The organism is Mycobacterium sp. NPDC048908 (assembly GCF_043197955.1).
Taxonomy (GTDB): Bacteria; Actinomycetota; Actinomycetes; order Mycobacteriales; family Mycobacteriaceae; genus Mycobacterium.
Window position 1 is genome coordinate 455,149 of sequence record NZ_JBICUE010000002.1, and the last position, 56,478, is coordinate 511,626.

Consider the following 56,478-nt stretch of genomic DNA (forward strand, 5'->3'; position numbering starts at 1 on the left):
AGATCCGGTCGAGGTGGCCGCCGTGCTGATGGATGGCATGGATTTGGTGGTGCTCGGCCTTGGCGGCCGGTCGGTACCTGCCACGCGGGCGCGGGCGGTGGTGGCAAGGGCGCGGCAGAAGGGCTGCACCCTGCTGGTCACCGGTGGGGATTGGCAAGGCGCATCCGCCCGGCTGGAGGCCAGGGTCTGCGGGTATGAGATCGCCGGTGCCGGTCGTCCTGGATTCGGTCGCATCAGCAAGGTGCGACTGACCATGCGGGTCAGGGGCCGGTCCTTGGGGCGGGCGCGTGCAGTAGGCGGATGAGTGTCGTCCGGATCTGCCTCGCGAGTGCTGGCCGTCTGGTGCATGGACTGGCCCGCCGTCGCCGCGTTGGCCGCGGCGGCCCTTCCGCCGACGGCGCCGGTCGCGGTCACCCTGGCCAACCGGGTGATCGCCTGCTCGGCGTCGGCTCGAGCGGCCGGGGTGCGACGGGGGTTGCGCCGCAGGGAATCTCAGGCCCGATGCCCGGAACTGCATGTCGTCACCGCCGACCCCGCGCGCGATGCCCGCCACTTCGAAGTCGTGACGGCCGCGGTCGACGACCTGGTGCCGCGGGCCGAGGTGTTGCGTCCCGGCCTGTTGGTGCTGTCCGTGCGCGGTGCGGCCCGTTACTTCGGCTCTGAAGAGGCCGCCGCGGAGCGACTTGTCGATGCGGTGGCCGCGGCAGGCGCCGAGTGTCAGGTCGGCATCGCCGATCAATTGGCCACCGCAGTGTTCGCCGCCCGGGCGGGCCGGATCATCGAGGCGGGCAAGGATGCGCTGTTCCTGTCCGCTCTGTCGATCCGGCAATTGGCCACCGAGCCGAGCCTGGCCGCGCCTGGCCGCGACGATCTGGCAGACCTGTTGTGGCGCATGGGCATCCGCAATATCGGCCAGTTCGCCGCGCTGTCTCGAAGCGATGTGGCGTCCCGGTTCGGCGCCGACGCCGTCGCCGCGCACCGGTTCGCTCGCGGCGAGCCCACCCGCGGCCCGTCGGGACGCGAACCGCAGGCAGAACTCGACGCGGTGATGAACTGCGATCCGCCGATCGACCGTGTCGACGCCGCGGCGTTCGCAGGCAGGTCGCTGGCAAGCACACTGCATCGCAGCCTCGAGGCCGCCGGTGTCGGATGCACCCGGCTGGCCATCCACGCTGTCACCGCCAACGGGCAAGAACTGGAACGGGTTTGGCGATGCGCCGAACCGCTGACCGAAGACGCCACCGCCGACCGGGTGCGCTGGCAGCTGGACGGCTGGCTGAACAAACGCAATCCGAACGACCGGCCGACCGCCCCGGTGACGCTCTTGCGGCTACGGCCGGTGGAGGTGGTTTCGGCCGAGGCGCTGCAGCTGCCGCTGTGGGGTGGTGTCGGTGAGGAAGACCGGTTGCGCGCGCGCCGGGCGCTGGTGCGGGTGCAGGGCCTGCTGGGGCCCGAGGCGGTGCAGGTGCCGGTGCTCAGCGGCGGTCGCGGGCCTGCCGAACGCATCACCTTCACCCCACTGGGCGATGAGCCGGTGCCGAGGGCGGACCCGGATCAGCCGTGGCCGGGCCAGCTTCCCGAGCCGTCGCCGACGGTGCTGCTCGACGATCCGGTCGAATTGCTCGACGCCGACGGCAACCAGGTGCGGGTGACCGGTCGCGGACTGTTCTCCGCCGACCCGTCGCGGCTGAGCGCACCCGGCAGGAAGGGCGAGCTGTCGTGGTGGGCCGGGCCATGGCCGGTCGACGAGCGGTGGTGGGATCCCGAACAAGCCAAGGCCGGCCGTACCGCGCGGGTGCAGGTGCTGGTCGACGGGGATGAGCGACCGCAAGCCCTACTGCTGTGCTACCGGCAGCGACGGTGGTACATCGAAGGGATCTACGAGTAGACCCAGTTTGATTGTGCACAACTTAATTGTGCGCTACAGTTCTCGGCATGGCCATGCTCACCCTCGACCGGCATCTCTGCTTCGCCCTGTACTCGGCGTCTCGAGCGATGACGGCCGCATACCGGCCGATCCTCACCGAGTTGAACCTGACCTATCCGCAGTACCTGGTGCTGCTGGTGCTCTGGGAGGAGGGCCGCGTCACCGTCGGCAGGCTGGGCGAGCGGCTGCAACTCGACTCGGGAACGCTGTCGCCGCTGTTGAAGCGGTTGGAGGCCAACGGTTTTGTCCGCCGCGAGAGATCGCTCGACGACGAACGCCTTGTCGACGTGACGCTCACTGCGGCCGGGCGCCGACTCGAGCGCAAGGCGCAGTGCATCCCGGAGCAGCTGTTCGGCTCGACCGGAATGACGGAAGAAGAAGCCGCGGACCTGCGCGATGCGGTCCGTCACCTCACCGATGCACTCAACGCATCGCTACGAAAGGAAACCGCATGAAGACGCTCTACACGGCCGAAGCGCTGGCCACCGGCGAGGGCCGCGACGGCCACGGCCGCACCTCGGACGGCAAGCTCGATCTCGACCTCGCCATTCCGAAGGAGATGGGCGGCAGCGGTAACGGCACCAACCCCGAGCAGCTGTTCGCCATCGGCTACGCCGCCTGCTACCACTCCGCGCTGCGGCTCGTCGGGCGTCAGGAGAATGCCGATGTATCGGATTCGGCTGTCGGAGCGCGGGTTTCGCTCGGTCAACTCGACACCGGCGGCTTCGGCCTTGCGGTCGAACTCGAGATCACGCTGCCCAACCTCGACCACGACGCCGCGCAGCAGCTCGCCGAGAAGGCGCATCAGGTGTGCCCCTATTCGAACGCCACCCGCGGCAACATCGACGTCAAGCTCGTCGTCACCGACGACTGAGTCCCCTCGAAACTGCGGCGAGATCGCGATTTCAGCGAAGTTCGCGATCTCACCGCAGTTTCGGCGCTGGGAGCTAGATGCAGGCGCCGAACAAGCAGAATCCGCCGTCGGGTTCCCAGCCGCCGTTCCATGTGCCATCCGGCGGGGGCGGACCCCACCCGGCGGGTCCCGGGCGATCCCAGTGCGGTGGGGGTGGCGGCGGCCCCCAGTCGTGATGGTCGCGGTCGCCACCGGGGCCGGGCGGCGGCCAATCGGCGAACGCTACGCCAACTCCAGCCGTCCCCATCGCGCCGAAAGCGACACCACCCGCGATCACCAGACCGGCGAAAAACTTCAGCGGCTTCACTCGTCGTCTCCATTCGTCGTCTGGAGCATCTTCGACGGCGAACTTGTGGATTGACTGCAACCAACCTGTAGATCGCTGTGGATTCACACCGATCGCCGTGCGAACGGGCCCACCCGCGCGATGAACCGGTCGAAGAACGCGGAAGGGTTGACCTCGATACCCACAAGCGCATTGGGCTGCCTGCCCCAGTGGCCGCTCCAATCCGCAATCGTCATGCCGCGGGTGAACGTACCGGTCAACTCGACATCGATCGCGGCGGCCCGGTACTGCACCAGATCGGGATCCAGCGCGACTGCGGCGGCCAGCGGATCATGCAGATGGGCCAGATAACCTTCGCCCTGGTCGAAGTGAAACTCGAAGTAGAACCGCATTGCGTCCTCTAGCACACGGATCAGCGGATTGGACGCCACCGACCTGGTGCCGCGGGCGTCGAGCACACTCATCGGAACAGATGAGGACCCAGCCGCCTCGGCGAGCCTGCTGAAGATGGCCGGTGTCATCGCGACATTCTCGGTCAGATTGAGCCCCAACACGATTGGGATGTGCTTAGGTGCTTCGAGTCCCCAGGCGGCACTCCACACGGCGAACACCTCGGCTGCCGCCTCGGGGTCGACGCTGATGTTCCATTCCGCCACTGGAGTGGTGTTGCCGCGGTAGTCGAACGCGCCACCCATGATCACCAGCCGACGCAACATCGTGGGCAGCGCCGGCTCGAGGCGCAACGCCAGCGCCAGATTGGTCAGCGGCCCGGTAGCAATGCCCACCAACTCGCCGGGGTATGCCCGTGCGGCGCACACCCACGCCTCGGCGGCGTCGTGCGCGGTGAGTTGACGGTCGGTGGTCGGCAGCGTCGCGTAACCCAGGCCCTGAGGCCCGTGAGTGTCCTCGGCGGTGCGCAACGGCGTACTGAGCGGCCGCTCGGAGCCCTTGGACACCGGCACGCCGGTGATGCCACACAGATCCAACAGCGCCAGATTGTTCCGGCAAACCTGTTCCACCCCAACATTTCCCGCGGTCGACGCGATACCGACCACAGCGGCGTCGTCACTGGCGAACAGGTACACCAGCGCCATGGCGTCGTCGACGCCCGTATCGACGTCGACGAACACCGGCACAGCAGTCACGTCGCCAACGATAGAACCGGCCACCTACCAGTGCACGCCGGGTACCAGTCGCACGGCCCGCTTGACCGGACGGGTGACCGGCCGCAGCGCGCGCAGCGGCCTGACGCCGCGCGGCGGGCGCTTGGGCCGTCGCGGTGTGCGCTGTTGGGTGGCTTCGGTCTCCACGCCGCGGGCCGCCGCCGAGTCGGGGTAGCCGAGATAGATCTGGTGCAGCACGCGGCGGGACAGCTTCGGCGTGAAGTACATCCCGACGTCGGCCAGCGTGCCGACCGGCGTATCGATGCGCGCCGGCTTCTCGACCAATCCGCGCACCACCATGGCAGCCGCGTGTTCGGCGGTGATGGGCGGCATCGGGTTCAGCCGGCGCGACGGCGCGATCATCGGCGTCTTCACCAATGGCATGTGGATGTTCGTGAAGGTGATGTGATCCGAGAGCGTCTCGGTGCCAACGACTTCGGCGAATGCGTCCAGAGCCGCCTTGCTCGGCACATAGGCGCTGTATTTCGGACTGCTGGCCTGAACACCGGCGCTGGACACGTTGACCACGTGCCCGAATCGGCGTTCACGCCAATGCGGTAGCAGCGCGAGCACCATGCGGATGGCACCGAAGTAGTTGACCGCCATCACACGTTCGTAGTCGTGCAGGCGGTCGGTGGATGCGGATACCGACCGCCGGATCGACCGGCCGGCGTTGTTGACCAAGTAATCCACATGGCCGAACCGACCGAGGATGTCCTTGACGGTGTGCTCGACGGACGACGAGTCCGTGACGTCGCACGCGAACGCGTGCGCCTGTCCGCCTGCGTCCCGGATCTCGGTCACCAGATGGTCGAGTGCATCGGCGGTTCGTGCCAACGCGAAAACTGTTGCGCCGCGCTCAGCGATGGCGACGGCCGAGGCGCGGCCGATGCCGCTCGATGCACCGGTGATGATCACGTGTTTGCCGACCAGCGGCCCTGCGGGGTGGTCGCGACGGGCCCGGTTGGGGTCGAGGTGATCGGCCCAGTACTGCCACAGCCTCGGCGCATACGAGGCGAATTCCGGAACCGCTATCCCCTTGCCCCGCAACGCTTCCTCGGTATTGGAGGAGGTGAACCGGGGCGCGAGGTCGACGACGTCGAGTATCTCGCCGGGGATACCGAGCTGGGTGGCGGCCATGTTGCGGACGACCTTCGCGCGCCCACTGACGCGCAGCAACGGTGTCGTCGTCGACCTCGGCAGTGACCCGCGCAGCGGCGGTAACCCCGCTGCCGCCGCGACAGCGCGATAAATGCCGCGCAGGCCAATGGTTTTCGGCGCGGTCAAATGGAAGGTCTGGCCGTTGCGACAGTCGGCGTGCATCAGCTCGACCAGCGCGGTCACCACGTAATCCACCGGGACGAGGTTGGTGCGGCCGGTGTCGGGCAGCACCATCGGCGTGAACCGCGGCAGCACCGACAACTTGGCCAACAGGCCGAAGAAGTAGTAGGGGCCGTCGACCTTGTCCATCTCGCCGGTGCGGGAGTCGCCCACCACCACCGCGGGCCGGTACACCCGGTAGCGCAGACCCGGCGCGGACCGGACCAGCATCTCCGCCTCGAACTTCGTCTGGTGATACGGGGTCGGCAGATCCTGTGCGACGTCGAAGTCGTCCTCGGTGAACTCGCCACGGTAGGTGCCCGCGACGGCGATCGACGACACGTGGTGCAGCGTGGCATCGAGCTGGTGGGCCAGGTCGATCACCGCGCGGGTGCCTTCCACGTTCGCCGCCCGCTGGCTGTCCTCGTCGGCGGTCATGTCGTAGATCGCCGCGCAGTGCACGACGTGGTCGACGGCGCCCAATTCGGCGACGGTCTCGCCGGTGAGCCCGAGGCCATCCGCGGTCAGGTCGCCGACCAGGGCGCTGGCCCGGTCGCCCCAGTCGCTGGCGAGCCGCTCGAACCTGGGCAGCGACTCGCGCCGGACCAACACCCATACCTCGGCGTCCTCGCTGCGGGCCAGAATCTCCGACACCACTCGCCGGCCAATGAACCCGGTACCGCCGGTAACGACATAACGCATCGAGCCATGGTCACCCTTGGCTTCGCGAAGGTCAACCCAGGCTCACAGGCAGGGTGAACCGTTATCGTCCGTCTATGCCGATTGACCCCAACGCCGTAGGCGCCAAGACCGACCCGAGCACCTTCGAATGGACCGACCGCGACACGTTGCTCTACGCACTCGGTATCGGAGCGGGCACTGCGGACCTGGCGTTCACCACCGAGAACAGCCACGACATTCCCCAGCAGGTGCTGCCGACGTTCGCGGTGATCGCCTGCCTGCCGTTCGCCGCGGCTGGCAAGATCGGCAGCTTCAACTTCGCCATGCTGCTGCACGGTTCGCAGGAGATCCGGCTGTTCAAGCCGTTACCGCCCGCGGGCAAGTTGAGCGTCGTCGCCGAGGTGGCCGACATCCAGGACAAGGGTGAAGGCAAGAACGCGATCGTGATGTTGAAGGCGACGGGGACCGACCCCGACACGTCCGAGGTGGTCGCGGAAACGCTGACGACAGCGGTGATCCGCGGCGAGGGCGGCTTCGGTGGTCAGCCCGGTCAGCGGCCGGTGGCACCGGAGATTCCTGACCGCGAACCCGACGCGCGAATCGCGTTGCCGACGCGCGAGGACCAGGCCCTGATCTACCGGTTGTCCGGTGACCGTAATCCGCTGCACAGCGATCCGTGGTTCGCGCAGAACCTTGCCGGCTTCCCGAAGCCAATTCTGCACGGGCTCTGCACATATGGTGTCGCGGGTCGCGCGCTGGTCAGCGAACTGGGTGGCGGCGACGCCACCAGGGTCAACCAGGTCGGCGCTCGGTTCACCTCACCGGTGTTCCCCGGCGAGACGCTCACGACGTCAATCTGGCGCACCGAGCCGGGACACGCGGTGTTCCGCACCGAGGCGGCCAACCCGGACGGGTCCGACTCCCGGCTGGTGCTGGAGGACGGCACGGCGGAATACACCGACTGATTGGCTCGAACCGCCGGTAATCCCGATCATGGGTTGACAGGATGTCGGCTATGAAGCTGGTCGTTGGATATCTGGCCACCCCGGGCGGCGCGGACGCGATGGCACTCGGCGCGCGGCTTGCGCGGACCCTCGGTGCCGAAGTCGAGGCGTGCATCGTGCTGCCTGCCGACCGGGGTGTGCCGGGTCTCACCGGTGCGCGGGACTACGAGACCAAGCTCGGCGAGCAGGCGCAGAAGTGGCTCGCCGAGGCGCTCCCGTCGGTACCTGACGACCTGACCGCACACAGCCACGTCACGTTCGATGAATCGTTCGCCGACGGGCTGATTCGCGAAACCGCACGCTTGGCGGCCGACCTCATCGTGGTCGGCGGCTCGGGCGGCGGCCTCGCGGGCAGTTACTCGTTGGGCTCGGTGGTCAAAGAGCTGCTGCACTCGTCGCCCGTACCGGTGGTGGTCGCACCCCGCGGAATCCGCGAGTCGACGATCGACCGGGTCCGCGAGGTCACCTGTGCGATAGGGGAGCGAGCGGGCGCGGATCTGCTGCTGGAGAAGGCGGTTCGCTTCAGTGAGGCCGCAGGCACACCGTTACGGTTGGTTTCGCTGGTGGCGCTCGACCCGACGTTCGGTTCGTTGCGTGCCGACGAGGAGGCGGTGCGTGGGCGCGCGCTCGCCCACGCTCAGCACGTACTCGATACCGCGAAAAGTTCGCTGCCGGAGGGCTTTCCCGTGACGTCAACTACCGTCGAGGGCGACACCGTCGAGGACGCGGTGCGCAAGCTTTCGTGGCGCGACGGTGACCTGATCATGGTCGGCTCGAGTCGGCTCAGCGCACCCCGCCGACTGTTCCTGGGCTCGACCGCGGCCAAGATGCTGCGGGTGCTGGATGTACCGATGATGGTCGTACCCCGAGACCAACTAGCGGCGACAGATCTGCCCTGAACCCGCCGACCACGGTCGGCCCACTCATTAGAACATGCGTTCGATACACTGGTGGGCATGAGCTGGTTCACCGGCCCGCCGAGCTGGACGGAAATGCAGCGGGTGCTCAACAGCAAGCCCCGCCGTGCCGGTTGGCCCATCGACCAGCCGAACGGCGACGGCGGCGACAGCCCGGCCTGGTCGAGCAAGCGAGGCGAGTATCAGCCGCTCGAGGTGGAGCGGCCCGGCTCGTCGGTGCCCTACGCCGAGTTGCATGCGCACTCGGCATACAGCTTCCTCGACGGGGCCAGCACACCGGAAGAACTGGTCGAGGAGGCTGTTCGCCTCGATCTGCGGGCCATCGCGCTGACCGACCACGACGGGCTCTACGGGGTGGTGCGGTTCGCGGAGGCCGCCAAGGAGCTGAAGATGCAGACGGTGTTCGGCGCCGAGTTGTCGCTCGGTGGGGGTGACCGCACCGAGGACACCGATCCGCCAGGGCCGCATCTGCTGGTGCTGGCACGCGGACCGGAGGGTTATCGGCGGCTGTCGCGCGAGCTCGCCAAAGCGCATCTGGCGGGGGGTGAGAAGGGCAGGCTGCGCTATGACTACGACGCGCTGACCGAGGCGGCGGGTGGGCACTGGCACATCCTGACCGGATGTCGCAAAGGTCATGTCCGCCAAGCGCTTTCCGCAGGAGGTCCCGACGCGGCGGCCCAAGCGCTTGCCGACCTGGTGGACCGGTTCGGCCACAGCAGGGTCAGCATCGAACTCACCCATCACGGCCATCCCCTCGACGACGAGCGCAACGCCGCGCTTGCCGAACTGGCGCCGCGATTCGGGGTGGGCGTGGTGGCCACCACCGCCGCACACTTCGCCGCGCCGTCACGGGGCAGGCTTGCCATGGCGATGGGAGCGATCCGGGCCCGCAAATCGATCGACGAGGCGGCCGGTTACCTTGCCCCGCTGGGCGGTTCGCACCTACGGTCGGGGGAGGAGATGGCGCGGTTGTTCGCCCATTGTCCCGAGGTGGTGACGGCGGCGGCCGAACTCGGCGAGCAGTGTGCGTTCGGGCTGGCGCTGATCGCCCCGCAGCTGCCGCCGTTCGACGTCCCCGACGGGCACACGGAGGACAGCTGGCTGCGGCATCTGGTCATGCGGGGCGCCAGGGCGCGGTACGGCTCGCCGGAACGCGCACCGCGCGCCTACGCTCAGATCGAGCATGAGCTGAAAATCATTGAGGAGCTGACCTTTCCGGGTTACTTCCTGGTGGTGCACGACATCACCAGGTTCTGCAAGGACAACGGCATCCTCGCCCAGGGCCGCGGTTCGGCGGCCAACTCGGCGGTCTGCTACGCGCTCGGGGTCACCAACGTCGACCCGGTCGCCAACGAGTTGCTGTTCGAACGGTTTCTGTCCCCGGCGCGAGACGGACCACCGGACATCGACATCGACATCGAATCCGACCTGCGTGAGAAGGCCATCCAGTACGTTTACCACCGCTACGGCCGTGATTACGCCGCACAGGTCGCCAACGTCATCACCTACCGGGGTCGCAGCGCGGTGCGTGATATGGCCCGCGCGCTTGGCTTCTCGCAGGGGCAGCAGGACGCTTGGAGCAAGCAGATCGGCCAGTGGGGAAACCTGGCCGAATCGCCTCACGTCGAGGACATCCCGCCGTCGGTGATCGATCTGGCCATGCAGATCTCCAACCTGCCCCGGCACATGGGCATCCATTCCGGCGGCATGGTGATCTGCGACCGGCCGATCGCCGACGTGTGCCCGGTGGAGTGGGCACGGATGGAGAACCGCAGCGTCTTGCAATGGGATAAAGACGACTGCGCGGCAATCGGTCTGGTGAAGTTCGACATGCTGGGCCTCGGCATGCTCTCGGCGCTGCACTACTGCATCGACCTGGTGGCCGAGCACAAGGGCATCGAGGTCGATCTGGCGAAACTGGACCTGTCCGAGCCCGCCGTGTACGAGATGCTGCAGAAAGCCGACTCTGTCGGCGTGTTCCAGGTGGAGTCGCGCGCGCAGATGGCCACCTTGCCACGACTGAAGCCGCGGGTGTTCTACGACCTGGTGGTCGAAGTCGCGTTGATCCGCCCGGGGCCGATTCAGGGCGGGTCGGTGCACCCCTACATCAAGCGGCGCAACGGCGTCGAACCCGTCACCTACGACCACCCGTCGATGGCGCCCGCGCTGCGCAAGACGTTGGGAGTTCCGCTGTTTCAGGAACAGCTCATGCAGCTCGCGGTCGACTGCGCAGGCTTCTCCGCCGCTGAGGCCGACCAATTGCGTCGGGCGATGGGGTCCAAGCGCTCCACCGAGCGGATGCGGCGGCTGCGGGGCCGGTTCTACGACGGCATGCGCGAGCGGCACGGCATCACCGGCGAGGTGGCCGACCGGATCTACGAGAAGCTGGAGGCTTTCGCCAATTTCGGTTTCCCGGAAAGCCATTCATTGAGCTTCGCCTCGCTGGTGTTCTACTCGTCGTGGTTCAAGCTGCATCACCCGGCGGCGTTCTGCGCAGCGCTGCTGCGGGCGCAGCCGATGGGCTTCTATTCACCGCAGTCGCTGGTGGCCGACGCCCGCAGGCACGGGGTGACTGTGCATGGTCCCGACGTCAACGCCAGCCTGGCGCACGCCACGCTGGAGAACGTCGGTATGGAGGTGCGGCTTGGCATCGGCAGCGTCCGGCACATCGGCGACGAGTTGGCCGAGCAGATTGTAGAGGAGCGAAAAGCCAACGGGCCGTTCGCTTCCCTGCTGGATCTGACCGGTCGAGTGCAGTTGTCGGTGCCGCAGACCGAGGCGCTGGCCACCGCGGGAGCGCTGGCCTGCTTCGGGATCACCCGCCGTGAAGGGTTGTGGGCGGCCGGTGCGGCCGCCTCGCAGCGGCCCGACCGGCTGCCCGGTGTCGGGGCGTCGTCACACATTCCGTCGTTGCCCGGCATGACGGACCTGGAGTTGGCCGCCTCCGATGTGTGGGCCACCGGCATCTCACCGGACAGCTACCCCACCCAGTTCCTTCGTGAGGACCTCGAGGCCATCGGCGTGATACCCGCCGATCAACTGCTTTCGGTGCCCGACGGAACCCGGGTGCTGGTGGCCGGGGCGGTCACGCATCGGCAGCGGCCCGCCACCGCGCAGGGCGTCACGTTCATCAATCTGGAGGACGAGACCGGGATGGTCAACGTGTTGTGCGTGCCGGGGGTGTGGGCGCGGCACCGAAAGCTGGCCCAGACGGCGTCGGCGTTGCTGATCCGGGGTCAGGTACAGAACGCCACCGGTGCGGTCACCGTGGTCGCCGACCGGATGGGCAAGCTCTCGATGAAGGTCGGCTCGAAGAGTCGCGACTTCCGCTAACTCGCCTCGCCGGAGTCGGGCCCGGACCCACCCGAGTCAGCAGCGCCGGACTCCGATCCGCTCGACGACGACGCGCTGTCACCGGGAGTCTTGTCAGCTTCGCTGCCGGGATTCTGCGATTCTGTCGTACTGCTGGAGCCGGCCTTGGTCGGCCGGGCGACGAGTCCGGTCCGTACGCGTTCACGTGATTTGGTCTTGGTGACATCGCCTGTGCCACCACTGCTCGTGTCCGATTCGGCAGCCTTCGCCGGCGTGGGGGTCTCGGTCTCGGTCGAGACGGTTGGCTCGGTGTCGTCGGTCAACGACTTCGTCGCGTCCATGGCCTTCCGCTCTGCCCCTGCTTGCGTGTCGATGCCCGTCTGGGGCGCACCCGTCGTCAACGGCGTCTTCTCGCCTGCCGTAATCCCCGATGCCGTGTCGGCGACATCCTTGCCGGCGACCGACGACGAACGATCCATCGCGGTCGTCTTGTTCTGCACCGCCGCCGCGGCCATGCTCGTACCTTCGGCGACCTCGTCTCGCAGTGCCGCCGGTACCGCCTTGATCGCGGCGCCGCCAGGGTTGAAGATCCTGGCTACCGCCTTGGCGATGGCATTGACGAAACCAGTGACCGAACCAACGACGCTCCCAACCGTGGCTTGGACCTGGTGGAAGAACGCCGCCAACGCCTGCGTGAGTTGCTGAACCGGATTTGGTGGACTCGTCGTGCCCGGCGGATCGGTCGGGTCGGTCGGGTCGGCCGGGTGGGCGTCGATGAAGTCCTTGATGACTTCGGCAGCCGCCTTCATCACCCAATCATTGAGCGCCGCAGCGTATTTGAAGACCCCTAGCGATCCCTGCTCGGTCAGCTCGGCGCCGAGGCGGTCACGAAGGGTGTAGATGAACGCAGGACCGGTGAAGGACATGCTCGACCATTTGTCGAGGAAGTCAGAGATGAAGGCTGCCTGCGTCGCTTCGCTGACCGCATTGGGGCCGCCGGTGGGCAGACCGAATTCGCTTGCCCAGATGCGCAATGCCTGATCCTGGTTCGCGATCATCAACTGCCGGATTTCGAGCAGTTGGTTGAGCGGAGAGAACTTGTTCCACGGTTTCGTCCATGAGTATGTGCCGTCGGAGAACTTGGTCTTGAAGTTATAGGGGTGATATGACAGCGCATCGAAGTATCCCTTTGCACCGTTCGCATACATTTTGCGCACGAAATCGACAGTGTCATAAGTGATTCCGGCGAAGCCGGCCACCGAACCCAAGACTCCGCCGACGACGAGCGCGTTGGGATCTGCGCCATCGTTGGGATCGTTGGGGTCACCCTTGATCGCGGTGTAGACGGCCTTCAAGACATTGGTGTAGGCGACAGGGTCCGGGGCGGGCAGCCAGGACTTGATGTAATTCGGCTCGTTCCACACCTCGTAAGCGGAGACTTTCCCCGCGTATCGGCCCGCGGCCAGTCCGGCGAACGCGGCGAACTTGGCGGGGTCGGGCGCCACCCCTGGGCAACCAACGCAACCGGTGCCGTTCTGCCCGCCCCAGTACGGCGTCGCGCTCAGCACACCAAGCACCGCCATATTACGCGAAACAGCCTGGTTCACAATGAAATCCATTTTGGACCAGTCCGGCGGCGCCAAAACCTCCAACGGACTGCCTGGCGGCACCTTCTGAATATCGCCCCACGGAATCAACACTCGCACGGTGTTGACTCCCAACGACTGCATGTCGTCCAGCGATGCGATGATCTCGGCGTTCGACTTTCCGTACAGATCAGAGTCGGCAATGCCGACGGTCGTCGACGACTGGTCGATCGACACCACGGGGGTGAAATCCAGCGCGACCGGTTCCGGCCTCGGGTCGAGCAGATACGTCATCGCCGCGCACATCGCGGCGAGCGGAATCGCGGCTACCACGCTCGCTATCGCGTATCGCCGAAGTGCACGTCGTGTTCCAAGCCTCATAATCGGCTTCCCCTCCTCCCGTTCGGTGAGTGATCACCATCTGGTGAGGAAAATTAACGCATCCGACAGTTGATTTTGCCGCAATTCGCATATTGACCTTTCGTGAGCCGAATTACTGCCCGGCCGTGGGCCGGGAAACTAGGCGACGCCGGCTATTCAGTCCCACATCAAACTGCACCCAATGACGCAAATTCAGCAACGAGCTGTAAAGGGTTACCGGTTGTTAACCAATCTGGGATGAATTTTGGCGGATCGCGATCAAAGGACCAGCTAGCAGGTCTCATGGCGCGGGCGTCGCGCGTAGTTGTTCTTTACTGGAACATCGACATTCGTGTTCTGCTGCACATTCAGCAACGGGAAGGTAAGACAAGTCTTGTCGGCTCACCGAAATGGTGACAGCCCCGTGCGAGCGGGTGAGTAGAAGACCGCCCGAGATTGACGCGGATGAGGTTTGCCGCACACATCGCCCCCGAGGTGCGAGCCGACCTGGGGGCAGCCTCCGCGTGGGTTCAACCGTCATCGACGTGACGGTAGTCTCGACGAAATGACCTTGAACCTGTCCGTCGACGAAGTCCTGACCACCACGCGTTCGGTGCGCAAGCGACTCGATTTCGACAAGCCGGTGCCCCGCGAGGTGCTCATGGAGTGTCTGGACCTGGCGCTGCAAGCGCCGACGGGCTCCAATCATCAAGGCTGGCAATGGGTGTTCGTCGACGACCGGGCCAAGATCGCGGCGCTGGCCGAGATCTACCGAACCAACGCGACCCCGTACCTCGACTCGCCCAAACCTGTGTACGGCGACGTTCGCGACGAGCAGCGGCCACGGGTCTACGACTCGGCGAAGTACCTCAACGAACGCCTCCACGAGGTGCCCGTCATGTTGATTCCGTGCCTGGAGGGACGGCCCGACGGCGTACCCGCGGGCATGTCCGCGTCGTTCTGGGGATCGCTGCTGCCCGCGGTGTGGAGCTTCATGCTGGCGTTGCGCTCCCGTGGCCTCGGCTCGGCGTGGACGACGCTGCACCTGCTCGGCGAAGGCGAAAAGCAGGCAGCCGAACTCCTTGGCATCCCGCACGACAAGTACAGCCAGGCCGGCCTGTTCCCGATCGCTTATACAAAGGGCACCGACTTCAAGCGGGCCACCAGGTTGCCGGCGCAGGAAGTCACTCACTGGGACACCTGGTAGTCGCGGGAGATGTCTCGCTCGCGGTACTAGACCGCGCCGGTGAACCGGTGCTGCCGCCACGCCTCGTAGACGGCGACGGCGGCGGCGTTCGACAGATTCAGCGATCGCCTGCCCGCCAGCATGGGGATACGAACCTGGCCGCTGATATGCGGGTCGGCCAGCGTCGCGGCATCCAGGCCGGTCGGTTCCGGCCCGAACATCAAGACGTCGCCCGGGTGGTAGCTGACGTCGGCGAACGACGTGGCGGCATGTGCGGTGAACGCGTACACCGTCGTCGGTCCGAGCGCCTCCCATGCCGCGGGGAGATCGCGGTGCACGGTCACCGACGCCAGGTCGTGGTAGTCGAGGCCGGCGCGACGCAACTTGGGTTCGGACAAATCGAAGCCGAGCGGCTCGACCAGATGCAGCTCACATCCCGTCGCGGCCACCATCCGGATCGCGTTGCCGGTGTTGGGCGCAATGCGCGGGGAAAAGAACAGCACCTTGAACACGGCGATAATGCTTACATGGTCGATCGGAGCATCTGGATGCAGAAGGTTGCTGCCAACCCCGGGCACTCGCACTGGTACATCGAGCGTTTCCGGTCGATGGCCCGCGCCGGTGAGGATCTGGCGGGCGAAGCTCGGTTCGTCGACGCGATGGCGCCCCGCGGCGCGCATATCCTCGACGCCGGCTGCGGGCCGGGCCGGTTGGGTGGAGTGCTGGCCAAGGCCGGGCACCGGGTGGTCGGTGTCGACGTCGACCCGGCCTTGATCGAGGCCGCCGAGCAGGACTATCCCGGTCCACGCTGGCTGGTCGGCGACCTGGCCGAACTCGACCTGCCCGCGCGCGGCATCGTCGAGCCGTTCGACGTCATCGTGTCCGCAGGCAATGTGATGGCGTTCCTCGCCCCAAGCACCCGGCTCCAGGTGTTGCGCCGGCTACGCGCCCACCTCGCCGCCGACGGCCGAGCCGCGATCGGCTTCGGCGCCGGTCGGGGTTACGCGTTCACCGAGTTTCTCGACGACGCGGCCACGGCGGAATTGGCCCCCGATCTCCTGCTGTCGACTTGGGATCTGCGGCCGTTCACCGACCACTCCGACTTCCTTGTCGCGGTCCTTCGGGCCGCTTGAATTTATTTGCTCACGCGATACAAGACAGCGGATCAGGCCGGTTAAGAACTCTGTCTGGTTAGTAAGAATTGTGGAATCGGCTGCACATGGCTGTCATACTCGACCAATTGCCAGGCGTAGAACGCGTGCCCTTTGGTGGGCGAAATCAGCAGGAAGCCTTATGAACCACGCTCCATTATTGAATTGCGGGCAGGCGGCCGATCGCACCGGCGGGCGCCCATGACCGCGTTCTCGCAGCTGAAGAAGGCCGATGGCACGGTCGTCGATTTCGAGCCGAAACAGTCGCCGCCCGCCAAGAGACCGTCGCGATGGTCGATTGCCAATTGGCCGGTGCGCTGGAAAGTGTTCGCCATCGTTTTGGTGCCGCTGGTTCTCGCCGGGACGTTCGGCGGTTTGCGCATCTACTCCAGCGCGACGGAAGCCGCCGATCTGCGCCGTGCCGCCGACCGCGCCGAAATGGTGCCCGCGATCGCGAGCTATATGGCCTCGCTCGACGGCGCGATGCTGGCGAGTTCGACCGGCGGCGACACCCAGGCGGCGCTGACCGCGTTCGACAGCAGTCGAGGGGACTTGCAGCGGCGGCTGACCTCCACCGATGTCGCGCCCGACGTCAGCAAGGGCGTCAACACGATGATCAGCGCCGGCCAGGGGCTGATGGACAAGGTCACCGCCAACAGCATCGGGCTGCGCGACCGGGTGCAGGCCTACACACCGATCCTGCTGACCGCCGAGGACGCGATCAACGGCTCGGTACGGGTCGACGACGAGCGCATCCGCGCCGAGACGCTCGGCCTCAGCCGCGCCGTCGGCGCTCGCGGCCAGATGATGATCCAGCAGCTGTTGGTCAATCTCGGCGGCGACTTGCCTGATCCCGAACTGCGGCTGTCGATGACCACGGTGGCCGGCACCGAGCCGTCGACGCTGTTCGGCATGAGCCAGGTGCTCGGCGTCGGTTCTGGTGCGGCGCAGAAGCTTCAGGAGGAGTTCGTCAAGCGGCTGGCGATCATGTCCGATCCGGCGGCGGTGCTGGTCAACAACCCGGACCTGAGCGCATCGATTCAAGCCACCGATCAGATCGCCGACAAGATGGTCGCCGACACCTCTCGTGTGGTGACGGACGCGGTGGAGGCCGACGCGGCGGCCCAGCGCGGCGGCGCGATCCGCGATGCGGTGATCGTCGTCGCCGCAATGCTGCTGGCCCTGTTGCTGGTCATCCTGGTGGCGCGGTCGCTGGTGCGGCCGCTGCGCAGGCTGCGCGACAGCGCGCTGAAGGTGGCGCACGAGGACCTGGCCCGCGAGATCGAACGGGTCCGCGCCGGGGGCGAGGCCGGCCACGTCCAGCCCATCCCCGTCTACACCTCCGAAGAGGTCGGCCAGGTCGCACATGCCGTCGACGAACTGCACGAGCAGGCGGTCCTGCTGGCAGGCGAGCAGTCGCAACTGCAACTGCAGGTGAGCGACATGTTCGAAACCCTGTCGCGGCGCAGCCGCTCACTTGTCGACCAGCAGTTGTCGCTGATCGACCGCCTCGAGCGCAACGAGGAGGATCCGGAGCGGCTGGAGAGCCTGTTCCGGCTCGACCACCTCGCCGCCCGGATGCGCCGCAACGGCGCCAACCTGCTGGTGCTCGCGGGTGCCAAGGTGCCGCGCGAGCAGGCCGATGCGGTGCCGGTGTCGGCGATCATCAACGCCGCGGCCTCCGAGGTCGAGGACTACACCCGGGTGGTCACCGCAACGGTGCCCGACAGCGAGGTCGTCGGTGCGATCGCAGGCGACCTGGTGCACCTGCTGGCGGAGCTGCTCGACAACGCGTTGCGCTATTCGCCGCCGATCTCGCAGGTGCGGGTGTCGGCCGTGCACACGGGAAACGGCGGGTTGGTCATCGAGGTCAGCGACATCGGCATCGGCATGACCGAATCCGATCTGCGGGTGGCCAACACCAGGCTGCAGTCGGGCGGCGAGGTCAACCCTTACACCGCCCGCCACATGGGTCTGTTCGTGGTCGGCAGGTTGGCCGCCCAGCACGGCCTGGTGGTCCGGTTGCGCAGCACCATTGCGGGAGAGCCGAATTCGGGCACCACCGCCGGTGTGTTCGTCCCGGCCGCCTTACTGGTGGTTGCCGGCGCGCCCGACCAATTCGCTCAATTCGCTGAGCCCGACTACGGTCTGCCGGCCGACGCCCACGCAGGCATCCACACCGCGCTGGCCCTCGACGACGATCACGACCACAACGAGCACTTCGAGGAGCCCGGGCACGAGTACACCAACGGGCATGGCGACGTGCCGGTCGCGTTGTTGCCGCAGCGCAATCCCGGCGCCAGCGGTATCGCCGACATCCCGACGTCGCTGGCCCCGCCCGAGCAGGCGCCACAGGACGAGTGGTCCGCCGACGACGTGTGGCCCGAGGACTCGATGCCGGCGCAGACCGAGGAACACCCGCCGTGGGGCCAACCGCTCGCACCTCAACCGGAGGCCGACCGCGCACCCGTCGACACATCGGCGTTCTTTGCGTCCCGCGCGCAGGCCGCCAGCAACGGCGTGTCGAGCGGTCCGGACGTCGGCCATTCGCAGTCGCAGGCGCCTCGCGGCCCCGAGCCGCCGGCGGGACACCTGGTCGACGAACCCTCCGCGACGGCGGGCGCCGACGACGCGATCTACCAGAAGATGCTCTCCGAATGGCTCGTCGACCCGACGGAACTCGCCAAGAGCGAGGACCTGAACTGGGAGTCGGTGTGGGATCACGGCTGGTCGGCGGCGGCCGCGGCGGACGATGCTCCGGTCACCGAGCACACCGAGGAAGGACTGCCGATGCGCCAGCCCGGCGCGCGCCTGGTGCCAGGGGCCGTCGACGTCGCAGGCGGTCATCACGCCAACGGCGGTGCTCACAGCAGCAACGGCGGTGCCGAACAGGTAGCATCGGCGGCTGAGTTCGACACCGGCGGAGGCTCGATTCCGTCGCGCGATCCGGACGCGGTCCGTGCAAGCATCAGCAACCATTTCGGTGGGGTGCGCGCGGGCCGATCGCATGCTCAAGAGACCAGAGGAACCGATACCGAATGACCCACCCGCCACGTTCGAGGCAGCGCGATTCGCTCGACTGGCTGGTCTCGAAGTTCGCCCGCGAAGTGTCCGGCGTCTCGCACGCCGTGCTGGTGTCCGCCGACGGGCTGCTGATGGCCGCCAGTGAGCACATGCCGACCGAACGTGCGGACCAGCTCGCCGCGGTGGCTTCTGGTCTGGCGAGCCTGTCCACGGGTGCCTCGCAATTGTTCGACGGTGGCTACGTACTGCAGTCCGTCGTCGAGATGGAGAACGGTTACCTGCTGCTGATGCGCGTCGGTGACGGGTCCAACCTCGCCACACTGGCGAGCCGCAACTGCGATATCGGCCAAATCGGTTATGAGATGGCCATTTTGGTGGAGCGAGTCGGTGCCGTGGTCCAGTCGGGACGGCGCGCCACGCAGCACTCGTGAGCGCCGATGGACTATTGGGAATCAGACGATGCGGACGAACCACAGCTGGTTCGCCCGTACACGTTGACGGCTGGTCGAACTGATTCCCGCGTCCACCTACCGCTGGAGGCACCTGTCGAAACGGTGTCGTCTCCGCCCAAACCGCCGCGCTGGCCGGGCAACGACGTGCGTGGCCAGATCCTGGCAATGTCGGCCGACAGTCCGTCGGTGGCGGAAATCGCAGCTGTGTTGTCGCTGCCACTCGGCGTGGCGCGCGTGCTAATTGGTGACCTCGTGACGCAAGGTTATCTACGGGTGCACACCACCATCGGGGACTCGACCACCATCGACGAACGACGTGAATTGATAGGAAGGACGCTGCGTGGCCTACGAGCGCTCTGAGGGGCGGGACACCGCCTCGACGAAGATCGTCATCTCCGGTGGCTTCGGCGCCGGCAAGACGACGTTCGTGGGTGCGGTATCCGAAATCATGCCGCTGCGCACCGAGGCTCTGGTGACCAACGCCTCGGCCGGGGTGGACGGTCTCGAGCTGACCCCGACGAAGCAGACCACCACGGTGGCGATGGACTTCGGCCGCATCACGCTGGCCGACGACCTTGTGCTGTATCTGTTCGGCACGCCTGGGCAGCGCCGCTTCTGGTTCATGTGGGATGACCTGGTGCGCGGCGCCATCGGCGCGATCATCCTTGTCGACGTCCGGCGGCTGGCCGACAGCTTTGCCGCTGTCGACTTCTTCGAGGCGCGCAATCTGCCGTTCCTGATCGCGATCAACGAATTCGACGGGGCGCCAAGGCATCCCGCCCACGCGGTCCGCAAGGCGTTGGCGCTGCGCGACGAGATTCCCGTCATCACCGTTGACGCCCGCGACCGGCAGTCGGCCAAGGCCGCGCTGATCGCCGTCACGGAGTACGCGCTGAACAGCCTCACGCCGCTGCACGGCTGAGCCCGTGGATGACGAGGTCTGGACCGAGCGGGAATACGACGGCCAGGATTTTCGCGACGAGGATCTGAGCCGCCTGCGCACCGAGCGCGTGGTGTTCACCGAGTGCGACTTCAGCGGCGCCGATCTCTCAGAATCCGAACACGTGGGTTCTGCGTTCCGCAATTGCACATTCCGCCGGACATCGTTGCTGCACAGTGTGTTTCGTCATTGCAGCTTTCTCGGCTCGGTGTTCACCGATTGTCGGATGCGGCCGATCGAATTCGTCGAGGTGGATTTCACGCTGACCGTCCTCGGCGCGTCGGATCTGCGTGGCATCGACCTGTCCGACTGCCGGTTGCGCGAAGCCGGACTCGTGGAAGCCGATCTGCGCAAGGCCGTACTGCGGCGCGCCGACCTGTCCGGTGCTCGGGTGCAGAACGCCAAGCTGGGCGAGGCCGACCTGCGTGGTGCGCGGGTGGACCCGACGCTGTGGACGACGGCGGCGCTACGCGGGGCGAAGGTCGACATCGAGCAGGCGATGGCCTTCGCCGCCGCGCACGGCCTCGACATCCATGGCGGCTGATCGTTTGTTGGGATCGGTAGTGCTAAAGCGGCTGTGAACTTGCTTGATCGACGACGCCGGATGCGGCGACGCAGAAGCAAAGGGACACGACATGACCACCATTTCCAACGCGAAACGGCTGCTCACCGGGGCGCTGGTGTCGGCGGGCGTCGCGGCCGCAGGCGTCGGTCTGGCTGCCGGCTCCGCTCAGGCAGGCACCCCGCCGGGCGGCCCGTACACCTGGTGCCCGGGTGACCCGCCCGTGGCGACCGGAAATATCCGGGTCAACCCCGTGATCTGGGACAACAACATCTGCCACACCTACTACTACGTCTATCACGGCCAGGGCAACGTGGCGCAGAACATCTGGGATGGACCGAATCCACCTGGGCCGCCGCCTCCTCCGCCGAACCTGACGCCGCCGCTGCCGCCGGGCTGGTGCTGGTCGCTGTTCATCCCGACGCCGTGCCCGTAGCGCTACGCCGAGACTGCGGGGAGATCGCCGACACGCGACAAAAATGCGATCTCCCCGCAGTCTCGCGGGGCCGGATGGGCGCGCGTCGCACCAATTCCGCCTACGCGGGCCCAGGCGAGGCCAGGATGGGGCAATGGCCGATACCTGGGACACGATCGATCGCTACGTCGTGATTTCGACGGACACTCACGCCGGGGCTGATCTGTACGACTACAAGCCGTACCTGCCGGCTCAGTTGCACGAGGACTTCGACGCGTGGGCGCGGACCTACGTGAGCCCGTTCGACGACCTCGTCGTCGCCACCGCACAGCGCAACTGGGACCACGAGATGCGGATGTCCGAGATGGACGCCGACGGCGTGGCCGCCGAAGTGCTCCTGCCGAACACGATCCCGCCGTTCTTCCCGACCACGCCCAACATCACGATCAGCCTGCCGCGCACCCGCGACGAGTTCGAGAAGCGGTGGGCAGGCGTGCAGGCGCACAACCGCTGGCAGGTCGACTTCTGTGCGCTGGCCCCGGCGCGGCGCCGGGGTCTGATACAGATCTTTCCCAACGACATCGAGCTTGCGCTCGACGAGATCCGTTGGGGCGCAAACCAAGAATGCTTCGGCGGGGTGCTGCTGCCCGCCGTGTCGCCCGGCGATCCGAGTGTCGCCCCGCTCTTTCATACCCGCTATGAACCGATCTGGGCGTTGTGCACCGACCTCGACCTGACGCTGGTGCAGCACGCCGGGGCCGGTAGCCCGTCGATGCCGATGGATCAACCCGCGTCCAACGCCGTGCTCGTCACCGAGATGGCGATGTGGGCGCAGCGTACGGTCTCTCACCTGATCCTGGCCGGCGTGTTCGAGCGCTACCCGACACTGCGGTTCGTGCCCACCGAGCAGGGCACGCTGTGGCTGCAGCAGCAGATGATGCTTCTCGACGTGATGGTGCCCAGCATGAAAACCGATGCGCACAACCGCACGTACGGGATGTTCGGCGGTTCGTCGATCGACGAGTTGAGGCTGGCGCCCAGCGAATACGCCAAACGCAATTGCTACCTGGCGTCCGAACTCACGCCGTACGAGTCGTCGATGATCGACTACATGGGCGCCGACCACATGATGTGGGGTAGCGACTACCCCCACGAGGAAGGATTTGCGCCTCAATCCAAGTTGGCCATCCGATGGGCTCTGCACGACCAGTCGGAGGCCGCGTGCCGCAAAATCCTCGGCGGCAACGCTGGCCGTTTGTACCGGTTCGACCTGGACGCGCTGGCTCCGGTTGCCGCTCAGATCGGCCCATCGGTCACCGAGGTGCAGACGCCACTGGGTGACACCGGCTATGTCGCCCCGCCGGCGTTCGGTTTCCGGCCATTCGAGGGTGGGCTCGCGCTCAAGCGGCTTGCCCCGGCACGCAGCTAAGGGAATAACCGTCGGGAGATCGGGTTGACGGTGGCATGCGCGCAGTCATCTACGACCCCACGGCGCAGGCAAATCTGCGACTTGCCGACGTCGACGAGCCTGTCGCCGCCGAGTCCGAAGCCCTGGTTCACGTGCGGTCGACGGCGCTGAACTTCGGCGAGGTGCACTTCATCGACCACATGCGCAAGCCTGGTGAGATTCCCGGCTGGGACGCCGCCGGAGTTGTCGTGCACGCCGCCGCGGACGGGTCGGGCCCGCAGGTCGGAAGCCGCGTAGTGGGTTTCAACGGCGCGGGAGGTTGGGCCGAGCGGCGCGCCGTGCCGACGGAAAACCTTGCTGTACTTCCGAATTCGGTCGACTTCGGCGCCGCCGCGGCGCTGCCGGTAGCCGGAGTGACCGCACTGCAGGCGCTTCGCGCACTCGGGCCGGTGGTCGGCCGCCGTGTGCTCATCACCGGTGCGTCCGGCGGGGTCGGCCGATTCGCGGTGCAGTTGGCGGCTCGCGCCGGCGCGCATGTGATCGCGGCGGTCGGGTCGGCCGCCCGCGGCGAGGGGTTGGCGGACTTGGGCGCCGCGGAGGTGGTCGTCGGGCTCAGCGGCGTCACCGAACCGGTGTTCGGTGTGCTCGACAACGTCGGCGGACAACTACTGACCGAAGCGTTCGGCCTGCTCGGCGAGGGCGGGTCACTGCAATCGATCGGGATGGCATCCAACGAGCCCAGCACCATTGATTTCGAGGTCGAACGGCGAACCGGTGTGCATAAACGGTTGGAGCCGTTCACGGTTCGCACGCCGTTCCGTCAGGACCTGGAGTATCTGGTGGAGCTCTTGGCAGCGGGTGACCTGGATCCGCAGATCGGCTTGCGCGCACCATGGACGGACGTGTCAGATGCGGCGCAGGCGTTGCTCGACCGCCGGGTCGCGGGTAAGGCGGTACTGGATGTGGTGTGATGGCTGAGCACGGCTTTCACGACGGCGAACTCGCGGTCCAGGCGCGTGCGGGGGTGCGAGCGACGGCGGCGCGCCTCGGCAGCGCCATGTTGGTCGTGCCCGACCTCAACGGAGGTATCGGAAGCTTCCTCGCCGACCGCGACTTCGCGGTCATCACGGCGCGTGACAACGCTGGCAGACTGTGGGTTTCGCCGCTGCTCGCCCCGCCGGGATTCCTGCACGCTCATGACCGGACTCTGCGCGTCGACACCGCACCGGCGCCCAGCGATCCGCTGTGCGGCCTGCCGTCGGGACAACCCGTGGGCATGCTGGCGATCGAATTCGCCACCAGGCGCAGGGCCCGGGTTAACGGTTACCTGACCAAAGCCGACGACGAGGGCCTCGAAGTGTTCGTCGACCAAGCATTCGGCAACTGTCCCAGATACATTCAGCAGCGCCACCTAGAACACGTCGAGCGGGACGCCGCCGTCGATGTCGAGCGCTCGGATCACCTCAGCGCCGAACACGTCGCGCTGATCACCCGGGCCGACACGTTCTTCCTCGGCACGGTGCACCCGACGCGGGGCGCCGATGCTTCGCACCGCGGCGGCCCGCCAGGCTTTGTCCGCGTCGATGACGACGGCCTGTGGTGGCCGGACTACCCCGGCAACAACATGTTCAACAGCTTCGGCAACCTGGAGTCCGATCCGACGGCGTCCTTGTTGTTCGTCGACTTCGACAGTGGCACAAGGCTTCACCTGTCCGGCACCGCTGCAGTCGGATGGACGCCACCGAATGTTCGTGGCGACGACGGAGGTGTCGGGCGCCGGGTGAGATTCACCGTTGACTCGGCGGTGGCGATTGCCGGTACGGCTGTGCACAGCGATGCGCCGCTGCCGTCGCCGCACAACCCGCCGCTCACCTGAGGACGCCCGGATGGGCGGTGATCACGGGAGCCAACCGTCCGATGAGATCGTCCACCGGCGTCGATGCGGTCGGTTCCACCCGCCAGCAGCGGCGCGGGGGCATAGCGTGGAAACAACTTCCACAGGTGAGGAGCTTTTGGGATGCCAGCACCGCGATGGGTTGCCAAGGCCAACAAAGTGGGCCTGAACCGGCTCACCAAGTTCATCGCGCCGTGGGCGCCGGGGTGGGCGGTCGTCATCCATCGGGGGCGCACGTCGGGTGAGACGTACCGAACTCCGCTGTGGGCGTTCCGTCGTGGGGATCGATACGTGATCGCGCTGACCTACGGGCCCGGCGCGGACTGGGTCCGTAATGTTCTCGCCGCGGGGGGCTGCGACCTCGAGAGTCGACGGCGGCATTACCAGCTGGGTTCTCCGCGGCTGTACCGCGATGAGAGCGCGTCCGACATGCCGGCGTTCATTCGGTTCATGCTTCGTCGCGTCATCAAGGCGCCCGATTTCCTCAGTCTCGACATCGTCGTCCCGCATCGGGCGTGAAGGCGCTGCAAAGTGTGCGCGAGCGCGTACGGTCTTCGACCATGACGTCGACTGCTGGACTGGGAAGTCATGTCGTGGCGCGGGCGCGCGGCATGCGCGAGCTTGTGATGGCCGAGGCCGCCGAGTCGGAACGCCTGCGCACCTTGACGCCTGCGATCGTCGAGGCGATGTGGAACAGCGGCCTGATGTCCTCGTTCAACGCCGTCGCCGCGGGCGGAGTCGAGCCCTCATTCTCGGAGATGATCGAGACATGGATCGAAATGGCATGGCAGGACGGCTCGTTCGGGTGGTGCGGGATCGCGAACCTGCCGTCGACGTTCGCCGCAGGTGCATATCTGCCCGATGAGGGCTTCGCCGAGGTGTTCACCGCCAACGACAACCGAATCACGATGGGCGGTCAGTTCTTCCCGAATGGCCAGGGGCAGTCGGTCGACGGCGGCTACCGATTGACCGGGTCGTGGAGCTTCGGTTCCGGAACCGGGCATTCGCAGTACATCGCGGCGGGATTCATGCCGATGGACGACGGCGAACTCCGGTGGATCAGTGAGGGGCTGCCCGACATGCAGGTCGCGATCGTGCCGCGCGACGACGTCACGTTCACCGACGGCTGGTTTGTCCAGGGACTCAAGGGAACCGGCTCCTACGACTACAACGCCGCGGATGTCTTCGTGCCGGAATACCGGACGTTCCCCCTGTTCGCCCGCGAGCCACACCGGGGTAGCTCGCCCGCCACCAGGATGGGCCTGATGCCCGTTACCGCCGCGGGCCACGCGTCATGGGCGCTCGGAGTGGCCAAGAGCATGCTCGACGACGTCCAGGAGTTGGCCGCCACCAAGTTCCGGATGAGTGACATGGCGTCACTGGCCAGCAGGCCGACCTTCCAGAAAGGGTTGGCGCACCACGTCGCATCGTGGCGGGCGGCCCGCCTGCTGGTGCTCGACGCGTTCACGGCCGCCGAGGCCGCCGTCGCCGCCGGCGACGACCTGACGCCCGCGCTGCGCGCGGATATGCGGGTGGCCGCCGTCTACGCCACCGATGTCGCGAGGGCGTGCGGCCAGTGGGCCCACCTGGTCGCGGGCACCAGTTCGATTCGCGAGGGCAACCGCCTCGAGCGTGCCTTCCGCGACATCTACACCGGCACGCAGCACGCCTTCATCAGCGAGAAGGTGGCCATCGACGCCGCCCAGATCTGGCTCGGCATCATCGAGGACCAGCCCGGACTCTAACGGCGAGCAGACGCAAACCTGCCCATTTTCCGCGGTTTTAGGGCAGTTTTGCGTCTGCTCGCGGAGGAGGTCTCGGGAAGAACTCAGCCGCCCTTGAGGCGGATCTTCCACCGCACGAAGCTGACATAGCCGACGCAGATCGCCCCGAGCATGGCCATGTTGAACCACCATGCGCCAGGCGTGTGGCGCCAATGCGAGTCCTGTGGCGTCAGCGGTCCTGGCACGAGGCGCAAGAGATCGATGGTCGACGCGGTACTGGCGAAACCCCACCGGGCGGGCGTGACCCACGACAACTGGTCGAGCACGATGCGTCCGGTCACCGGGATCATGCCGCCCTGGAACACCAACTGCGACATGATCGCGATCACCAGCAGCGGCATGATCTGCTCGTTGGACTTGGCCAGCGCTGAGAGCGCCAACCCGGTCATCGCCGCCGCCACGCAACAAGCCGCCACGTCGACGTACAACTCGAGGGTTCGCGGGGGAATCACCGCGCCGTGTTCCGTGGCGCCAGGGCCCCACTTCTTGCCCCAGACGTTGATGCCGACGACGATCGCGGACTGCATCAACGCGAACCCCGCGAACACGAAGACCTTGGCCAGGATGTACGCACTCGTGGACAGCCCAACGGCCTGCTCGCGCAGGAAGATCGCCCGTTCTCCGATCAGCGCGCGGATGGTCAACGCGGTGCCCATGAAGATGGCGCCGACGTTGAGAAGCACCAGGATCTGCCCCGGTTCGTTGGGCGCCTCGCCGCCCTTGATCGCGGGCACGGGCACACCGAAGCCGACGTCGCCGGGCACCGACAGCGACAGCACGCCCATGATGAACGGCAGGAACGCGAGGAAGACGAAGTACCCGCGGTCGGACACGATCAGCCGCATCTGACGCCGCGCGATCGTCGAAAACTGGCGCCGCAGACTGGTTTTCGTCGGCTGGCCGAGATCGGTGGGCTTCTGGGCGGGCGGCGGCGGTGGCGGCGGACCATGCTGGGCGAGGAACCGTTGGTTGGCACCGTCCGGGTCACCCGCGACGGTGCTGAAAATGTCGGCCCAGTTGGTGGTCCCCATCGAAGGGCCGATCTGGCTTGGCGGACCGTAGAACGCCGTCATGCCGCCGGGCGCCAGCAGCAGCACCTGGTCGCACACGTCGAGGTACGTCAGCGAGTGCGTGACCACCAGGACCACGCGGCCCGCATCGGCCAGTTGGCGCAGCATCGTCATCACCTGACGGTCCAGCGCCGGGTCGAGGCCCGACGTCGGCTCGTCGAGGATCAGCAGCGACGGACCGGTGAGCAACTCCAGCGCCACCGATGCGCGCTTGCGTTGTCCGCCAGAGAGTTTGTCGACGCGAGTGTCGAGGTGCTTGGTCATCTCGAGTTCCTCGAGCACCTCGTTGACCACCTGCTCGCGGTCGGCCTTGTTGGTGTCGGGGGGCAGCCTCAGTTCGGCGGCGTACATCAGCGCCTGCCGGACCGTGAGTTGGCCGTGCACCACGTCGTCCTGGGGCACCATGCCGATCCTGGAGCGCAGTGACGCGTACTCGGCATGGACGTCGTGGCCTTCGAAGGCCACCGTGCCCGTCGTCGGATGGGTGTAACCGGCCACCAGTCGCGCGAACGTGGACTTGCCCGCGCCCGACGGGCCGATCACCGCGGTCAACGTGCCCGGGCGCGCTGACATCGAGATGTTGTTGAGCAGCGTCTTGTTGCCCTCGATGGTCCACGTGACGCCGTGCACTTCGAGGCCGCCGGTTCTGGTCGCGGCCTCGGTCTCCGTGCGGCGAACCAGCGTGCCGCCACGGAACACCATGTCGATGTTTCCGATGGTGACCGTGTCACCGTCGTGCAGCACCGCCGAGTCGACGCGGGCGCCGTTGACGAACGTGCCGTTGATGCTTCGGTTGTCGAGGATCTCGGTGCCGCCCGGAGTCGTCACCAAGGTCGCGTGGTGGCGGGAGGCCAGCACGTCGGGGATGACGATGTCGTTGTCGGTGGCCCGGCCGATCTTGATCGACCCCGGCGGGGCCTTCGGCGCACCGCCCGGCCGCAGGATCCTGAGCATGCTGGTCGCGAGGTTGCCCTCGCTGGTCCGCGGTGCGGCCGTCGGCCCCAACTGGGTGACCGACTCGAGATCGGGGGATGCGATCGACGCCTGCGACACGGGAACCGGCCGCCGCACCGGCTGCGACATGCTCGGGGCGTGCGACGGACCGCTCGGATAGGACTGCGGGCCCGACGGGTACCGCGCCTGCGTCCCAGACGGATACATCGGCTGGTGCGGTGGCGGGGTCGGCGGGCGCGTCGTCGGCGGTTGGGGCGGATAGCCCGGCGCGGGGCGCGCGGCGACGGGCACCGACGTGGTCTGCAGCGCGGTGCCCGCCGACCCCTGATGCCTGCCGACCTCGAACGTCAGCGAAGGACCGTCCGGATTGCCGACGTTGACCTGCAGGCCGTCGTGGATGTCGGCGGTCGGCACCCGGCGGCCGTTGACATACAGGCCGTTGAGGCTGCCGTTGTCGATTGCGACCCAACGGCCCTGGTCGAACCGCAGCACCAGGTGGGCACGCGAGATCAGCGGGTTCCCGACGCGGACGTCGGCGCGCAGGTCGCGGCCGACGACGACGTCGTTGCCGGGCGCGAACGTTCGTGTGGAGCCCTCGTACCGAACGGTCAGCGCGGGCGGGTTAGGTCGGCTCATCGGCAACGACTCTATCGGTGTTGCGGTCGATTGCGGTGCTGGTCGGCTGGCGCGTCAGGGCGTCGCGCCGAGGCGATCGTCGAACGGTGTGCGCGGGCCTTTATAACGCCTAGTTAACTTCTCGGTCCCGCTCCGGCGCGTCGTGTCAGCCGGTGCTCTGGTTCGTGATCTGCTAAGGCATGCGGTCTGTGAAAGCCACCGCATGGCGGTACGGCAAATCGAGGCGGGCGATGCTCCCTGTGCTGCTGGTGTGCGCAGGCATCATCGTCGCGCTGGCCGCAGCCAACCTGCTCGCGAAGGCGGGTGCCGAGCCCGGTGTCATCCAGACCGACGATCGCGGATTCGTCGACAAGGCGGCCCGCTGCGACACGCCCAAATCCGCCCTGGCCCTTGGCCGTACCGAACAGTCGCTGGTCGCCATCTGCGTCGACGGCAGTGGCCACTACGAGTACCGCGGCATGCGGGTGAAGGACGACTACGCGCTCAAGGTTCCCGGCGCCGTGATGCTGGCTGGCAAGTATGTGGCCCGCAACGCGAACTTCACCTACATCTTCTCGCCGAAGGAACTGATGATCCTGCAGGGCTGGGGATGGCTGATCCGCAAGGAGCCGATGGTCGCCTACGTCGAGCCGCGGCTACCCGTCGGCGGCTAGCCGATCGGGCGCGCTCATATCGCCCGTCGCGGGGGTGCCGTCGGCAAGCCCGTAGCGCAGATACACAGTGCCTTTGGCACTGGCGGCCGGCGGTTCGAGAAGGGTGAGGTTGGCGGGCACCGCGCCGCCGTCGAACACCTTCTTGCCGACGCCGAGTGTGAGCGGATGAACCCACAGGTCGAGGCAGTCGAACAGCCGCTCGCGCAGCAGGGTCTGCACCAGGTTCAGGCTGCCGACCACCCGCACCTGCTCGTGCCGGTCGCGGATCTCGCGCACCGCGGCGGCAAGGTCGGGGCCGAGTTGCGTCGACCCCGCCCACGACAGGTCGGGCGTGCCGCGCGAGGCCACGTACTTCGGCACCCGGTTGAACAATGTCGCGATGTCCCCGTCCTGGCCGCCGCCGTCCTGGTGCGGCCAGTATGCGGCGAAGATGTCGTACGTCCGCCTGCCGAGCAGCAGCGCGTCGGTGCCCCGGTAGGCGGCGTCGATCTGGCCGCCGACGGCGTCGTCGATCAGCGGTGCCTGCCAGCCGCCGAACGGGAAGCCCTCAGGGTCCTCGTCGGGGCCGCCTGGCGCCTGCCCGACGAGGTCGAGCGTTGCAAACAATTCGATCGAAATGAGTCCCATGCCCTGTAGACCGGCACGGGCCCATGAACTCATCGCAGCGGTATCAGCCGATCCGGCGATCCGGTGACGACACAGTGGGTGTGGCTGTAGATCGTCGACATGCAGACGTTGCAGTGCGTGCACGCCGACCTGACGGTGCTGTCTGCCTGGATCCTGTTGAGCAGATCGGGCTCAGCCAGCAGCGCGCGGCCCATCGCGACGAAGTCGAAACCCTCGGCCATCGCGAGGTCAATGGTTTCGCGGTTGGTGATGCCGCCGAGCAGGATCAGCGGCATCTTCAGTTCGGCGCGAAACAGCTTGGCGTCGCGCATCAGGTAGGCCTCACGATATGGGTATTCGCGGAAGAACTTCTTGCCGGTCATCCGGATGCCCCACCGCAGCGGCGGTTTGAAGGCAGCGGCGAATTCCTTGACCGGAGCGCCGCCGCGGAACAGATACATCGGGTTGACCAGCGAGCTGCCCGCGGTCAGTTCGAGGGCGTCGAGCCCGCCGTCTTCCTCGAGCCACTTCGCGGTCTGCAGGGACTCTTCGGTCGAGATGCCGCCGCGGACGCCGTCGGCCATGTTCAGTTTCGCGGTCACCGCGATCTGGTCCTTGACCGCGCGCCGCACCGCCGTCACCAAGCCGCGCGCCACCTTCGCGCGGTTCTCGAGCAAGCCACCGAATTCGTCGGAACGACGGTTGATCAGCGGGCTGAGGAACGAACTGGCGAAGTAGTTGTGGCCGAGGTGGATCTCGACCGCGTCGAAGCCGCAGTCGACCGCGTAACGGGCGGCGTCGGCGTGCGCGTTGGTGATGTCGGTGATGTCGTCCTTGGTGGCCTTCTTGGCGAAGCGCATCGAGAGCGGGTTGAAGAATCGCACCGGCGCGTACGCCGCCGCCTTGGTGGAGCGGGCGTTGGCGACCGGTCCGGCATGGCCGATCTGCGCGCTGATGGCGGCGCCCTCGGCGTGCACGGCTTCGGTCAGCTTCTTCAGTCCCGGCAGGGCTTCGGGCCGCCACCAGAGCGCATTACCCTCGGTGCGGCCGCCCTTGGATACCGCCAGGTACGCCACCGTCGTCATGCCCACGCCGCCCGCCGCGGGCAGTCGGTGATAGGTGATCAGGTCGTCGGTGACGAGCGCGTCGGGTGTCGACGCCTCGAATGTCGCCGCCTTGATGATCCGGTTGCGCAGCGTCACCGGGCCGAGCTTGGCCGGGGTGAACACATTTGGCTGAGTGTTCATATCAGGGCAGCATGCCAGACTGGGTTCACAGGCGAGCGAAGCGACGGGAGATTGTTGCGTGGGTGCGATCACACTGGACGGTAAGGCCACGCGCGACGAGATCTTCGTCGACCTCAAGGAGCGGGTGGCGGCCTTGACCGCCGCGGGCAGGACTCCAGGACTTGGCACCGTGCTGGTCGGCGACGATCCCGGTTCACAGGCCTATGTGCGGGGCAAGCACGCCGACTGCGCGAAGGTCGGCATCAACTCGATCCGGCGCGACCTGCCTGCCGACATCAGCCAGGCCAAGCTGGACGAGACCATCGACGAACTGAACGCCAATCCGGAGTGCACCGGCTACATCGTCCAGTTGCCGCTGCCGAAGCACCTCGACGAGAACGCCGCCTTGGAGCGCATCGACCCCGGCAAGGATGCCGACGGGTTGCACCCGACCAACCTCGGGCGGTTGGTACTCAACGAGCCCGCGCCGCTGCCGTGCACACCGCGCGGCATCGTCCATCTGTTGCGCCGCTACGAGGTGGAGATCGCGGGCGCGCAGGTGGCGGTGATCGGGCGTGGTGTCACGGTCGGCAGGCCGCTAGGCCTGTTGCTGACCCGCCGGTCGGAGAACGCGACGGTGACGTTGTGCCACACCGCAACTCGTCATTTGCCGCAGCTGACCCGCGAAGCCGACATCATCATCGCCGCCGCTGGGGTGCCGCACATGGTGACCGCGGAGATGGTCCGCCCGGGGGCAGCCGTCGTCGATGTGGGGGTGTCGCGCGACGATGCGGGCAAACTGGTCGGCGACGTGCATCCCGACGTATGGGAAGTGGCGGGTCATGTGTCGCCCAATCCGGGCGGGGTGGGGCCGCTGACGCGGGCGTTCCTGCTGACCAATGTCGTCGAACGCGCCGAAGCGCTCGCCAAGTGACGCTGAAAGAGTTCACCCGCAAGGTGTTTGGCGGGCAGTGGCCGATCCTGTTGGTCGGCGTGATCATCATCGCCGCGTTCGGTCTTGTGGTTGCGGGCTACTGGCGACGGGGTGCGCTGGTGCTCGCCATCGGCGTCGGCGTCGCGGCGGCCTTTCGGCTGGCCCTACCCGACGATCGGGTGGGGTTACTGGCGGTGCGCAGTCGGACCATCGACTTCGTCACGACGGCATCGGTCAGTGCCGCCATGCTGTATGTGGCGTGGACGATCGACCCGCTGGGCACCAGTTAGCGTGGGTCAGGCCAGCTTGAGCGCGGCGGCGACGATCGGCTTCGCCCACTCCGGTGTCTGCGAAAGATCCTGCGGACCAACGATTTCCCCGTGGTCGAGGTGCAGCACCAACACCGGTCGCGGCGTGTGTCCGGCCGTTGGGTCGGCATCCGCGGAGTTGTCGTAGACCCGCAGTTCGGTCAACTGCGGCAGCAATTGCACGAGATTGAGTCTGCTGTGCCGCCAACGGCGTCGAATGCTGGATTCCGGAATGTCGTGACCGCCTGCCTGCACACGGTGGCGGACCCGCTCGAGGTGCAGATCGGGGCTGGCCAACCCGACGTAGAAGACGCGTACTTCGAACCCCTTCGACGCCGCCTCGGCGAGCAGCCGCGGCATGGTACTGCCACCCAGCGTCGTCTCGAATGCGAAGTCCTTGCGTTCCTCGATCGCCCGCTCCAGCAGGCGTCGCCCCTGATGCCACGCCGCGGCGTTCGCCTTGAGCTGGTCGAGTCCCGGGTTCGCGGCCATCAATTGGCGTGCCGCCTCGTCGGGGTTGAAGTAGTCGGCGCCTGCCGCCCGGAACATGGCGCCGCCGACGCTGCTCTTGCCGGCACCGTTGACACCGGCGAGGACGTAAAGGCGCGGTGGTTGGGCCTTGTGGGCCATGCGGTGTGGTCAGCGCTTGGCGCGGGCCGCCTTGACCGCGGCGCGGCCCAGCTGCTCGGGTGAGGCGTCGAACGCCGATGCCATCGCCGTCCTCGCCCGCGGGGTCTGCATGGTTTCCAGCAAGCGGTCGAAATCGTCGGACAGGTCGTCGAGGGCGGGCGCGCTGGCCTTGGTCAACGCTTCGAACTCGGCGTAGGACAACAACACCGCCTTCGGCGTGTTGTGTTTGGTGATCGCGACCGCACCGCCGAGGGACGCCTGCTCGAAGATGGTGCCGAACTCATTCTTGAAGCGCGTTGCCGCCACGGTGGGAACGTCGACCAATTCGCCGTCCCGGTTGCGGAAAGTCAATGTAGGCATATGGCCAGTCTAGCCGTTATGTCCCAAATGGCCATTATGGCTCATTTGGCTGCCCGCGCCCCGTTGTCTTACTGCAACGCGCTGCCCTTGCGCCACTGATCCCACGGAATCGTCCAGTCGCCGTTTTGTGCGATCGTGAGGGGCGGCCCGCCTGTGTTTCTGACTTCGACGACGTCACCTGGCACCGAGAAGTCGTAGAACCATTTGGCGTTGTCCCCGTTGAGGTTCAAGCACCCGTGGCTGGTGTCGGTATTGCCCTGCGCCCATATCGTCGCGTCGAGCTGGTGCATGTAGATGCCGTCGGTGCTGATGCGGGTGGCGTAGTTGATGGTCTCGCGGTAACCGAGCCTGGAGTTCTTGGGTAGACCGAACGTCGAGGAATCCATTACCACCGGATTGCCCTTGTCCAGCACCGTGTAAATGCCCGGCGGGGTCCAGAACGACAACGTCCGGTCGGCCACCTGCTCGGTGCCGCCCATCCCCATCGAGGTGGGCATCGTGCGCACCAGTGTGCCGTTGCGGTAAACGCTGACCTGGTGGGTCTGGTCGTCGGCTATCGAGACATGCGACTCGCCGATGGTGAACTTGAGATGCTCGTCTTGTTGACCGAAAACGCCCTGCGCCAACTGAATTCCGTAAACTTTCGCCTCGACAGTCACCGTTGTGCCCGGCGAGTAATAGTGTTCCGGGCGCCAGTGCGCGTGCTGGTCGTCCACCCAATTCCAGGCACCCGCCACTGGGGGAGAAGCTGTGACGGTCAGGTGCCGTTCGGCTTCGGCCTTATCGGTGATCGGCTCGTCGAAGTGGGCCACGATGACGGTGCCCACTCCATAGGTGGCGCCATCGGCCAGTGCGGCCTCCGACGTCGTTTCGAGTGAGACCTTGGTCTGGTTCGGCGGGGTGAGCGTGGAAAATGACACCGGTTGTGTGGAAGCCTTTCCGCCCGGTCCGCGGCTGCTGACAGTCAGCGTGTAGGTGCGACCGTAGCCCAGCGGCACGACGGGATGCCACACCTTCGCATCGGGAGTGAGCACACCGTCGACGCGCTTGCCGGCGTCATTGACCATGACCACATCGGTAAGCGTTCCGCTCTGCGCGCTAACCGACACGGGGGCGACGGGATCGACATCGCGGGCGCCGGGCGCGGGCTCGATTCTGACCGACGCGGGTTCATCGGGATTCGGGACTACCGCGGGTGTCGCGTCCGTCTGGCAACCCGCCGTGCAGAGCACCATCAATACCGCTGCCACTGCATAACGAACGAGGCTGTGCTGCTTGGATTTCGGTACGTTCGGCGGCGTTGCGTTCATGTTCCGGTTCTGACCCCTGACCAGCGGCTTTAGTCCGTTTCGGGTACCCGCGGCACCTCGGGTCTAATCGATGCACCTGTGCAGGGGGCGAGGGCTTGTTGGCCCATCCGGCGGGAAGACGTCGGCATCCAGGCATAGGGATCGAGATGATCGGCGTATAGGGACGACCGGTGAGCCTGACAACCATCGGTGTCCGATCTGCCTCGAACAACAGCTCAGTCGGTCACCACAGCAGCGGGGCCGGAATGACAACGACCACCACGGTCAGAACGGGTAACCACAGGACGTGACGTCCTGGCACTTCCGCTTGGGGGCGACCGCGGTGGCCGTCGCGACAATGCTGGCGGTGTCGATCGGGAGCGCCGGCGCCGCACCCGTCGCGGATCCCATCGGCCCTTCCTGCGCGCTCTATGCACCGCAGGGCCGAGCGAACGCGGGCTCGGCGGCCGCTGCAGCACAGCAGCCGGTGAGCGTTTTCCTCACGAGCGACCCCAAACTCAGCGCTCTGAGCGCGGCACTGTCCGGCAAACTCAACCCCGCCGTGAACCTGCTCGACATCCTCGACGCGGGCGAGGTCACCATCTTCGCGCCGGCTGATAGCGCTTTCTCCCGATTGCCCGTCGAGGCGACCGCCGCCCTGCGAACCGACGCCGCATCGCTGACACGGCTGCTGAACTACCACGTGATACCCGGACGGTTCACCCCCGCCGACATAGACGGCACGCACAAGACCCTGCAGGGCAGCGAGCTATCCGTCACGGGCCCCGCTGATCGGTTGTGGGTCAATGACGCACTAGTGCTCTGCGGCGGAATCATCACCGCCAACGCCACGCTCTACCTCATCGACACCGTGCTGACGCCACCACCTGGATGGTGAACCATTTGACCGCACCCGACGCCCCCAACGCGCGACGGAGATTCGCGTCAATATTTTCGCGGCGCGATTAGGTGCCTGTCGGCGGGGATATGGTGCGCTTTGTTATGACTGCTCCTGATTATGCAGGTGGCGCCGGACGAGCCAACCCCGGCGCGCGGCGGCCGCGGCACCGGCGGCCTCGCCAGCGGGCCGAGCACGGGATTCCGCGCGGTGCCAAGGTGCTGGGGGCAATCGTTTCAGCGCTGACCTTGGTCGTTTCGGGCATCGGCTGGGTGGAATTGCACCGGGTTGCCAAAGTCATCACCACGTCCGAGGCGCTGGCCGAGGAGCCCTCATCCCCGGGAGCCGATCAGAACATCCTCATCATGGGGCTGGATACCCGCCGCGACCAGCGGGGTGGCCTGTTGCCATACGACCTTTACGACGCGCTGCACGCCGGTGACGAGCACTCCGGCGAGAACGATGCGGATGTCCTCATCGTGCTCCACATCCCCGCCGGAGCCGGGTCGGTCACCGCGATCTCCATCCCGCGCGACGACTACGTGGACCTGGTCGGGTGCCCGGTGCCGGGATGCCGAGGCAAGGTCAAGCATGCCTACAGCTTGGCCTATCAGCAGGTGATCGGCCGTGGGGATGCGGCGCACGGCCAGGCGGCGGAGAACGCTGCTGATGCGAGCGACGTTGCGGCGGCTGAGCAGCGCGCGCGCGAGGCCGGCCGCAAGGCCGAGATCAGGACGATCCGACGCCTGCTCCAGATACCGATCGATCACTTCATCGAGGTCAGCCTGGCAGCCTTCGTCCAGATCGCCCGGGTGGTTGAACCCATCACCGTATGCCTGCAACACGACACCTCCGACCCGTACTACTCGGGTGCAAACTTCCGTGAAGGCATCCAGCAGATCAGTGCGGCCCAGGCAATGGCGTTCGTCCGACAACGACGCGACGTCAACGATGCGATGTTCACCGACCTTGACCGCACCAGACGCCAGCAGGCGTTCATCGCCTCACTGCTCGCGGGTCTGCGAGACAGCGGGGCGCTGTCGGACCCACGGGCGCTGCAGCATCTTGTCGATGTCGCGAAAGACAATGTTGCAGTCGACGCCGGCTTTGACTTGCTCGGTTTCGTCCGGTACGCAGCCACCCTCAGCGAGCGCCCGCTTTCGCTGTACACACTGCCGATCACCGAGTTCAGCCGCACCTCGGATGGTGAAGACGTCAACATCATCGACGTGCCGACCATCCGCTCCATCGTGCATAGTGTGCTGTCCACTCCAGCTTCGTCGGGCAGCGTCATCGCGACCGGACAGGTCCCGAGCACGACACGGGTGACCCCGCCCGGCGTCGTGCTCAACGTGGTCAATGGGGCTGGTCGGGAGGGGCTGGCGTCTTCCCTCGAAAAGTATTTCGCCAAAGGCCAATTCACCGAAGGCCTAGCGAGCACTGCCGACAGAGTCGTGGAAGCCAGCAGCATCGGGTACGGCCTTGGCGCGCAGGCAGCGGCCACCGCGCTCTCCGATCAACTGGATCTCACCGCGACCGCCTCTGACGCGGTCGCGCCCAACACGGTTCAGCTCACCGTGGGCACCGATTTCGATGCGGAGGATTATCTCAATCGCGATGGTTCGACACCGGAACGGTCGACTGGCCCGACCACGACCGTCAGTACGGTGGCAGCCGGCGCCACCGGCACGGAGGCGCCGGCCCCGACGAACCTCACCCGCATGAGCGGTCAGGACGTGCCGTGCGTGCGATAGCACCAGAAGGTGAACTGTGGCAGGTTTGCCTCGAGTTCGGCTCAATTCGGGTGGGTCGCCAGGTAGTCCGCGACGGGGATCGGTGAGGTCGCAGAGTAACCGACGGGGAGAACCACGTCACCGGCGGTCGTGTTGTAGTAGACGTCCCACCGGTAGTACCCGGCATACGCAGCGGGATCGGCTGCGAGCACCGCTGCGTAGTCGTTGACCGCTTGCACGTATTGGTGAGAGTTGTTGTACCGATACAGAGCCGAATCGCGGTCGTCGGCAAAGCCGTTACCGGCGAGATAGCGGCCGGCTGCCATGATGCTGTCGCGGGTCGAGAGGATGTCACCGCCCTCGCTGTAGGCGGCAAAGGTCGAGGGCAAGAACTGCATCGGGCCTTGCGCGCCAGCGGTGCTCACCCCGGCGATGCGCCCGAAGCCGGTCTCGATCAGGTTGATCGCCGCCAGATAGGTCCATCCGACGCCGGACGCCGATTCCGCCGCGCGGTAGTGACTCAACAGCTCCTCAGCCGACTTCGGTGGGTCGATGCGCCACGCCGGCAAAGTGCTCTTTCCTTGGCCCTTGCTCATCGCGGTGAGTTGCCGACGCGCGTCGACATTGCGGTCATAGATTTCCAGGAGTGACGGCGGGACTTGGCGGCGCGCGATGGGATCCCACTCGGGATGGCGTCCGAGCGCGCGGTAGGCCGCTTGCTGTCGGCGCGCCGCCGCCAACAACACAGCCTCCGACGACGCCGGATCGCGGAGCGCCCGCTCATCGGCGACGAGGTCGTCGGCCAGGTGTGCCGGGTCGGACGCCAGCCGCCACTTCGTAGGAGCGGACGACGGCCGCGACGGCGAAGGCGAGAGCGTGGTCGCCGTGGCCGCCGCAGCCGTTGTGGTTGACGGCCTCGCCGGCTCTGCGCAGCCGACAACGACCAACAGGATCAGGATCACGGCCACAGAAAATGGCGTGGCGCGCCGGATTGGACGGATGCTCGCAACCACCGAACGCGCCGGGGTGGCGTCGACACGCGTTTGGCTCAAGGTGTTCATCTCACGGGATTTCGTTCAAGGTTGGCGGGGGTGCAGAGGTAATCCGCCCACTGAAGTGTCGCGTATCCGATCGTGCGACATCAAGGGGTGCGTCGGTGCGGTCGAGCAAGCCGTAGAGTGCACAGTAGGCAATTTTGCCTGCTGTGCAAATACCGGTTAGGCTGGGCGCGTGAGGACGGGTCTTCGCGAGCGCAAGAAGCTCGACACTCGCTGGGCGCTCAGCAATGCCGCGTTGAAACTCGCGCTCGAGCGGGGGCTCGACAACGTCACCCGTGAAGACATCGCCGACCGGGCCGGTGTGTCACTGCGGACGTTCAACAACTACTTCGCAGGAAAGTACGAGGCGGTTGCCTTTCGACAGATTGATCGAATGCGCCAGAGCTTGGCGGTATTCCGAGAGCGGCCCGCCGACGAACCACTGTGGTCGGCGATCACCGAGGCAATGCTCGCACCGCTGGAAGCCGCTGGCGCCGCAGGCGTCCGGCCGACACCCGATGAGTTGGCCGTGATCCGCGAACTGCTGTCCGCCCGCGATATGCGCGCGGCGCTGACGCGCGAAGTGTTCATCGACTGGGTCGACGCGATCGCCGAACGCACCGGGACGGACCCGGTTCGCGATATGTACCCGCGGCTGGTCGCCGCCGTCGTCAGGGCGGTCGGTGAAACGGCGATGGAGACGTATGCCAATGCCGATCCGCCGGTGGCCTATACCGAATTGCTTCGCCGCGGCTTTGCCGACGTCGCGGCCGGACTGCCCGAAAGGTGACGCCCATGCCTGAAAACCAAGTCTCCGTGGCCATTTCGGGGGCGGGCCCCAACGGCTTGATGGTGGCCTGCGAACTGGCGCTGGCCGGTGTGCGGCCCGTGGTGCTGGAGCGACTGACTGCACCCAGCGACGAGCCCAAGGCCAACGGCTTGGTCGGGCAAGTGGTCCGGATGCTCGACATGCGCGGGCTCTACCAGACGTTTACCGGGTCCTGGGAACCGCCAAAACCCATGTACGAGTGGATTTTCAGCGGTATGCGGGTGCCGTTGTCCGGGATGTCGGACAGTCCGATGTATGGGCTGGGCATCCAGCAGCCACGCCTGGTCCGGCTTCTACTGGAGCGCGCGCACCACCTCGGCGTCGACGTGCGATGGGGGCACGAGTTGATCGGCGCTGACTGCTATTCGGACGGTGTGGCGGTCACCGTGTCGACCGCCGACGGAACGTACCGGATCGACGCGGCCTATCTCGTCGGGGCGGACGGCGGCCGCAGCACGGTGCGCAAGCTGGCGGGCATCGACTTTCCCGGCCACACGTCGGACATGGTTGCCCGTATCGCGCATGTCAGCGTGTCGGATGAAATGCGCTCCGCGACAGGCGGTGTCGATGTCCCCGGTTTCGGAAGCCTGCCGTTCGGGCACAACCGCCTCGACAACGGTGGGTTCATTTTCGCCGAGATGGAACGCGGCAGGCCGATGGTAGGAACCATCGAGTTCAACGGGCAGGTCGATGATTCGGCACCCATGACCCTCGAGGAGTTGCGTGCCAGTGCCCGACGCGTACTTGGCGTCGACCTGCCCGTCGAAGCACCCGTCGGTGACGGGCCACACGCCCTGCGTCGCATCGCCGGGCAGAACACCCGGCAGGCCGATCGATACCGGGTGGGAAACATCTTCCTGGTCGGCGATTCCGCCCACGTGCACTCCGCGATGGGTGGGCCGGGTTTGAACCTCGGCATGCAGGACGCCATGAACCTCGGCTGGAAACTGGCCGCCGCCGTCAACGGGTGGGCCCCCACGGGTCTGTTGGACACCTATCACAGTGAGCGATTCCCCGTCGGCCAACGCGTGATGATGCAGTCGTTGTCGCAGACCGCACTCTTCCGCCCCGGACCTGAGATCGCCGCGCTCCGAGAGCTTTTCGCGGAGCTCCTGCAACTGCCGGGCGTCGGTGCACACATGGCGCATCTGCTTGCGGGTTCCGACGTCCGCTACGACACCGGCGACGACCACCCGCTGTCGGGGCGGCTGGTGCCGGATCTGACCTTCGTCGACGGGTGCCGGGTGGCGGACCTGCTGCACCGGGGGCGTCCGGTGGTGCTTGACCTATCCGGACGGCTGGGTGACGCCGTTGACGGGTGGGCGGACCGTGTGGACGTCGTCGTCGGCTCCAGCGACAACACCGACGCGTGCGCTGTGCTCATCCGCCCTGACGGCTATGTCGCCTGGGCAGCAGACGATTTCGAGGCGGCCGACAGGGACCGGTTGGGCACGGCCCTGCACAGATGGGTCGGCGCGCCCTCCCGTGGCCAATTGAGACACGAAAATCGCGAAACCGCGTGACAGAACTGGCCGTTCGGCGCGACAGCTAGGCCAAGTTGGCCCTGATGCCCACCGTGACGTACGGCAGCGCCAAGCCGTTGGTGCTGGCCAACGCCGGGTGGGTGGCCAGCAACTCGCGGACCTGGTCCAGCGTGCGGGTGCGCACATTCTCCGGAGACGTGATGCAGTAACTGCGCGAGGCGACCAGGTCGATCAGCGCTTGCGGGGTCAGGTAGCTCGTCCACTCGACATGGTGGCGCTCGACGTCGGTGAACGGGGCGGGCAGCGTCACCTGGTGACTGAACGGGTCTTCTTCGTGGCCGATGATGCGGCCCAGATCCTTGACCCAGCCCAGCCGCTCGTCGCGGGTGTTCCACACCAGGCCGAGCCGGCCGCCGGGCCGCAGCACGCGCGCGATCTCCTTGGCGGCGAGTTCTGGGTCGAACCAATGCCAGGCCTGGGCCACCAACACCGCGTCGACGCTGTCGTCGGGCAGCGGGATCTCCTCCGCGGTGCCCAGCAGCGCGGGCGTATCGGGCAGCGAATTGCTCAGCAGCTCCAGCATTTCCGGGATCGGGTCCACCGCCACCACGCCGAGTCCGCGTTCGACGAGTCGGGTGGTCAGCTTTCCGGTGCCCGCGCCGAGGTCCAGCACGTCGACGGTGCCGTCGGGCAACAACCAGTCGATGGCCTCCGGCGGGTACGACGGCCGCCCTCGCTCGTATGCCGCGGCCTCCGCGCCGAACGACAGTGAACGCTGCTGCCTGGACTGGCTCACCTTTCGGCCAACTCCAACGTGCGACGAATCAGCTTGCCCACCGCCTCGGTCTCCAAGAGAAAGCCGTCGTGGCCGTAGATGGAGTCGACCACGTTCAGCTCTGTACAACCCGGCAGCAGCTCCGCCAATTCCTCCTGCAGCCGAATTGGGTACAACCGGTCCGAGGTGATGCCGCCGACGACCACGGGCACCTGGCAACCGCGCAATGCCGCCTCGACGCCGCCGCGGCCGCGGCCCACGTCGTGGCTCGACAACGCTTCCGACAGCGCCACATACGTGCCGGCGTCGAAGCGTCTGAGCAACTTGCGGCCCTGGTGCTCCAGGTAGCTCTGCACCGAGTAACGGCCACCGGTGGCGGGGTCCTCGTCGCCCTGCGGATCGTTGCCGAACCTGGCGTCCAGTTCTTCCTCGCCGCGGTACGTCAGATGTGCGAACCGTCGCGCGATCTCCATGCCGACGTCGGGGGCGCGTCCGGTGCCGTAGTAGTCACCGTTGCACCAGTTCGGGTCGGACTTGATCGCTGCGATCTGCGTGCTCTGGGTGCCTATCTGATCGGCGGTGGCGCGCGCGCCGACGGCCAGCACCAGCGCGGCCCGCACCTTGTCGGGGTGCCCGACGATCCATTCCAGTGCCCGTGCGCCGCCCATCGAACCGCCGACCACCGCCGCGACCTCGGTGATGCCGAGCGCGGCCAGCGCGGCGACGTCGGCCTCGACCTGGTCGCGCACGGTGACGAGCGGAAACCTCGAGCCCCAGGGCTGTCCGTCCGGCGCAATCGAACTGGGGCCCGTCGAGCCGCGGAAGCCGCCCACCACGTTGGTGGCAATGGCGCACCAGCGGTTGGTGTCGATCGGTGCACCCGGCCCCGCGACACCTTCCCACCAGCCCTCGGTCTCGTCGCCAGGCCCGGACGGACCGGTGACGTGCGAGTCGCCGGTCAGCGCATGCAGCACCACGACCACGTTGTCGCGGGTGGGCGAGAGTTCGCCCCACCGCTGCAGCGCGATTGTCACGTCGTCGATGACCGCGCCGTTTTCCAGCGTCAGCCGGCCGATGTCGACATAGCCGACTTCGCCTTCGGCGGGCAGCGGTGCGGATTGCACGTCGACTTCCAGATCAGACAGAGTCATCAGAACGCCGCCGCGGCTTTGGGATCCGCAGCGCCCGACGAGTTGAACGGTTTGGCGGCGGCGAAGCCCTGTTCGAGGTCGGCGACGATGTCGTCGATGCCCTCGATGCCGACCGCAAGGCGGACCAGGCCCGGCGTCACGCCGGTGGCCAACTGTTCCTCAGGGGTGAGCTGGGCGTGGGTGGTCGACGCGGGATGGATCACCAGGGACCGCACGTCGCCGATGTTGGCCACGTGGCTGTGCAGGGTCAGCGCGTTCACGAACGCCTTACCCGCGTCAACGCCGCCTGCCAGCTCGAATGCCAGCACCGCGCCGGTTCCCTTGGGGGCCAGCTTCTTTCCGAGCTCGTACCACGGCGACGTGGGCAGCCCGGCGTAGTTCACCGAGACCACGTCGGGATGACCGGCCAAGTACTCGGCCACATTCTGCGCGTTGGCCACATGACGTTCAACGCGCAGGCTCAACGTTTCCAGCCCCTGGGCCACCAGGAAGGCGTTGAACGGCGCGGCGGCCGAGCCGAGATCGCGCAGCAGTTGCACGCGCGCCTTCAACGCGAACGCGGGCGGACCGAGTTCGGCGAACACCACACCGTGATAGCTGGGATCGGGGGTGGTGAAGCCAGGGAACTTGCCGTTGGTCCAGTCGAAGGTGCCGCCGTCGACGATCACGCCCGCAATCGCCGCCCCGTGTCCGCCCAGGTACTTGGTCGCCGAGTGCACGACGATGTCGGCGCCGTGGGACAGCGGCTGGATCAGATACGGCGTCGCGATCGTGTTGTCGACGATCAGCGGTACGCCGTGGTCATGCGCGACTGCCGCGACCGATGGGATGTCGAGCACATCGATCTTGGGATTGGAGATCGTCTCCCCGAAGAAGGCCTTGGTGTTGGGCCGCACGGCCGCCCGCCAGGAGTCCAAGTCGTCGGCGTCCTCGACGAAGCTGACCTCGATGCCGATCTTCGGCAGCGTGTAATGGAACAGGTTGTAGGTGCCGCCGTACAGCCGCGGGCTGGACACGATGTGGTCGCCCGCGTTGGCCAGGTTGAGGATCGCGAAGTGCTCGGCCGCCTGGCCGGAGGCCAGAAACAGCGCGGCCACGCCGCCCTCGAGAGCCGCGATGCGCTGCTCGACGACGTCCTGCGTCGGGTTCATGATCCGGGTGTAGATGTTGCCCGGTTCGGCCAAGCCGAACAGCGCCGCCGCGTGCTCGGTGCTGTTGAACGTGTACGAGGTGGTCTGGTAGATGGGCAGCGCCCTGGCGTTGGTCGCGATGTCCGGGGTCTGGCCCGCGTGAACCTGCTTGGTCTCGAAGGACCAGTTCGCAGAGCGAGGCTCGTCCGAGCGACCATCGGCTTGAGTCGGGTCGCCGGGGGTGTTTTCGGTGCTCATGGGTGTTCTCCTGATGTGATGGGCCCGGTTGGGGGTGCGTCGACGCACTCAGCGACAACTGCGCACGCCGGACCTCCGCCTGTCTTCTCTGGGGGCCCGTCACAACGGACCCGCGCTTGCCGGTAGCCGGTCGCGGCTACTCAACCTGGTCAATCACCCGGGGCACCCCACCGCGGTTGGAGGGTTGCCGGCCAGCAAGCCGGGGCTTGACGCTGGCACTCATGACCGGACAGAAGCGTATCTCATGTCGCTGACTGGGTGCCAGCGCCGTGCCGACCGCCTGCAATCGTCGTCGTGTCAGCCGGCCGAAGACATCGGGTGAAAGTCCCCATCTTCTGCGGGACGGAAGCTACTGGTCGGTAGGCAAAGCTGGCCCCTCGCGCGCCTGGCGGCGCTTGTACTCTGGCGCGCGACAGGACAGATACAACGAAACTGACGCCGGGAGAAGACCACATGAGCGCCGAGCAGCCGACCATCATCTACACGCTGACCGACGAGGCGCCGATGCTCGCGACGTACGCGTTCCTGCCGATCATCCGGACCTTCACCGAGCCGGCGGGGATCAACGTCGAAAGCAGTGACATCTCGGTGGCGGCGCGCATCCTCGCCGAGTTCTCCGACCGGCTCACCGAGGAGCAGCGCGTCCCGGACAACCTGGCCACGCTGGGCGAGCTGACTCACAAGCCGGACACCAACATCATCAAGCTGCCGAACATCAGCGCATCGGTGCCGCAGCTGCTGGCGGCCATCAAAGAGCTCAGGGCCAAGGGCTACGACCTGCCCGACTACCCGGGCGAGCCTAAGAACGAAGAGGAAAAGGCGATCAAGGAGCGCTACGCGAAGATTCTCGGCAGCGCTGTCAATCCCGTTTTGCGGGAAGGTAATTCGGACCGGCGTGCGCCCAAGGCGGTGAAGGAGTACGCACGTAAACATCCGCACAGCATGGGCGAATGGTCGCAGGCGTCGCGCACGCACGTGGCGACCATGAAGGAGGGCGACTTCTATCACGGCGAGAAGTCGCTGACGCTCGACAAGGACCGCAAGGTCAAGATGGTGCTCGAGACACAACGTCCAGATGGGTCGAGCGAGACCATCGTGCTCAAGCCGGAGGTGGCGCTGGACAACGGCGACATCATCGACAGCATGTTCATGAGCCGCAAGGCGTTGTGCGACTTCTTCGAAGAACAGATCGAGGACGCTTACAAGACCGGCGTGATGTTCTCGCTGCACGTCAAGGCCACGATGATGAAGGTCTCGCACCCGATCGTGTTCGGTCACGCGGTGAAGGTGTTCTACAAGGAGGCCTTCGCCAAGCACCAGAAGGTGCTCGACGAACTCGGCGTCAACGTCAACAACGGGATGTCCGATCTCTACGACAAGATCCAGGCGCTGCCCGCGTCACAACGCGAGGAGATCATCCAGGACATCCACGCCGTACACGAGCACCGCCCGGAACTGGCGATGGTGGATTCGGCCCGTGGCATCACCAACTTCCACTCGCCGAGCGACGTGATCGTCGACGCCTCGATGCCGGCCATGATTCGGCTCGGCGGAAAGATGTACGGCGCCGACGGGCGGACCAAGGACACCAAGGCGGTCAACCCCGAGTCCACGTTCAGTCGCATCTACCAGGAGATGGTCAACTTCTGTAAGACCCACGGCCAGTTCGACCCGACCACCATGGGCACCGTCCCCAACGTCGGGTTGATGGCGCAGAAGGCCGAGGAGTACGGCAGCCACGACAAGACATTCGAGATCCCGGAGGACGGCGTCGCCAACATCGTCGACATCGACACCGGTGAAGTGTTGTTGACCCAGAACGTCGAATCCGGCGACATTTGGCGCATGCCGGTGGTCAAGGATGCCGCGATCAAGGACTGGGTGAAGCTCGCGGTGACCAGGGCGCGGGCTTCAGGCATGACCGCGTTGTTCTGGCTCGACACCGAGCGTCCGCACGAGGTGGAACTGCGCAAGAAGGTCAAGGAGTACCTCAAGGAGCACGACACCGAGGGCCTGCACATCCAGATCATGCCGCAGGTGTGGGCCATGCGGTACACGCTGGAACGGTTGATCCGCGGGCAGGACACCATCGCCGTGACCGGAAACATCCTGCGGGACTACCTGACCGACCTGTTCCCGATCTTGGAGCTGGGCACCAGCGCGAAGATGTTGTCGATCGTGCCGCTGATGGCCGGTGGTGGCATGTACGAGACAGGCGCCGGTGGCTCGGCGCCCAAGCATGTCCACCAGCTGGTCGAGGAGAACCATTTGCGCTGGGATTCACTTGGCGAATTCCTGGCCCTCGGCGCGTGTTTCGAAGACATCGGCCGCAAGACAGGCAACGAGCGGGCCATCCTGCTTGGTAAGACGCTGGATTCGGCGATCGGGAAGCTGTTGGACAACAACAAGAGCCCGTCGCGCAAGACCGGCGAACTGGACAACCGGGGCAGCCAGTTCTACCTCGCCATGTACTGGGCCCAACAGCTGGCCGAGCAGACCGAGGACAAGGAACTGGCCGATCACTTCGCGAAGTTGGCGAAGACCTTTGCCGACAACGAAGACACCATCGTGTCGGAACTCGCTGAGGTACAAGGCGATTCGGTGGACATCGGCGGCTACTACTATCCCGACCAGGAGAAGACCACGGCGGTGATGCGGCCGAGCAAGACGCTCAATTCGGTACTGGAGTCGGCAAACGGCTGACCGGATGTCCAAGATCAAGGTCGAAGGCACCGTCGTAGAACTCGACGGGGATGAGATGACCCGAGTCATCTGGAAGATGATCAAGGACAAGCTCATCCTGCCTCACCTCGACGTCAACCTGGACTACTACGACCTCGGCATCGAACATCGCGACCAGACCGACGATCAGGTCACCATCGACGCGGCCGAGGCCATCAAGCGCCACGGGGTGGGGGTGAAATGCGCGACGATCACGCCCGACGAGGCCCGTGTCAAGGAGTTCAACCTCAAACAGATGTGGTTGTCGCCCAACGGCACTATCCGAAACATCCTGGGCGGCACGATTTTCCGGGCGCCGATCGTGATCAAGAACGTGCCCCGGCTGGTGCCGGGCTGGACCAAGCCGATCGTGATCGGCAGGCATGCGTTCGGCGACCAGTACCGTGCCGACAACTTCAAGGTCGACAAGCCGGGCACGTTCACCGTCAGCTTCACGCCGGACGACGGCAGTGAGCCCATCGTGCACGACGTCGTGCACATCCCCGAGGGCGGCGGCGTGATGATGGGGATGTACAACTTCCGCAAGTCGATCCAGGACTTCGCCCGCTCATCGTTCAACTATGCGCTGCAACAGAAATACCCGGTCTATCTGTCGACCAAGAACACCATCCTCAAGGGCTACGACGGCTTGTTCAAGGACGAGTTCGCCCGCATCTTCGACGAGGAGTACAAGGACCAGTTCGACGCCCGGGGCCTGACCTATGAGCACCGGCTGATCGACGACATGGTCGCATCCTGCCTGAAATGGGAGGGCGGCTACGTCTGGGCGTGTAAGAACTACGACGGCGACGTGCAGTCCGACCTGGTCGCCCAGGGCTACGGCTCGCTGGGCCTGATGACGTCGGTGTTGTTGACGCCCGACGGCAAGACCGTGGAGGCCGAGGCCGCACACGGCACCGTCACCCGGCACTTCCGGCAGTACCAGCAGGGCAAGCCCACGTCCACCAACCCGATCGCGTCGATCTTCGCGTGGACCCGCGGGCTGGCGCACCGCGGCAAGCTGGACGAAACGCCCGACGTGGTCATGTTCGCAAATGCGTTGGAGGAAAGCGTGATCAGCACCGTCGAAGGCGGCAAGATGACGAAGGACCTTGCGCTGCTGATCGGCGAGGGTCAGCCGTGGCAGACCAGCGAGGAGTTCCTCGACACCGTCGCCGCCGACTTCAAGAAGTCGCTCGACGCTAGCTGATGGCCTTGCGCGGCGGCGACGCGTAGCGGTCGACGAAGCTGACGATCAGATCGGCGACGCGCTGCGGTGCTTCGAACATCGGGATATGTCCGACGCCGTCCAGGTGCGTTATCTGGGTGCTCTGCGGCAGGTGCGTGGTGAAGTGCTTGGTGAACCGTGGGTGCGGCAGCACGTGGTCCTTCTCGCAGATCACCAGATGGGTCGGCGTGGCGGCCTCGGCCAGTTCCATCAGACCGGGCAACAGCAGCGACTTCACCAACAGCTGGTAGTACGCCGGGCAATGGGTGACGTCGTCGATGATGTCGTGCCAGTCCTCGTCGCTGAGGCGGTCGGGGCGCGCACTGATCGGCACGTAGGCGACCTGGCGGACATACGGCAACTTGAGGGCACGCTGGCCCAGCATCCTGGCGGTCAGCCACACCGGAAAGCCGGCCAGGAATTTGAAGACGATCTCGAATTTGGCGGGTGTGAAGTGTCTCCAGCCGCCCGCGGGTGCGATGCCGGTCAGCGTGCGGGCGCGGCCGCGGCGCTCCAACTCGAACGCAACCCAGCCGCCGAGCGAATTGCCGACGACGTGGGCGGTATCCCAGCCAAGGGCATCCATCCGGCGCTCCATGTCGTCGGCCAACTCGGCGGTGTCGAGGAAGAATCTGCCCTTGACGCCGCCGTTGTGGCCCGGCATGGTCGGTGCGAGGACCTGGTAGCGACCGGTGTCAGCAATCAGCGGGGCAACGCCTTTCCACACGCTCTGCGACATCATGAACGGATGTAGCAAAAGCATGGGCTCGCCGGAGCCGAGGTGAATCGGTGCGCGCTCGGTCATGTGCCCGACGATAAAGGTGATACCGGCGGTATCGCAAGCCGGTCGGCTACCGTCAGCCCTCGTGATCGTCACCACCATCAATGTCAACGGCGTCCGCGCCGCGATGAGGCAGCGCTCGCAGAACAACCCGGGCATGCTGCCCTGGCTGGCCGAAACAAAGGCCGATGTGGTGTGCCTGCAGGAGACGCGGGCCGACGACGACCAGCTCGCGGCGGCGCTGGGTCCGGCGCTGTCCGGCGGCTGGCATCTGGCGGCGGCGAGCGGAGATGTCAAGGGCCGCAACGGCGTTGCGGTGCTCAGCCGGCATCCGATCAAGGAGGTTCGCGATCTGGGAGTGGTGGGGGCACCCCCGTCGCCAGGGGGAGAGTTCGCGCTGCACGGCAGGTATCTGGAGGTGGATATCGACGGGCTGACCGTCTCGAGCGTCTACGTGCAGACCGGCGAGGCGGGCACCGACCGGCAACTCGAAAAGGAGCGCTTCATGGCGGCGCTGGCGCACCGGATGGCGGCGCTGACCGACCGCGACGCCGTCGTCTGCGGCGACTGGAACATCGCCCACACCACCAACGACATCAAGAACTGGAAAGGCAACGTCAAGAAGTCGGGCTTCCTGCCCGCCGAACGGCAGTGGCTCACCGACCTTTTGGCTTCCGGCTGGGTCGACGTGGTCCGCGTGCTTCACCCGGACGTGGCCGGGCCGTACTCGTGGTGGTCGTGGCGGGGCAGGGCGTTCGACAACGATGCCGGTTGGCGCATCGACTATCAACTGGCGACCCGCGGGCTCGCGGCGCGCGCGAGTGCCGCGCGGGTGGAACGAGCGGCGGAGTACGCGCTGCGGTGGTCGGACCACGCGCCGGTGACCGTCGAATATTCGTGATGTGTGTGCGTCCCGTCGCACAGGGCGCCGAATGATCCGCTGGGTCGGGCGTGCGAAAATCGACTCATCATGAGCAACGCGCGCCCCGTCGTCTTCTCCGGTGTCCAGCCCACATCTGATTCCCTGCATCTGGGCAACGCGCTGGGGGCGATCAAGCAGTGGCTCGGCATGCAGGACGACTACGACGCGTTCTTCTGCGTGGTGGACCTGCACGCGATCACCATCCCGCAGGATCCCGAGCAGTTGCGGCGGCGCACACTGGTGACGGCCGCCCAGTATTTGGCGCTTGGCATCGACCCCGCGCGCAGCACCATCTTCGTGCAGAGCCATGTGCCCGCGCACGCTGAACTTGCCTGGGCGCTGGGCTGTTTCACCGGCTTCGGGCAGGCATCGCGGATGACGCAGTTCAAGGACAAGTCGCAGAAGGAAGGCAGCGAAGCCACCACGGTCGGGCTGTTCACCTATCCGGTGCTGATGGCCGCTGACGTTCTGCTCTACGACACCGACCTGGTTCCGGTCGGCGAGGACCAGCGCCAGCACCTGGAGTTGGCGCGCGACGTCGCGCAGCGGTTCAACGCGCGGTTCCCCGATACCTTCGTGGTGCCCGACGTGCTGATACAGAAGGCCACCGCCAAGATCTACGACCTGCAGGACCCCACGGCGAAGATGAGTAAGTCGGCGGCCACCGAGGCCGGCCTGATCAGCCTGCTCGACGACCCGAAGGCGACGGCCAAGAAGATCCGCTCCGCGGTCACCGACAGCGAGCGGGAGGTCCGGTTCGACCAGGCCGCCAAGCCGGGGGTGTCGAACCTGCTCACCATTCAGTCCGCGGTCACCGGTATCGAGGTCGACAAGCTCGTCCAGGGTTACGCCGGTCGTGGCTACGGCGACCTGAAGGCCGACACTGCGGAGGCCGTCGTCGAGTTCGTCACGCCGATCAAGGCGCGCGTCGACGAACTGCTCGCCGATCCCGCCGAACTCGAGTCGGTGCTCGCGGCCGGTGCGCAACGCGCCAGGGATGTGTCTGCGAAGACCCTCACGCGGGTATACGACCGGTTAGGGTTCTTAGCGCCACGCGCGTAACGCTTTCGGGGAGGCTCGGATGGGAAATCTGGAAGAGCCGGCCGAGGACAAACCCGGGATCCTGGATCGTCTGCGGGCCCGGTATTCCTGGTTTGACCACGTGATCCGGGCGCAGCAGCGCTATCAGGACAGCAAGGGCGACTTCTACGCCGCGGGCATCACCTACTTCACCGTGTTCGCGTTGTTCCCGATGCTGATGATGGCGTTCGCGATCGGCGGTTTCGTCCTTGCCAGCCAGCCCGACCTGCTCGCCGAGATCGAGGACAAGATCAAGTCGACTGTGTCGGGCGGCTTCTCCCAGCAGCTGGTCAAGTTGATGCAGTCGGCCATCGAGTCGCGCACCTCGGTTGGCATCATCGGATTGGCCACCGCCGCATGGGCGGGGCTGGGCTGGATGGCGAACCTGCGTGAGGCGCTCACCCAAATGTGGGGCCTGATGCGCCACGAACCCCCCGGTTTCATCCGTACCAAGTTGTCCGACCTCGTCGCCATCGTGGGCTTGTTCGTCGCGATCGTCATCACCATCGCGCTGACTGCGTTGGGTAGTAAAAACGTGATGCGCCATGTGTTGGAATGGCTTGGTGTGCAAGATGTTCCGGGTGTGGGTTTGGCGCTACGGGTGGCGTCGCTGCTGGCGTCGATCCTGATCTCGTGGGTGCTGTTCATGTGGATCATCGCGAGGTTGCCTCGGGAGCAGGTGACCTTTCGCAGCGCGATGCGGGCCGCACTGCTCGCGGCGGCGGCTTTCGAGATCTTCAAGCAGGTGGGCTCGATCTATCTTCGGTCGGTGGTGACGGGTCCGGCGGGTGCGACGTTCGGCCCGGTGTTGGGCTTGATGGTGTTCGCCTACATCACCGCGCGCCTGATCCTGTTCTCGACCGCGTGGGCCGCAACGTCGGCTGAAAACCTCGTCGAAGAGCCGATCGAGCCGCCCGCGCCTGCCCAGATCATTCCCCGTGTGCAGTTCCGCGAGGGCCTCGGGGTGGGTGGCGCGTTGGCCGCTGTGGCCGCGGGAGCGCTTGGCGCGCTGGGCTTCTCGCGGCTACGCCGACACTAGCCCTCGCGCGTCTCAGTGAGCACCACGCAGCAACGGTCGGGCGCCGGATCCAGTTCGGCGACCGGGCCGTGTGGTCCCAGCGCACTGGCGAGCCCGTCGATCAGGGCATGGTTCATCTGGCAGACGAGTGCGGTCTGCGCCCGCGCGAGCGCGTGAAACGGGCAGTTGGTCATGGCGACTCGACCGTCGTGATGGCGGGGTTCGTAGCCGTTCTCGGCCAGCGTTTTCACGGCCAGGCCGAGTGCCGCACTGACGGTAGGCGGGAAGTGCTCACCAACTGCCGCGTCGCCGAGTCGCCGGCCGTAGCTGCGGGCCAGACGGTGCAGCGCCGCCATGACGGGTGTCCCCGTTTCGGTTGACTCGGCGATCGCGTCGGCCATCAACCTGCCGGCGAGTTCGTACTCGCGGTCGGGAAGACAGACGGCGATCTCGCGGTCGGCGCGTCGATACAGCTTCGCGGGCCGGCCCGCCCCGGGGCCGGTGCGGCCGCTCACTCGGGCATAGCGGGAGTCCAGCAGTCCGTCGCGTTCCAGGCGGTCGAGGTGAAACTTCGCCTGGTGCGGCGCAAGGCCAAGCGCGTCCGCCGCGAGTTCGCGGGTGACCGGATCGGGCTGGGCGCAGACGAACGAATAGAGGCGTCGCCGCAACGGATCGGACAGCGCGCCGATGCCCGCGGCGTCGCGTTCGGCGAAGGGGAGGTGCACCCTTCTAACGTACAAGACTATTGACGATAGAAGTCCCCGGTTCTAACGTGAGGAATATTATCCGTTAGAAAGGAATGGACCCATGGCCACCGCTGCCTATGTCGATCGCTCTCGCCTCACCGACCCCTCCTACCAGGCGTTTCTGCTGCTGCGCACGGTCTTCACGGTCGCGCCGATCTTGTTCGGCCTCGACAAGTTCTTCAACGTGATGACCGACTGGCCGAAGTACCTCGCCCCATGGATCGACGGGATTCTGCCCGGATCCGCCGCCACCGCGATGTACATCGTCGGCGTGATAGAGATCCTCGCGGGAATCCTGGTCGCCGTCGCTCCCCGGATCGGCGCCTATGTGGTCGCCTTGTGGCTGGCCGGGATCATCGTCGATCTGCTGACGGGGCCGGGGTTCTATGACGTCGCGCTGCGCGACTTCGGCCTGTTGATCGGCGCGTTGGCGCTCGGCCGTCTCGCGGACGCACAGCACGCGCCGCGGTCGATCAGCTGATCACCTTCAGCCCGACCACGCAGCCGACGATGCCGGCGATCAGCAGGAGCTTGATCGCCGAGGCGCTCTCCTGGCCCGTGAGAATCGCGTAGCCGACCGTGAGTGCGGCGCCGATACCGACCCAGACCGCATAGCTCGTGCCGGGCGGCAGGCTGCGCATCGCGATCGCCAGACCGGCCATTGAAAAGAACAGTGCGACAACGAAAATCACCGATGGACCGAGTCGACTGAAACCGTCGGACCGACTCAGCGCCGTAGCCCACACGGCTTCCAGCACACCCGATACCACCAGAATCGGCCACGCCATTGCATACCTCCGCATAGCGTCGTCTTGTCGCTGGCCGGGTACGTCGCTCCTCGTCCGGTGTCACTTGTTGACCATGTCGACGGTAGCAAATGTGCCGAGCGCCGCAGGTCAGGGCATTAGTGCTGCGGGCGTCGGTTCAGCGACCGTGCGCCAAGGATCAACCCGAACACGATGATGGCCCCCACGATGCCAACGCCGACCCGCACCGGCATCGCGTCGATGTCGGGCAGCGGCGTCGACGCTCGGGCCGCCGCAGGGTTGCCTGCGGCCGTCGGTTCGGGCGCGAGCAACGAAGGATCGGGTTCGATCAGCGTGCCGACCTTGGTGCCCGGCGCCGTCGCGAAGCCGTAGTCCAGTAGGTGCGCCGCCTGTTCCCATGGGGCGATCGGCTGGCGAGTGCCCTTGAGTAGCACCGCCATTAGTCGTCGACCGTCGTGATTGGCCGCGCCGACGAAGGTTTGGCCCGCATCGTCGGTGTAGCCGGTCTTGCCGCCCATCGCGCCGGGGTAGTTGTAGAGCAGTTGGTTGTCGTTCTCGACGGGGTAGCCGGCGTCGCCGCGGCCGGGAAAGTCGAAGCTGCGGCTCGCCACGATGTCGGTGAAAACCGGGTTGTGCCATGCATATCGATAGAACAAGCCGATGTCGTAGGCCGACGTGCTCATGCCAGGCCCGTCCAGACCCGACGGGGTTGCGGCACGAGTGTCGCGGCCGCCCAGCTTGTTTGCCAAGTCGTTGATCTTCTGCACGGCCGTGTCCATGCCGCCGAGTTGCATGGCCAGTGCGTGCGCCGTGTCGTTGCCGGAGTGCATCAACAGCCCGTGCAGCAGGTCGTTGATCGAGTAGAAGCCGTTCTCGCCGACCCCGACCTTGGTGCCCTCGGCATTGGCATCGTCTTGGGTGCCCGCCACGACTTTGTGGATGGGCAGGTCCCTGATCGCCTGCATCGCGATCAGCACCTTGATGATGCTCGCGGGGCGGTGCCTGCCGTGCGGGTCACGTGCGGCGATGACGTCGCCGGTGTCGATGTCGGCGACCAACCATGCCTCCGCCGAAATGTCCTCGGGCACCGGCGGCGTGCCGGGGGCGGTGATGATGCCGCAGCCCGACAGCGCGTCCCCGCCGAGGGGCTTGGCGGGCACGGGTAGCGGCGCGGGCGGATCGCCCGCCTCCGGGACCTCGGAGGAGTCGACGGCAGGCGGCGTTGTCTCCCGGTACGGGCACACCGGGGCCGCCTCGGGTTCGGCGACTGCCACCGCCGGACCTGCCGTCAGCAACATCGCGACTGCCAAAGCTGCGGCACGCGAAAACACGACTCGGTAGTTCGCCATCGTGAGCGCAGATTAGGCGGTGTACCGCCGCGGAGCGTGGAGGCGCGCTGTGACTTGTGTGAATGGAGTTGCAAATGTGACTAGACGCAGCGCCGAAACTGGGCCCCCGCGTGCTACGGGAGATTCCAGCGGGCCTCTTCTCGAACTTTGGCTGCTGGAATACCGTTTCGGCGGGGGAGAGGCGCCTAGAGGCGGCGGCCGGCTTCCTCCAGCACGCCGTGCAGGATCTCGTAGATGGCGTCGAATTCCTTCTGTCCGCTGATCAGCGGCGGCGCCAACTGCACGACTGGGTCGCCGCGGTCATCGGCGCGGCAGTACAGTCCGGCCTCGAACAGCGCAGGGGTGAGGAAGCCACGCAACAGGCGCTCGGACTCCTCGTCGTTGAACGTCTCCTTGGTGGTCTTGTCCTTGACCAGTTCGATGCCGTAGAAGAAGCCCTCACCGCGAACATCGCCGACGATCGGCAGGTCGTAGAGCTTCTCCAGAGTCGCGCGGAACGCGGGCGCGGTCTCCTTGACGTGGTCGTTGAGGCCTTCGCGTTCGAAGATGTCGAGGTTGGCCAGCGCCACCGCGCTCGACACCGGGTGTCCGCCGAACGTGTAGCCGTGGGCGAAGGTGGTCTTGCCGTCGTTGAACGGCTCGAACAGCCGGTCGGAGGCGATCATCGCGCCGATCGGCGAGTAGCCCGACGTCAAACCCTTTGCGCACGTGATGATGTCGGGCACATAGCCGAAGTCGTCGCAGGCGAACATCGAGCCGATGCGGCCGTAGGCGCAGATGACTTCGTCGGAGACCAGCAGCACGTCGTATTCGTCGCAGATCTCGCGGACCCGCTCGAAGTATCCCGGTGGCGGCGGGAAGCAGCCACCGGCGTTCTGCACCGGTTCGAGGAACACCGCGGCCACGGTGTCGGGGCCCTCGAACTCGATGGCCTCGGCGATGCGGTCCGCGCAGTACTGCCCAAACGCCTTGGCGTCGTGGGCGTATGGCTCGGGCGCGCGGTAGAAGTTGGTGTTCGGCGCGCGGAAGCCGCCAGGCGTCAACGGCTCGAACGGCGCCTTGAACGCCGGCAGGCCGGTGATGGCCAGCGCGCCCTGCGGCGTACCGTGGTAGGCGATCGACCGCGAAACCACCTTGTGCTTACCGGGTTTGCCGGTCAGCTTGAAGTAGTTCTTGGCCAGCTTCCACGCCGATTCGACGGCCTCGCCGCCGCCGGTGGTGAAGAACACCCGGTTGAGATCACCGGGTGCATAGCCTGCGATTCGCTCGGACAGTTCGATCGCGGTGGGCGTGGCATACGACCACAGCGGGAAGAACGACAGCGTCTCGGCCTGTTTGGCTGCGGCCTCGGCGAGTTCCTTGCGGCCGTGGCCGACCTGAACGACGAAAAGCCCTGACAGACCGTCGATGTAACGCTTGCCCTTGTCGTCGAAGATGTGTACGCCTTCACCGCGGGTGATGATCGGCGGGGTGATGCCTTCGCCATGCCGCGCGAAGTGGCCCCACAGGTGACGGGAGGCTTTGGCACCGAGGTCGGTCGTAACGTCTTGTGTGATATCGGTAGTTGTCATCTTGTACCCCAATTGTATTGCTGTTTAACAAGTCTCAAGTAAACGAGCG

The 56,478-nt window shown here is 66.4% G+C and carries 54 protein-coding genes and 2 riboswitches (2 of these 56 cut by a window edge); of the genes, 33 read left to right on the forward strand and 21 right to left on the reverse strand.

What is annotated here, in order from left to right:
- The 4 genes in view from ACGFK1_RS06800 to ACGFK1_RS06815 are tightly spaced (at most 47 nt apart) and all read left to right on the forward strand, a layout consistent with a single transcriptional unit that may run on beyond the window.
- Positions 1 to 304, forward strand: the final stretch of a protein-coding gene (locus ACGFK1_RS06800) for a hypothetical protein (RefSeq protein WP_393427872.1). The gene continues 368 nt to the left of window position 1, outside the view; 304 of the gene's 672 nt are visible here — the last part of the coding sequence; its start codon lies off the left edge, out of view; its stop codon occupies positions 302 to 304.
- Positions 305 to 346: 42 nt separating this feature from the next.
- On the forward strand, positions 347 to 1,888 hold the full coding sequence (locus ACGFK1_RS06805; RefSeq protein WP_393427473.1) for a DNA polymerase Y family protein: 1,542 nt from the start codon (positions 347 to 349) through the stop codon (positions 1,886 to 1,888).
- 47 nt (positions 1,889 to 1,935) lie between these two features.
- Complete coding sequence (locus tag ACGFK1_RS06810) at positions 1,936 to 2,382, forward strand: MarR family winged helix-turn-helix transcriptional regulator (protein WP_393427474.1); 447 nt, start codon at positions 1,936 to 1,938, stop codon at positions 2,380 to 2,382.
- Entirely contained in the window at positions 2,379 to 2,801 is a 423-nt protein-coding gene (locus ACGFK1_RS06815; protein WP_393427475.1) for an organic hydroperoxide resistance protein, read from the forward strand. Before ACGFK1_RS06810 ends, ACGFK1_RS06815 begins: the two co-directional genes overlap by 4 nt.
- A 73-nt stretch (positions 2,802 to 2,874) precedes the next feature.
- Here ACGFK1_RS06815 and ACGFK1_RS06820 read toward each other — a convergent pair whose 3' ends face one another.
- The 3 genes from ACGFK1_RS06820 to ACGFK1_RS06830 form a co-directional block, all read right to left on the reverse strand.
- On the reverse strand, positions 2,875 to 3,147 hold the full coding sequence (locus ACGFK1_RS06820; protein ID WP_393427476.1) for a hypothetical protein: 273 nt from the start codon (positions 3,145 to 3,147) through the stop codon (positions 2,875 to 2,877).
- Between the two features lie 83 nt (positions 3,148 to 3,230).
- Complete coding sequence (locus ACGFK1_RS06825) at positions 3,231 to 4,220, reverse strand: nucleoside hydrolase (RefSeq protein WP_393427873.1); 990 nt, start codon at positions 4,218 to 4,220, stop codon at positions 3,231 to 3,233.
- Positions 4,221 to 4,295: 75 nt separating this feature from the next.
- Positions 4,296 to 6,311 (reverse strand): SDR family oxidoreductase, encoded by a 2,016-nt coding sequence (locus ACGFK1_RS06830; RefSeq protein ID WP_393427477.1) that lies wholly within the window; start codon positions 6,309 to 6,311, stop codon positions 4,296 to 4,298.
- Positions 6,312 to 6,385: 74 nt separating this feature from the next.
- Between ACGFK1_RS06830 and ACGFK1_RS06835 the strand changes: the two genes are divergently transcribed.
- From ACGFK1_RS06835 to ACGFK1_RS06845, 3 genes are read left to right on the forward strand one after another with little or no spacing between them, the layout of a single operon-like run.
- On the forward strand, positions 6,386 to 7,255 hold the full coding sequence (locus ACGFK1_RS06835) for a MaoC/PaaZ C-terminal domain-containing protein (RefSeq protein ID WP_393427478.1): 870 nt from the start codon (positions 6,386 to 6,388) through the stop codon (positions 7,253 to 7,255).
- A gap of 50 nt (positions 7,256 to 7,305) precedes the next feature.
- The gene (locus tag ACGFK1_RS06840; RefSeq protein ID WP_393427479.1) at positions 7,306 to 8,193 is read left to right on the forward strand and encodes a universal stress protein; all 888 of its coding nucleotides are present in this window, start codon (positions 7,306 to 7,308) and stop codon (positions 8,191 to 8,193) included.
- A 57-nt stretch (positions 8,194 to 8,250) separates the two neighbouring features.
- Positions 8,251 to 11,544, forward strand: coding sequence for an error-prone DNA polymerase (locus ACGFK1_RS06845; protein WP_393427480.1), 3,294 nt, complete (start codon positions 8,251 to 8,253; stop codon positions 11,542 to 11,544).
- Here the strand turns inward: ACGFK1_RS06845 and ACGFK1_RS06850 are convergent.
- Positions 11,541 to 13,442 (reverse strand): hypothetical protein, encoded by a 1,902-nt coding sequence (locus ACGFK1_RS06850; protein WP_393427481.1) that lies wholly within the window; start codon positions 13,440 to 13,442, stop codon positions 11,541 to 11,543. The two genes, ACGFK1_RS06845 and ACGFK1_RS06850, sit on opposite strands and share 4 nt — an antisense overlap.
- 592 nt (positions 13,443 to 14,034) lie before the next feature.
- Between ACGFK1_RS06850 and ACGFK1_RS06855 the strand changes: the two genes are divergently transcribed.
- A complete protein-coding gene (locus ACGFK1_RS06855) occupies positions 14,035 to 14,676 on the forward strand; it encodes a nitroreductase family protein (RefSeq protein WP_393427482.1) in 642 nt (213 codons plus the stop codon).
- A 26-nt stretch (positions 14,677 to 14,702) separates the two neighbouring features.
- Here ACGFK1_RS06855 and ACGFK1_RS06860 read toward each other — a convergent pair whose 3' ends face one another.
- Positions 14,703 to 15,167, reverse strand: a complete 465-nt coding sequence (locus ACGFK1_RS06860; protein ID WP_393427483.1) for a tRNA (cytidine(34)-2'-O)-methyltransferase — start codon at positions 15,165 to 15,167, stop codon at positions 14,703 to 14,705.
- Positions 15,168 to 15,182: 15 nt separating this feature from the next.
- On the opposite strand from ACGFK1_RS06860, the gene ACGFK1_RS06865 reads away from it, so the two are divergent.
- From ACGFK1_RS06865 to ACGFK1_RS06920, 12 genes are all read left to right on the forward strand, one after another.
- A complete protein-coding gene (locus tag ACGFK1_RS06865) occupies positions 15,183 to 15,788 on the forward strand; it encodes a class I SAM-dependent methyltransferase (RefSeq protein ID WP_393427484.1) in 606 nt (201 codons plus the stop codon).
- 219 nt (positions 15,789 to 16,007) lie between these two features.
- Positions 16,008 to 18,848, forward strand: coding sequence for an ATP-binding protein (locus ACGFK1_RS06870; protein ID WP_393427485.1), 2,841 nt, complete (start codon positions 16,008 to 16,010; stop codon positions 18,846 to 18,848).
- A complete protein-coding gene (locus ACGFK1_RS06875; protein WP_393427486.1) occupies positions 18,845 to 19,261 on the forward strand; it encodes a roadblock/LC7 domain-containing protein in 417 nt (138 codons plus the stop codon). The genes ACGFK1_RS06870 and ACGFK1_RS06875 overlap by 4 nt, the downstream gene beginning before the upstream one ends.
- A 6-nt stretch (positions 19,262 to 19,267) precedes the next feature.
- Positions 19,268 to 19,642, forward strand: coding sequence for a DUF742 domain-containing protein (locus ACGFK1_RS06880; protein ID WP_393427487.1), 375 nt, complete (start codon positions 19,268 to 19,270; stop codon positions 19,640 to 19,642).
- Complete coding sequence (locus tag ACGFK1_RS06885; protein ID WP_393427488.1) at positions 19,623 to 20,204, forward strand: ATP/GTP-binding protein; 582 nt, start codon at positions 19,623 to 19,625, stop codon at positions 20,202 to 20,204. The genes ACGFK1_RS06880 and ACGFK1_RS06885 overlap by 20 nt, the downstream gene beginning before the upstream one ends.
- Positions 20,205 to 20,208: 4 nt before the next feature.
- Entirely contained in the window at positions 20,209 to 20,766 is a 558-nt protein-coding gene (locus tag ACGFK1_RS06890; protein ID WP_393427489.1) for a pentapeptide repeat-containing protein, read from the forward strand.
- Positions 20,767 to 20,857: 91 nt separating this feature from the next.
- Positions 20,858 to 21,220: a hypothetical protein gene (locus tag ACGFK1_RS06895; RefSeq protein WP_393427490.1), complete on the forward strand. Its 363-nt coding sequence runs from the start codon at positions 20,858 to 20,860 to the stop codon at positions 21,218 to 21,220.
- 133 nt (positions 21,221 to 21,353) lie between these two features.
- Positions 21,354 to 22,628, forward strand: a complete 1,275-nt coding sequence (locus ACGFK1_RS06900; protein ID WP_393427491.1) for an amidohydrolase family protein — start codon at positions 21,354 to 21,356, stop codon at positions 22,626 to 22,628.
- A gap of 35 nt (positions 22,629 to 22,663) precedes the next feature.
- Positions 22,664 to 23,578, forward strand: a complete 915-nt coding sequence (locus tag ACGFK1_RS06905; RefSeq protein ID WP_393427492.1) for a zinc-binding dehydrogenase — start codon at positions 22,664 to 22,666, stop codon at positions 23,576 to 23,578.
- Complete coding sequence (locus ACGFK1_RS06910) at positions 23,578 to 24,483, forward strand: pyridoxamine 5'-phosphate oxidase family protein (RefSeq protein WP_393427493.1); 906 nt, start codon at positions 23,578 to 23,580, stop codon at positions 24,481 to 24,483. Before ACGFK1_RS06905 ends, ACGFK1_RS06910 begins: the two co-directional genes overlap by 1 nt.
- 141 nt (positions 24,484 to 24,624) lie before the next feature.
- A complete protein-coding gene (locus ACGFK1_RS06915; RefSeq protein ID WP_393427494.1) occupies positions 24,625 to 25,020 on the forward strand; it encodes a nitroreductase family deazaflavin-dependent oxidoreductase in 396 nt (131 codons plus the stop codon).
- Between the two features lie 41 nt (positions 25,021 to 25,061).
- Positions 25,062 to 26,246 (forward strand): acyl-CoA dehydrogenase family protein, encoded by a 1,185-nt coding sequence (locus ACGFK1_RS06920; protein WP_393427495.1) that lies wholly within the window; start codon positions 25,062 to 25,064, stop codon positions 26,244 to 26,246.
- 83 nt (positions 26,247 to 26,329) lie between these two features.
- Here the strand turns inward: ACGFK1_RS06920 and ACGFK1_RS06925 are convergent, their stop codons facing one another.
- Positions 26,330 to 28,945 (reverse strand): ATP-binding cassette domain-containing protein, encoded by a 2,616-nt coding sequence (locus ACGFK1_RS06925; RefSeq protein ID WP_393427496.1) that lies wholly within the window; start codon positions 28,943 to 28,945, stop codon positions 26,330 to 26,332.
- Positions 28,946 to 29,124: 179 nt separating this feature from the next.
- Here ACGFK1_RS06925 and ACGFK1_RS06930 point away from each other — a divergent pair, with 179 nt between their 5' ends.
- A complete protein-coding gene (locus tag ACGFK1_RS06930; RefSeq protein WP_393427497.1) occupies positions 29,125 to 29,598 on the forward strand; it encodes a hypothetical protein in 474 nt (157 codons plus the stop codon).
- Here ACGFK1_RS06930 and ACGFK1_RS06935 read toward each other — a convergent pair.
- Together ACGFK1_RS06935 and ACGFK1_RS06940 are read right to left on the reverse strand one after the other, a co-directional pair.
- On the reverse strand, positions 29,581 to 30,225 hold the full coding sequence (locus ACGFK1_RS06935) for a dihydrofolate reductase family protein (protein WP_393427874.1): 645 nt from the start codon (positions 30,223 to 30,225) through the stop codon (positions 29,581 to 29,583). The two genes, ACGFK1_RS06930 and ACGFK1_RS06935, sit on opposite strands and share 18 nt — an antisense overlap.
- Before the next feature lie 29 nt (positions 30,226 to 30,254).
- Complete coding sequence (locus tag ACGFK1_RS06940) at positions 30,255 to 31,451, reverse strand: NADH:flavin oxidoreductase (RefSeq protein WP_393427498.1); 1,197 nt, start codon at positions 31,449 to 31,451, stop codon at positions 30,255 to 30,257.
- Positions 31,452 to 31,509: 58 nt separating this feature from the next.
- Between ACGFK1_RS06940 and ACGFK1_RS06945 the strand changes: the two genes are divergently transcribed.
- The gene (locus ACGFK1_RS06945; RefSeq protein ID WP_393427499.1) at positions 31,510 to 32,364 is read left to right on the forward strand and encodes a bifunctional methylenetetrahydrofolate dehydrogenase/methenyltetrahydrofolate cyclohydrolase; all 855 of its coding nucleotides are present in this window, start codon (positions 31,510 to 31,512) and stop codon (positions 32,362 to 32,364) included.
- Complete coding sequence (locus ACGFK1_RS06950; protein WP_393427500.1) at positions 32,361 to 32,654, forward strand: DUF3017 domain-containing protein; 294 nt, start codon at positions 32,361 to 32,363, stop codon at positions 32,652 to 32,654. The genes ACGFK1_RS06945 and ACGFK1_RS06950 overlap by 4 nt, the downstream gene beginning before the upstream one ends.
- 6 nt (positions 32,655 to 32,660) lie before the next feature.
- Here the strand turns inward: ACGFK1_RS06950 and ACGFK1_RS06955 are convergent, their stop codons facing one another.
- From ACGFK1_RS06955 to ACGFK1_RS06965, 3 genes are all read right to left on the reverse strand, one after another.
- Positions 32,661 to 33,302, reverse strand: a complete 642-nt coding sequence (locus ACGFK1_RS06955) for a zeta toxin family protein (protein WP_393427501.1) — start codon at positions 33,300 to 33,302, stop codon at positions 32,661 to 32,663.
- A 9-nt stretch (positions 33,303 to 33,311) separates the two neighbouring features.
- Positions 33,312 to 33,662: a type II toxin-antitoxin system prevent-host-death family antitoxin gene (locus tag ACGFK1_RS06960; protein ID WP_393427502.1), complete on the reverse strand. Its 351-nt coding sequence runs from the start codon at positions 33,660 to 33,662 to the stop codon at positions 33,312 to 33,314.
- A 68-nt stretch (positions 33,663 to 33,730) separates the two neighbouring features.
- A complete protein-coding gene (locus ACGFK1_RS06965) occupies positions 33,731 to 34,897 on the reverse strand; it encodes an Ig-like domain-containing protein (RefSeq protein ID WP_393427875.1) in 1,167 nt (388 codons plus the stop codon).
- 361 nt (positions 34,898 to 35,258) lie between these two features.
- On the opposite strand from ACGFK1_RS06965, the gene ACGFK1_RS06970 reads away from it, so the two are divergent.
- A complete protein-coding gene (locus ACGFK1_RS06970) occupies positions 35,259 to 35,849 on the forward strand; it encodes a fasciclin domain-containing protein (protein ID WP_393427503.1) in 591 nt (196 codons plus the stop codon).
- 104 nt (positions 35,850 to 35,953) lie between these two features.
- Complete coding sequence (locus ACGFK1_RS06975) at positions 35,954 to 37,603, forward strand: LCP family protein (protein WP_393427504.1); 1,650 nt, start codon at positions 35,954 to 35,956, stop codon at positions 37,601 to 37,603.
- 41 nt (positions 37,604 to 37,644) lie between these two features.
- On the opposite strand, the gene ACGFK1_RS06980 is transcribed toward ACGFK1_RS06975, so the two are convergent.
- On the reverse strand, positions 37,645 to 38,583 hold the full coding sequence (locus ACGFK1_RS06980; protein ID WP_393427876.1) for a transglycosylase SLT domain-containing protein: 939 nt from the start codon (positions 38,581 to 38,583) through the stop codon (positions 37,645 to 37,647).
- A gap of 229 nt (positions 38,584 to 38,812) precedes the next feature.
- On the opposite strand from ACGFK1_RS06980, the gene ACGFK1_RS06985 reads away from it, so the two are divergent.
- Together ACGFK1_RS06985 and ACGFK1_RS06990 are read left to right on the forward strand one after the other, a co-directional pair.
- Entirely contained in the window at positions 38,813 to 39,409 is a 597-nt protein-coding gene (locus ACGFK1_RS06985; RefSeq protein ID WP_393427505.1) for a TetR family transcriptional regulator, read from the forward strand.
- Positions 39,410 to 39,414: 5 nt separating this feature from the next.
- Positions 39,415 to 40,971 (forward strand): FAD-dependent monooxygenase, encoded by a 1,557-nt coding sequence (locus ACGFK1_RS06990; protein WP_393427506.1) that lies wholly within the window; start codon positions 39,415 to 39,417, stop codon positions 40,969 to 40,971.
- Positions 40,972 to 40,996: 25 nt separating this feature from the next.
- Here ACGFK1_RS06990 and ACGFK1_RS06995 read toward each other — a convergent pair whose 3' ends face one another.
- The 3 genes from ACGFK1_RS06995 to ACGFK1_RS07005 are packed head-to-tail and all read right to left on the reverse strand — an operon-like array spanning position 40,997 to position 44,246.
- Positions 40,997 to 41,728 (reverse strand): class I SAM-dependent methyltransferase, encoded by a 732-nt coding sequence (locus tag ACGFK1_RS06995; RefSeq protein WP_393427507.1) that lies wholly within the window; start codon positions 41,726 to 41,728, stop codon positions 40,997 to 40,999.
- Entirely contained in the window at positions 41,725 to 42,858 is a 1,134-nt protein-coding gene (locus ACGFK1_RS07000; protein ID WP_393427508.1) for a homoserine O-acetyltransferase, read from the reverse strand. Before ACGFK1_RS07000 ends, ACGFK1_RS06995 begins: the two co-directional genes overlap by 4 nt.
- Positions 42,858 to 44,246, reverse strand: coding sequence for a bifunctional o-acetylhomoserine/o-acetylserine sulfhydrylase (locus ACGFK1_RS07005; RefSeq protein WP_393427509.1), 1,389 nt, complete (start codon positions 44,244 to 44,246; stop codon positions 42,858 to 42,860). The genes ACGFK1_RS07000 and ACGFK1_RS07005 overlap by 1 nt, the downstream gene beginning before the upstream one ends.
- Before the next feature lie 107 nt (positions 44,247 to 44,353).
- Positions 44,354 to 44,473: riboswitch (SAM riboswitch) on the reverse strand.
- A gap of 226 nt (positions 44,474 to 44,699) precedes the next feature.
- On the opposite strand from ACGFK1_RS07005, the gene ACGFK1_RS07010 reads away from it, so the two are divergent.
- Together ACGFK1_RS07010 and ACGFK1_RS07015 are read left to right on the forward strand one after the other, a co-directional pair.
- A complete protein-coding gene (locus ACGFK1_RS07010) occupies positions 44,700 to 46,949 on the forward strand; it encodes an NADP-dependent isocitrate dehydrogenase (protein WP_393427510.1) in 2,250 nt (749 codons plus the stop codon).
- A 4-nt stretch (positions 46,950 to 46,953) separates the two neighbouring features.
- Positions 46,954 to 48,177 carry an NADP-dependent isocitrate dehydrogenase gene (locus tag ACGFK1_RS07015; RefSeq protein WP_393427511.1) on the forward strand — a complete coding sequence of 408 codons (1,224 nt, stop codon included), beginning with the start codon at positions 46,954 to 46,956 and terminating at the stop codon, positions 48,175 to 48,177.
- On the opposite strand, the gene ACGFK1_RS07020 is transcribed toward ACGFK1_RS07015, so the two are convergent.
- Positions 48,170 to 49,000 carry an alpha/beta fold hydrolase gene (locus ACGFK1_RS07020; RefSeq protein ID WP_393427512.1) on the reverse strand — a complete coding sequence of 277 codons (831 nt, stop codon included), beginning with the start codon at positions 48,998 to 49,000 and terminating at the stop codon, positions 48,170 to 48,172. The two genes, ACGFK1_RS07015 and ACGFK1_RS07020, sit on opposite strands and share 8 nt — an antisense overlap.
- Positions 49,001 to 49,061: 61 nt before the next feature.
- Here ACGFK1_RS07020 and ACGFK1_RS07025 point away from each other — a divergent pair, with 61 nt between their 5' ends.
- From ACGFK1_RS07025 to yhjD, 3 genes are all read left to right on the forward strand, one after another.
- Positions 49,062 to 49,877, forward strand: a complete 816-nt coding sequence (locus tag ACGFK1_RS07025) for an exodeoxyribonuclease III (protein ID WP_393427513.1) — start codon at positions 49,062 to 49,064, stop codon at positions 49,875 to 49,877.
- Between the two features lie 69 nt (positions 49,878 to 49,946).
- Entirely contained in the window at positions 49,947 to 50,960 is a 1,014-nt protein-coding gene (trpS, locus tag ACGFK1_RS07030; protein ID WP_393427514.1) for a tryptophan--tRNA ligase, read from the forward strand.
- A 28-nt stretch (positions 50,961 to 50,988) separates the two neighbouring features.
- Positions 50,989 to 52,017, forward strand: a complete 1,029-nt coding sequence (gene yhjD / locus ACGFK1_RS07035) for an inner membrane protein YhjD (protein ID WP_393427877.1) — start codon at positions 50,989 to 50,991, stop codon at positions 52,015 to 52,017.
- Here yhjD and ACGFK1_RS07040 read toward each other — a convergent pair.
- Positions 52,014 to 52,721, reverse strand: coding sequence for a helix-turn-helix transcriptional regulator (locus tag ACGFK1_RS07040; RefSeq protein WP_393427515.1), 708 nt, complete (start codon positions 52,719 to 52,721; stop codon positions 52,014 to 52,016). The two genes, yhjD and ACGFK1_RS07040, sit on opposite strands and share 4 nt — an antisense overlap.
- Positions 52,722 to 52,803: 82 nt before the next feature.
- Here ACGFK1_RS07040 and ACGFK1_RS07045 point away from each other — a divergent pair, with 82 nt between their 5' ends.
- The gene (locus ACGFK1_RS07045; protein ID WP_393427516.1) at positions 52,804 to 53,223 is read left to right on the forward strand and encodes a hypothetical protein; all 420 of its coding nucleotides are present in this window, start codon (positions 52,804 to 52,806) and stop codon (positions 53,221 to 53,223) included.
- Here the strand turns inward: ACGFK1_RS07045 and ACGFK1_RS07050 are convergent.
- From ACGFK1_RS07050 to ACGFK1_RS07065, 4 genes are all read right to left on the reverse strand, one after another.
- Positions 53,216 to 53,530, reverse strand: coding sequence for a DMT family transporter (locus tag ACGFK1_RS07050; protein ID WP_393427517.1), 315 nt, complete (start codon positions 53,528 to 53,530; stop codon positions 53,216 to 53,218). The genes ACGFK1_RS07045 and ACGFK1_RS07050 overlap by 8 nt on opposite strands.
- Positions 53,531 to 53,543: 13 nt before the next feature.
- Positions 53,544 to 53,607, reverse strand: a riboswitch (guanidine-III (ykkC-III) riboswitch).
- A gap of 39 nt (positions 53,608 to 53,646) precedes the next feature.
- Positions 53,647 to 54,807, reverse strand: coding sequence for a D-alanyl-D-alanine carboxypeptidase family protein (locus ACGFK1_RS07055; RefSeq protein ID WP_393427878.1), 1,161 nt, complete (start codon positions 54,805 to 54,807; stop codon positions 53,647 to 53,649).
- A 236-nt stretch (positions 54,808 to 55,043) separates the two neighbouring features.
- Positions 55,044 to 56,429 (reverse strand): aspartate aminotransferase family protein, encoded by a 1,386-nt coding sequence (locus ACGFK1_RS07060; protein ID WP_393427518.1) that lies wholly within the window; start codon positions 56,427 to 56,429, stop codon positions 55,044 to 55,046.
- Positions 56,426 to 56,478: the final stretch of an Lrp/AsnC family transcriptional regulator gene (locus tag ACGFK1_RS07065; protein ID WP_393427519.1), read on the reverse strand. Its footprint extends 469 nt past the window's final position; 53 of the gene's 522 nt are visible here — the last part of the coding sequence; the start codon falls outside the window, past its right edge; the stop codon is at positions 56,426 to 56,428. Before ACGFK1_RS07065 ends, ACGFK1_RS07060 begins: the two co-directional genes overlap by 4 nt.

Coding starts and splice junctions, on each gene's coding strand:
- ACGFK1_RS06875 (WP_393427486.1), top strand. CDS start 18,845: ATGACCCACCCGCCACGTTCGAGGCAGCGCGATTCGCTCGACTGGCTG.
- ACGFK1_RS06830 (WP_393427477.1), bottom strand. CDS start 6,311: ATGCGTTATGTCGTTACCGGCGGTACCGGGTTCATTGGCCGGCGAGTG.
- ACGFK1_RS06915 (WP_393427494.1), top strand. CDS start 24,625: ATGCCAGCACCGCGATGGGTTGCCAAGGCCAACAAAGTGGGCCTGAAC.
- ACGFK1_RS07005 (WP_393427509.1), bottom strand. CDS start 44,246: ATGAGCACCGAAAACACCCCCGGCGACCCGACTCAAGCCGATGGTCGC.
- ACGFK1_RS06910 (WP_393427493.1), top strand. CDS start 23,578: ATGGCTGAGCACGGCTTTCACGACGGCGAACTCGCGGTCCAGGCGCGT.
- ACGFK1_RS06925 (WP_393427496.1), bottom strand. CDS start 28,945: ATGAGCCGACCTAACCCGCCCGCGCTGACCGTTCGGTACGAGGGCTCC.
- ACGFK1_RS06840 (WP_393427479.1), top strand. CDS start 7,306: ATGAAGCTGGTCGTTGGATATCTGGCCACCCCGGGCGGCGCGGACGCG.
- ACGFK1_RS07010 (WP_393427510.1), top strand. CDS start 44,700: ATGAGCGCCGAGCAGCCGACCATCATCTACACGCTGACCGACGAGGCG.
- ACGFK1_RS06865 (WP_393427484.1), top strand. CDS start 15,183: ATGGTCGATCGGAGCATCTGGATGCAGAAGGTTGCTGCCAACCCCGGG.
- ACGFK1_RS07015 (WP_393427511.1), top strand. CDS start 46,954: ATGTCCAAGATCAAGGTCGAAGGCACCGTCGTAGAACTCGACGGGGAT.
- ACGFK1_RS06905 (WP_393427492.1), top strand. CDS start 22,664: ATGCGCGCAGTCATCTACGACCCCACGGCGCAGGCAAATCTGCGACTT.
- ACGFK1_RS06965 (WP_393427875.1), bottom strand. CDS start 34,897: ATGGTGCTCTGCACGGCGGGTTGCCAGACGGACGCGACACCCGCGGTA.
- trpS (WP_393427514.1), top strand. CDS start 49,947: ATGAGCAACGCGCGCCCCGTCGTCTTCTCCGGTGTCCAGCCCACATCT.
- ACGFK1_RS06845 (WP_393427480.1), top strand. CDS start 8,251: ATGAGCTGGTTCACCGGCCCGCCGAGCTGGACGGAAATGCAGCGGGTG.
- ACGFK1_RS06855 (WP_393427482.1), top strand. CDS start 14,035: ATGACCTTGAACCTGTCCGTCGACGAAGTCCTGACCACCACGCGTTCG.
- ACGFK1_RS06990 (WP_393427506.1), top strand. CDS start 39,415: ATGCCTGAAAACCAAGTCTCCGTGGCCATTTCGGGGGCGGGCCCCAAC.
- ACGFK1_RS07050 (WP_393427517.1), bottom strand. CDS start 53,530: ATGGCGTGGCCGATTCTGGTGGTATCGGGTGTGCTGGAAGCCGTGTGG.
- ACGFK1_RS06955 (WP_393427501.1), bottom strand. CDS start 33,302: ATGGCCCACAAGGCCCAACCACCGCGCCTTTACGTCCTCGCCGGTGTC.
- ACGFK1_RS07060 (WP_393427518.1), bottom strand. CDS start 56,429: ATGACAACTACCGATATCACACAAGACGTTACGACCGACCTCGGTGCC.
- ACGFK1_RS07045 (WP_393427516.1), top strand. CDS start 52,804: ATGGCCACCGCTGCCTATGTCGATCGCTCTCGCCTCACCGACCCCTCC.
- ACGFK1_RS06835 (WP_393427478.1), top strand. CDS start 6,386: ATGCCGATTGACCCCAACGCCGTAGGCGCCAAGACCGACCCGAGCACC.
- ACGFK1_RS06815 (WP_393427475.1), top strand. CDS start 2,379: ATGAAGACGCTCTACACGGCCGAAGCGCTGGCCACCGGCGAGGGCCGC.
- ACGFK1_RS06920 (WP_393427495.1), top strand. CDS start 25,062: ATGACGTCGACTGCTGGACTGGGAAGTCATGTCGTGGCGCGGGCGCGC.
- ACGFK1_RS06870 (WP_393427485.1), top strand. CDS start 16,008: ATGACCGCGTTCTCGCAGCTGAAGAAGGCCGATGGCACGGTCGTCGAT.
- ACGFK1_RS07055 (WP_393427878.1), bottom strand. CDS start 54,807: ATGTTGCTGACGGCAGGTCCGGCGGTGGCAGTCGCCGAACCCGAGGCG.
- ACGFK1_RS06935 (WP_393427874.1), bottom strand. CDS start 30,225: ATGGGACTCATTTCGATCGAATTGTTTGCAACGCTCGACCTCGTCGGG.
- ACGFK1_RS06895 (WP_393427490.1), top strand. CDS start 20,858: ATGACCACCATTTCCAACGCGAAACGGCTGCTCACCGGGGCGCTGGTG.
- ACGFK1_RS06930 (WP_393427497.1), top strand. CDS start 29,125: ATGCGGTCTGTGAAAGCCACCGCATGGCGGTACGGCAAATCGAGGCGG.
- ACGFK1_RS07020 (WP_393427512.1), bottom strand. CDS start 49,000: ATGACCGAGCGCGCACCGATTCACCTCGGCTCCGGCGAGCCCATGCTT.
- ACGFK1_RS06940 (WP_393427498.1), bottom strand. CDS start 31,451: ATGAACACTCAGCCAAATGTGTTCACCCCGGCCAAGCTCGGCCCGGTG.
- ACGFK1_RS06805 (WP_393427473.1), top strand. CDS start 347: ATGGACTGGCCCGCCGTCGCCGCGTTGGCCGCGGCGGCCCTTCCGCCG.
- ACGFK1_RS06975 (WP_393427504.1), top strand. CDS start 35,954: ATGACTGCTCCTGATTATGCAGGTGGCGCCGGACGAGCCAACCCCGGC.
- ACGFK1_RS06960 (WP_393427502.1), bottom strand. CDS start 33,662: ATGCCTACATTGACTTTCCGCAACCGGGACGGCGAATTGGTCGACGTT.
- ACGFK1_RS06810 (WP_393427474.1), top strand. CDS start 1,936: ATGGCCATGCTCACCCTCGACCGGCATCTCTGCTTCGCCCTGTACTCG.
- ACGFK1_RS06900 (WP_393427491.1), top strand. CDS start 21,354: ATGGCCGATACCTGGGACACGATCGATCGCTACGTCGTGATTTCGACG.
- ACGFK1_RS06880 (WP_393427487.1), top strand. CDS start 19,268: ATGGACTATTGGGAATCAGACGATGCGGACGAACCACAGCTGGTTCGC.
- ACGFK1_RS06825 (WP_393427873.1), bottom strand. CDS start 4,220: ATGGCGCTGGTGTACCTGTTCGCCAGTGACGACGCCGCTGTGGTCGGT.
- ACGFK1_RS07000 (WP_393427508.1), bottom strand. CDS start 42,858: ATGACTCTGTCTGATCTGGAAGTCGACGTGCAATCCGCACCGCTGCCC.